We start from the raw sequence: 55,380 nt of genomic DNA, 5'->3' as shown, positions 1-55,380 counted from the left end.
GCACCGCAGCGTGAAGGATCTTTGTAGCTGCTCGGGCCGAAACCTCCGCCTGACGGCGGTTGAAAGTTCATCGTTTAACAAGACCCGGAAGCTGCGAACTGGAAACCAGAGACTGTTAGCGTGAACGGCCGGGAGGCCCACCATGTCCGGCACAATCGGAGACGGGTCGCAAGCGGTATACGGAGTCGTGCTGGCGGGCGGCGAGGGGGTTCGCCTGCAGGGCTACGTTCGCGCGCTTAGCGGAACCTCGCTGCCGAAGCAGTATGTCGCTTTCACGGGCCGGCGCTCGATGCTCGAACATACGTTTTCACGCGCCGAAAGGCTCGTTCCGGCGCGGCGCCTCTTCACTGTCATCGGACGAAGCCATCTCCGCTATCCGGAAGTCCCGCGCCAGCTCGCCTCCCGGCCGCCGGAGACCGTCATCGTCCAGCCCGAAAACAGGGAGACCGGAGCCGGGGTTCTCCTGCCGCTCGTTTACCTTTCCGAGAGACACGGCGCGACGGTGGCGGCGATTTTTCCTTCCGACCATTTCGTTCTCGAGGAGGATCGGTTCATGGCCTGCGTCGAGCAGGCGGTGGAGGCGGTGCGGGACCACCCTCGACGGCTGGTGCTCCTCGCGGTCGTCCCGGACGAGCCGGAAACCGACTACGGTTATATCGTTCCCGGGGAGCGCTCGATGGGCCTGCGCTCGGCGGAGATCCGCAAGGTCAGCGGCTTCATCGAAAAACCCGATCGGCGGACCGCCGCAGAGCTGATGCGCTCCGGGGCTTTGTGGAATACGATGACTATGGTATGTGACATCAAGGCGCTGCTGAGCATGGTGAAAAGAGTGCAGCCGGCGCTCCATCGCGCGTTTCTGCGGATTGCGCGCGCCATCGGCACGCCGCACGAGGCCGCGGTCGTCGAGGACGTTTACCGCTCGCTGCAACCGGTCAACTTCTCCAGAGGCATCATGGAGCCGATCGCGGTCCGGTATCCGGATTTCGTCTCGGTGCTGCCGGTTCGGGGCGTGTGCTGGAGCGACTGGGGCTCCGCGGAGCGGATTGCACGCGCCCTGGACGTGCTGCGGCGGCGCGAGACCGACTTGGCGCGGGCGGCGGCGAGCCGCCGCGCCGGCCCCGATGCACGCCTGCTCGCCGGCTGCAAATAAGCGCAAGGAGGAAACGCCATGATCGCGAAGCTTTCCAGGCCGAACGCCTTTACGGGAATCGGCTTGACCGCGCTGCTGCTCGCCGCCAACCCCGCAACAGCCGTTGCGCAGGCGGTGCGCTCCCACGAGGATGCCCGGCGCATCGTGACGATCGAGAACTTGAGCGTTCGCGACGGGACGGTTTCCGGCGAGATTCGCAATCGCTCGCCGCACACGGTGCGGGGGGTCGAGCTGCTCATCCGCCACACGTGGCTTTGGGCCAACGAGTTCAAACCCGGCAAGGACGACCCGGGCACGGCCGTCTACTACACGGTGCCCGACGAGATCAAGCCGGGAGGGACCGCGCGCTTCAACGTCGCGCCGGACCCGCCGCTGCCCAGGCGGTCCAACGGCACCTACTCGACCACGGTGTCGATCGCGGGCTTTACCGAGGTCATTCCCCAGAGCCGCTGACGCGGCCTCACCCCGGCTCCTGCTCTTCGCCGATGAGGTAGTAGTCGTCGATGTGGGCGAGAATCTCCTCGCGGTCGGGAATCGCACCCGCCGGCGCCATCCGTTCGAGCTTGCGCAGCCCGTGAGCGAGCTGCTCGTCGCCGAGAACGCCGGCGATCCACCGCGAGAAATCGCCCGCGAGGAGATGGTGCCGCAAAGAAGCGGGCGACGCTTTCTGGATCGCCTTGTAGAATTCCAGCATGTTGTGAGCGACGAGAGGCTCGTCGTTGTAGAGAAAACGGAAGGCCTTCTCGTCCGGTAGTCGCGTATCGGCGTACTTCCGCCCGTGGTGGGCGTGGACGGTCACCCGGTCGGCCGGCTGGAACACCTGCCAGCGAGGGCCGTCCGCATCCTGCAGCAGCAACCCCACGCGCCCGGGGGTGACGGCGGCGAGCGCGGCCCGCGCGTCGATTTCCCGAGGGGCGCACGCTTGAAGAACCTTGGTGAGGAAGTAGCGCTCGTCCTCGATCTTCGATCCCGTAACGGCGTGCGCTCCGACCCCGGCGTAGACCTCGTCGGACAGCTGACTCGGCCGGTAGGTCGCGAGGATGAAGTTCCCCGTCCGGCTCGAAAGCTGCCGCGAGCAGCCGCCGTCCGCGAAGAAGTAATGCGCCTCGTCGATCAACACCCAGTGTGGAACGCCTGTCGTTTCGCGGGCGGCCGCGAGCGCGCCGAGCAGCTCCTCGACGTATTTCTGCTGCTCGCGCAGCGGCAGCGCCGAGAGGTTGACGACGACGCTCAAACGCTGGTGCGCCAGGACCTTCGGGATCGCCGCCGCCGCAGGGAGCGGCAGCTCGCGCCCCAGGGTCAGCACCTTCCCGAGCTGCCCGAGCGCGAGATAATCGCCTTCCGGATCGATGACGCAGAGCCGGTAATCCCGCTCGATCAGACGCTCCGCCAGCAGCCCGGCCAGCCACGACTTTCCCGACCGGGGATCGCCGCTGATCACCATGTTCACGCCCGAAGCGGGAAAGAGGACCGGATCGCCGTCCGGCGTGTTGCCGATGGCGATGCGGTGGCGCCGGGGCGTGGGCGCCGTGCATCCGTTGCTCAACAGGCGGCGGATATAAAACGCCACTCCGGCTCCTCCCGGTTGCGAGAGGTGGTCGTCCGCCATCGCCGTGACCGAGGCAACCGCGCCGCGCGCCGCCACCCCCAGCTCCGCCGCCAGCAGCAACGGGATGTCGTTTTCCGCATCACCGAACGCGATCAGGTTGTGCTCCGAACGCGCCAGCTCTTCGAGCGCGCGCCGCACGCCGACCGCCTTATTGACGCCGCTCGGGAGCAGCATGAGCGCGCCGCGATTGAAGATGAGCTGCCCGTCCAGGCCGAAGCGGCGGATGAGATCGAGAAGCTGGGTTGTGTGGTGCTCCCACGTGCCGACGATGACCGTCCCGGTGTGGAACGGCACCCCCCTGGCTCTGAGCTGGCCCAGAAAGCGGTCCGGCGGCGGCTCTCCCAGCTGAATCGTGCGCTGCTGGCGGCAGAGCCACACGATCGCGCCGTTTTCGGCGACGACCGCGTCGAAGGGTAACGTCTGCTCGCACGCGCTCTCGATCTCCTCGAGGACCCGCCCGGTGACGAGGATTCTCGCGACCCCCTGCATCCGCGCGGCTTCGAGGGCGGCGAGCAGCTCCGGAGCGAGCCGTCCGTCGGTGGCTCCGGTGCCGTCGAAGTCGCATGCTATGACGCGGCAGTACACTCGAATCCCGTGGCGGAGAGAAACTAGGCGGCCTTGCGCTTGCGGGGCTCTGTCAGGCGAACGATTTTCGGATGGACCAGGCTCTCGAAATCCTTGTATCTCATCCTCACCGTCTGGACGTGGTTTCCCGCGTTGAAGTAGATGAACTCGTCCTCTTGGAGGGCCGGGTCGACGTAGACCGGGATGCCGAAAAGATTGCCGAACGGGGGCATCGCGCCGATCTCGCAGTTGGGGAAGCGCGACGCGAATTCGTCTTCCGTGGCCAGCTGCACCTCGCGCGCGCCCAGGCTTTCACGCGCCGTGCTCAGGCTGACTTTTTGGCTCCCCATGATCACCGCCATCACCAGCTCGCCGTCGGCTTTCAGCATCACGACCTTGGCCATCTGATCTCCGGAAAAGTGCTGCTTTGCCGCAATCTCCTGAGCCGTGTACGCAAGCGGGTGGTTGTAGACCTCGTACGAGACCTTCGCTTCGTCCAGGAAATCCTTCAGTTTCTTTAGGATCGGCATACCAAATCTCCTTCCTTCGGTTTTTCTGAACGATACCCGGGATGAGCGGCAATAATCATGCCTGCTTCGAACGGCCGGGCATGGCCGATTTTTCGCTTACCGGGCCCGCGGCAGACAGGTCGAAGAGAGCTCGTTGTGCGCAGCTCTGCGAAGCTTTGCGTCTCCCCTTCTCAGCGATGAGAATGGAGTGCTGCCCGGTAGTGCCGGGAGCACACCGGCTGCGCGATTTCAAACACTTGCTCCAAGTTCCCGGGAGCTGTCGCTGGCACGTCTCTTGCCGGTTTTTCGGGCAGATACAACCGGGGGGAAGAAGATGAAAATTCCTTTGCAGATCACCTTCCGCAACATGCCTCCTTCGGAGGCGATCGAGAGCCACATAAGGGAGAAAGCTGCAAAGCTCGAATCTTTTTACGACAGGATCATGGGATGCCGCGTCGTTGTCGAGGCGCCGCACCGCCGTCACCACAAGGGCAAAGCCTACCTGGTGCGCATCGACCTCACCGTTCCCGGGGGAGAGCTGGTCGTCAACAGAGAGCCCACCCACCTCGAGGCCGAAAAGCCCGAGCCTCTCGAGCCGCCGGAAAAGGAGCTCGCCGAATGCCGCGAGCCGACCCGGGAGGCGGCGCACGAAGATCCGTACGTGGCGATTCGCGACGCGTTCAATGCCGCCGCGCGCAAGCTCCAGGACTTCGCCCGGCGGCAGCGGGGAAAGGTCAAGCGCCACGAGCCGCCGCCCCGCGCGGTGGTCGTGAAGCTCTTCCCCGAAGAAGATTACGGTTTTCTGGAGTCCGCCGACGGGCGCGAGATCTACTTTCACAGAAACTCGGTCCTGCCTCCGGGGTTCGACCGGCTGAAGGTCGGCACGCCCGTCTACTTTCACGAGGAGCCGGGAGAGAAAGGGCCGCAGGCGAGCACGGTCCGCATCGCCGCCCGATGAGGCGGCTCGAAGCCTGGGAAACCCGCGATGCGGTGGCGGTTTATCGGTGAGCTCGAAACTATGCAGGCGGAGTATAACGCTGGCGCGCGCCGGGCCAGCCGTGTCGCCGCGAATCAGGTCGCAGGCTCAACAGCGGGAAGTGAAAACCGGGAACCGGAAATCCGGGACTCCTATTGTCCCGGGCCCTCAGCCCACTTTCGACGGCGCTTTCTTTTCTCCAGGGGCTTTTCTTTGAGCTCCCGCAGACCGCGCCGGATGTACCCGGGATCGAGACCGAGCAGCTCGCAGACGTTCTGGAAAGAGAAGATCCAGGTGTCGGAAGTGTCCATGATCCACCGTTCCGCTTCGGCGAAGCGCTCTTTCCCGGCGCGGTCGCGCGCCGAGCTGCACTTGAGATAAGCGTCGATGGCGTCCTTGAGAATCGCATGAAGCAGGGCCTTTTCCGGCTCCAGGTACTGGGCCCGGCGTAGCGTGTCGAAATATTCTTCGGCAAGGCCGGTGTCTTCCGGCAAAGCCGGATAGATCTCGCTCATCGATCGCTCCTTCTGAGTGAGTGGACTGCAAGCGCTATGCCACGAAACATTTCCAAGGCTCTGTCTTCTCATCTCTGCGGCCCGCCCGGCCGGGTCTTTGCACCGGCGGGAACGAGCCAGAATTCAGCGGCAAAAGCCCCGGAAAATCGCGAGTGTCGAGCGGCTGTCCTGGCATAATGGTTGCGAATGTTTCCGCAACAAACGCTTGCGTTCGTTCGTGAATCGGGGAAAGCCATGACCCAGAACGATAACGGCGAATACCCGCCGGAGGCGACCGTCGGAGATCAGAGTCTTCGTGGCCTGCCCGGGGTGGTGGAACAAGAGCCGCTTCCTTCCTCGCCTCCTCGCGCCGACCTTCGGCCGCTCATCGCCCGGCTCGCTTACGAGATCTATTTGAGCCGCGGTAAACAGCACGGTCACGACCTGGACGACTGGCTCGAAGCGGAAAGAATCGTCCTCGCGCGTTTCGCGCGTTCGCGGTCCGGAGATTCGGGCGATGGCAAAGAAGCGTAACGAGCCCGTCTCGTTTCCGATGCACGTCTCGCAGGAGGTGGAGCGCTTGTTCGACGAGATGATCCACCGCCCCTGGGGATTCTGCCGCGAGATACGAGGTTGGCAGCCGTCGGTCGACCTCTTCGAAACGGCAGCCGCGTTCGTTCTCGAAGCCGATCTCCCCGGCGTCAAAGCCGGCGACGTCAAGGTGGAGGTGGAGGACGGCGACCTGGTCCTTCAGGGATGGAGGTCGCTGGAGACGAGTCGCCAGAGCGGGCGGTTCCACGCGATGGAGCGTTCTTCCGGCTATTTCATGCGGCGGATCCGGCTCCCGGAGTCGGTCGACCGCGACGGTATCGAGGCCGAGTTCAAGGACGGAGTGCTGCGCATTACCTTACCCAAGGCCCGGCGTAAAAAGGATCAGGCATGAGCAAAGCAACGAGTACCCCTTCAGAACCGAGCTGGATGTCGAGCGGACGCCCGGAGCCGCGGGAGCTTACGGCCGAGGAGCTCAGATTCGTGGCCGACATGAAGCTCGACTTCGCTTCGACGAGCGAGATGGGGCCGGCCGCCGCGTTCGTGGGGCAGGACCGGGCGCTCGCCGCTCTGGAGCTGGGTCTCGGCGTTTCGGCGACCGGTTACAACATCTTCGTCTCCGGCCTTGCCGGTGCGGACAAGCTGGAGCCTCTCAAGCGCTGGGTGGCCGAGCGTGCGGGCAAGGCGCCCACCCCAGGAGACTGGGTTTATGTCCACAACTTCAAGCAACCCGACGAGCCGCGGGCGATCTACCTCAAGCCCGGCCAGGGGAACCGCCTCAAGCTGTTGATGCGGGACCTGGTAAAGACGCTCCGGGAAGAGGTGCCCAAGGCCTTTCGCCAGGAGGCCTTCGACAAGGAAAAGTCGCTGCTCACCGAGAAGTACACCAACCGCGCCCAGGAGCTGAACGAGCAGTTCGCCGAGCTGGCGCGCTCGAAGGGATTCGTCATCCAGCCCGGCCCGCGCGGGCACCTCTACTTCGTCCCCCTGGTCCGCGGGAAGCCCCTGCAGAAACCGCAGGACTACGCCGAGCTCTCGGACGAGGAGCGGCGCGAGGTCGAACGCCAGCAACAGGAGCTGGCGGCGGAAATGGAGCGGCTGGCGCGCAAGCAGCAGGAGCTGATGCGCGAAATGGAAGACGACATCCGCGAAGTCGAGCGCCGTTTCTGCGAGCGCCTGTTGCGCCCGATCCTGTCGCGCATTCGCGACGAGATCCAGAACGAGGAAGTGGACCTCTACCTCCGCGAGGTCGAGGAGCACGCCCTCAACAACCTCGACGAATTCAAGGAATCGCCGGTTTCGATCATCCCGCTGCCATTCCTCCCCCTGCCGCGCGAGCGCGACCCGTTTCTGGAATACGAGGTCAACGTCGTCGTGGACAACGGCGCGACGCGGGGGGCTCCGGTCATCGTCGAGAGCGCGCCCACGTATCTCAACCTGTTCGGCACGATCGAGCGCGTGGTCGACCGCTTCGGCCGCGTGGTGACCAACTTCACCCGCATCAAGTCCGGCTCGTTCCTGCGCGCGCACGGAGGCTATCTGATCTTCAGCCTCGAGGACGCGCTGATGGAGCCCGCGGTCTGGAAAGTGCTCAAGCGCACGCTGCGGAGCGGCCGCATCGAGATGGAAACCTACGAGCCGTTCGCCCTGTTTTCCGCCTCGGGGCTGAAGCCCGAGCCGGTCGAGGTCAACACCAAGGTCATCGTCCTCGGCAGCTCCTTTCTCTACCACCTCCTGTACAACTGGGACGAGGAGTTCCACGAGATCTTCAAGGTGAGGGCCGATTTCGACCCGATCATGGAGCGCGATCCCGACCACCAGCTCGCCTACGCGCAATGGGCCGCCGACCTCTGCCGGGAAGAAGGGCTGCCCCACCTGGACCGCGGCGCGGTCGAGCGGCTGATCGAGTTCGGCTCCCGCGCGGCCGGCGACCGCGGCAAGGTGCTGGCGTCGCGCGCCCACGTGACCGACCTGGTCCGCGAGGCCGCCTTCTGGGCCCGCAAGGAGGACCGGCAGCTGGTGTCGACGCGGGACGTGGAACAGGCGATCCAGAGCCGGATCTTCCGCTCCAACCGCCTGGAGGAACGCATCCGCGAGCTGATCGCCAACGGCACCATTCTGGTCGACATCGACGGAAAGAAAATCGGCCAGATCAACGGGCTGTCCGTGGTGGAGATCGGCGAGTACGCTTTCGGCCGGCCGAGTCGCGTCACCGCCAGCGTCGGCATGGGCCAGGCCGGCATCATCAATATCGAGCGCGAGTCGCGCCTGAGCGGCAGCATCCACGACAAGGGCGTGCTGATCCTCGCCGGTTACCTGCGCAACCGCTTCGGCCAGGAGCAACCGCTGACGCTTTCGGCGAGCCTTTGCTTCGAGCAGTCCTACTCCGGCGTCGAGGGGGACAGCGCCTCCTCGACCGAGCTCTACGCGCTCCTGTCGCGCCTCTCCGGCGTGCCCTTGCGCCAGGACATCGCCGTCACGGGTTCGGTCAACCAGTGGGGGGAAGTACAGGCGATCGGGGGGGCCAACGAGAAGATCGAAGGCTTTTACGACGTCTGCCGGGTCGTGGGCCTGACCGGCAGGCAGGGAGTGATCATCCCCGAGGCCAACGTGCGCCATCTCGTTCTGCGCGCGGACGTGGTAGCCGCGGTCGCGGAGGGGCGTTTTCACATCTACCCGGTGCGCACCGTGGACGAGGGGCTGGCCGTCCTCACGGGGATGGGACCCGAAGGCGCCGACGAGGTCAATCGGCGCACGAGCGCCCGGCTGAGGGAGATGGCGGTCGGCTTGAAGCGGTTCGTCGCCGGGCACGACGGCGAAGCCGAAACCGAAAGCAAGCAGGCTTGATCGGGTCTGGAGTCCAACCGCCACAGTCTCGTGTTTTCAAACTCGGACCCGGGACCTTGGACTCTGGACCTGTCACCGGTTGAAACTCGACGCAATCGGCGAGACTGAATCTCATGCGTCCCCTGCGCCCCCGCTATGTTCCGGTCCCTTCCCAGGATGCCCCGGAAGGCGGCCGACTGATCCTGCGGGACGGCACCACGGCTTCACTGCGCATCGCCCGTCCCGAGGACAAGCCCGGTCTCGCCGAATTCTTCGCCGGCCTCTCCAACCGCTCGAGAGTTTATCGCTTCTTTTCGGCCTCCGAGCCGGCGGAGAAAGTCATCGAGACCTTTTGCGACAACTCGGCTCCCGACAAGCGCCTTACGCTGGTGGTCACGCGAGCGGCCGGCGACCGGCAAAGGATCGTCGCAGCGGGCACCTATGCCGCTCGCGACGAGGCGACCGCAGAGGTCGCGATGGCGGTCGACGACCGCCTGCAGGGAAAGGGGATCGGCTCGCTCCTGCTCGAGCGGCTCGCGCTTCTCGCGGCGGCGAACGGGTTTCGCCGCCTCTGGGCCGTCACGATGCACGAGAACAAGGCGATGCTGGACGTTTTCCGCGACTCGGGATTCGAGTGCCGCACCCGCATGGACCAGGGCTACGTCGAGATCGATCTCTCGCTCGTCCCGACCGAGACCAGCGTCATGCGCGCGGAGCTGCGCGACCGGGTCTCGACCACGGCGTCGCTCCGGCCGTTCTTCCAGCCGCGCTCGGTGGTGCTCGTCGGCGCCTCGCGCAAGCCCGGGTCGATCGGGGACCGGATCCTCAAGGCGATCGAGGCCGCGGGCTTCCGGGGCTCGGTCTACCTGGTGAACCCCACCGCCGACTTCATCGGGTCGCGCAAGGTCTACCCGTCGGTTCGAGAGCTGCCCGAAGCCCCCGACCTCGCGATCATCACGGTGCCGGCCCAAGCCGTGCTCGGCGTGATCGACGACTGCGCCGCCCGCGGCGTCAGGGCGGCGCTGGTGATCAGCGCCGGCTTCGCCGAGATCGGCCGCGAGGGCGCCCGCCTCCAGGAGCAGCTCGTCGAAAAGGTCCGCGGCTACGGCATGCGCCTGGTCGGCCCGAACTGCCTCGGGCTGATGAACACCGATCCCGCCGTGCGTCTCAACGCGTCGTTCTCGCCCATCTTCCCGCCCGCCGGCCGCGTGGCTTTCTCCTCGCAGAGCGGCGCGCTCGGCCTCGCCATCATCACGCTGGCGCGCGAGCGCGGCCTCGGGCTCTCCAAGTTCATCAGCGTGGGCAACAAGGCGGACGTTTCCGGCAACGACCTGCTCCAGTACTGGGACGAGGATCCCCAGACCGCGGTGATCCTGCTTTACCTCGAATCGTTCGGCAACCCGCGCCGGTTCGCCCGCATCGCCCGGCGGGTGGGGCGCCACAAGCCGATCGTCGCGTTGAAGGCCGGCAGAACCGGCGCCGGGCTCCGCGCCGCCAGCTCACACACGGCCGCCCTGGCCGCCAGCGAGGTCGCCGTCGACGCTCTCTGCCATCAGGCGGGCGTGATCCGCGTCGACACCATCGACGAGATGTTCGACGTCGCCGCGGCGCTCGACGCTCAGCCGCTGCCGCCCGGCCGCCGCGTCGGGATCCTCACCAACGCCGGAGGGCTTGGAATCCTTTGCGCCGACAGCTGCGAAGCGAACGGGCTCGCCGTCGAGCCCCTGCAGCCGGCGACACGCGAGCGGCTCGCCAGCTTCCTTCCGCCCACCGCCGCCGTGGCCAATCCGGTCGACATGATCGCGTCGGCCGGGGCCGAGGAGTTTCGCAAGGCGACCGAGATCCTGTTGGGCGCCGAGGAGATCGACGCTTTGATCGTGCTCACGATCGACGCCGGCCTCGCCTCGCTGGAGTCGATCACCGCGGCCATCTGTGCCGGCGTGCGCGAGAGTCGCGCCGGCAAGGGCGCCGGCAAAACCGTCCTCGCCTGCGTGATGGGCGAGGAGATCCGCCGCCGGCCGCTCTCCATGGACGGCGAGCGGCTGCCGAACTATCCGTTCCCTGAGAACGCCGCCCGGGCACTCGGGCGGCTCGCCAAATACTCCGAATGGCGCCGCCAGCCCGAAGGCGTGATTCCCGATTTCGAGGACATCGATCCGCGGGAGGCGCAGCGCGTTTGCCGGAGCGCGGCGGGGCGCGGCGGGCCCTGCTGGCTCTCGGCCGAAGAGACCCGAGCGGTGCTCGCGGCCCTGAGGCTGCCTCTCTCCCCCGGGGCGATCGCCCGGGACGCCGAGGAGGCCGAGCGCGTCGCCGCCGAGATCGGGTTCCCGGTCGCGCTCAAGCTCGCCTCCCGCACGATCGTCCACAAGACCGAGGTCGGCGGCGTCTATTTGAATCTCCGGGACGCGCCCGCCGTCCGCGCCGCCTTCGACGACCTGCGGGATCGCCTAGCGGCGAGCAAAAAGCTCGACGCAATGGACGGCGTTCTCATCCAGCCGATGATTACCGGAGGCGTCGAGGTCATGATCGGGGTCTCCCAGGACCCGCTGTTCGGCCCGCTCCTCGCATTCGGCCTCGGCGGCATCCACGTCGAGATTCTGAAGGACGTCTGCTTCCGCCTCACGCCGATCACGGATCGCGACGCCAGCGAAATGGTGCGCGCCATCCGCGGCTTTCGGCTGCTCCAGGGCTATCGCGGCCATCCGCCTGCGGACATCGCCGCCCTCGAGGAGCTCCTGCTGCGCGTTTCGCGGCTGGTCGAAGAGGTTCCGGAGATCGCGGAGCTCGACCTGAACCCCGTGATCGCCCTCCCGCCCGGGCGGGGGTGTCTGGTCGTGGACGCGAGAATCCGCGTCTCGGCCTAGCCAGCCCGAAACCGTATACACCGGAGCGCCCCTGTGTTAAAAAAAGCGGATGGCCTCGTACTGGGAGTTGCTTTCTCTGGTGCCGCTGGGATTTTTCGCGGGGGGCTACGGCGCCCTGATCGGGGCCGGAGGCGGATTCGTGCTGGCTCCGGCCCTCCTTCTCCTCTACCCGGACGACCCGCCGGAAACGATCACCAGCATCTCCCTCGCGGTGGTCTTTTTCAACGCCCTCTCGGGCACGCTGGTATACGCGAGATCGAAGCGCATCGCCTACAGCTCGGGCCTGATCTTCGCGCTGGCGACGATGCCGGGCGCGGTCGCCGGGGCGCTGGCGACCACGGCGGTCGGCCGGAGCTGGTTCGACCTTCTTTTCGGCTCGCTGCTGGTTCTGGTCGCGGTCCTCTCCGCCGCCAGCACGGGGAAAAGAGCGGCCGCGCGGATCGCGCAAGCCCAGCCCCGGGCGGGCGCGATCGCCGACATGAGGCCCGCAACGCTGGCCCTGGGGGCGGCCTTGAGCACGGTGTTTGGTTTCCTGTCCAGCTTCCTGGGAATCGGCGGCGGCTTTCTCTACGTGCCCGCGCTCGTCTACCTGCTGGGCTTTCCCGTCCACGTCGCGACCGCCACGTCGTTGTTCGTTCTCACGATCACGGCGCTCACCGGCAGCGCCACCCATGTCCTGGCGGGGCTCTTCCAGCAGGGGATCCGCCGCGTCCTCGCGCTCTCGGTCGGCGCCGTCCTGGGAGCGCAGTTCGGCGCCCGCCTGTCGCAGCGCATCCACGCCGACTGGATCATCCGCAGCCTCTCGGCGGCCCTCGCCCTGGTCGGCGCGCGGCTGATCGTGGCGGCGCTCTAGCGAGACCCCTCAGCGCTTGACGACGAGCACCGGGCAGCGCGCGTAGCGGAGCGTGCGCTCGGCGACGCTCCCGAGCATCAGCCGCTGCAAGCCGGTCCGGCCGTGGCTTCCCATGATGATCAGCTCGGCCCGCAGCTTTCTCGCCTGCTCGGCGATGACCCGGGCGAAGTCGGTGCCGCGCACGAGCACGAATCGGCAGTCGTCGGGCGCCAGGCGCTTGCGCGCCGCGAGCCGCCTGAAGCTCTCGCGGGCGTCGCGCTCGAGCAGGCCGTAGAAGTCGAAGGTCCCGCCCATCGGCGGGTAGACGAGCTCCCCCTGGACGACGTGAAGCACGACCACCTTGGCGCCCCGCTCGCGCGCCATCGAGAGCGCGTAGTCGAGCGCCTTTTCCGAATTCGGGGAGAAATCGATCGGTACGAGATAGGTGGGGGCCCTTCTCATCGTCTCCGTCCGCTCGCTTCCCTTCGCCTCAGCGCAGCCCGGCCAGCTCCTGCAGCATGCGCCAGTTCCGCAGCCGCTCCGCCTGGGCTTCGAGCAGCTCCGGCGAGGGATTTCCTTCGCTGTCCCAGTGCTTGGCGAACCGCCCTTCCGTGCGTGCGAAGTCGAGGAAAGTGAGCGGCTTCTCGCTCCGGGGCGGCGTCCACCAGTCCTCCTTTTGCGCCGGGTTTCCGACCAGGCTCAACCGCTCCCGGATTTTCTCGCCCTTGCGCGGGTCGTAGATGAAAAGCGGAAAGGCGCGCGACTCCACGGCGAGCTTCGCCTGGCGCGCGGAATTGCAGTCCGGCACCCCGTGCTCGGGCTGGCAGGTGGTGTAGACGTTGATCACCGCAGGCCCCGGATACTCGTTCGCCTCCATCACCGCTCTGTAGAAGTGGTTGATGTGGGCGGCGGTGGTCTGCGCCACGTAAACGTCGGGATGCACGAGGCAGATCTCGGCGAGCTCCTTGCGCCGCTCTCGCTTGCCGCGCTGCGCGGCGCCGAAGGCCGCCATTTTGGCGTCCTGGGCCGGAAACGACGCGGTCGAGGCCTGGCCGCCGGTGTTCGAGTAGACCTGGGTGTCGAGCACCAGAACGTTGATATCCATGCCGCTGGTCAGCATGCGGCTGAGACTCTGGAAGCCGATGTCGTACATCGCGCCGTCGCCGCCGATCACCCAGAGCTTCTTGTACTCCCACCCGAGCTGGTTCCAGCGCGCCCGAATGCCCATGGCGTCCGCCGGCGCGTTCTCGAACAGCGAGTTGGTCCACGGCACGAGATAGGGGTTGTAGGGATAGGTGGAGCCGTACACGGTGTTGCATCCCGTGGCGGCCACGATGCCGATGTTCTCCGGCTTGTGGACGAATCCGGTCGCCGCGAGCATCATGCGGATCGCCGTCGCCTCGCCGCATCCCATGCACGAGCCGGCGCCGCCGACGTACAGCAGCGACGACTCCTCGTCGAGCATGAAATCGGCGAGCGCCCGTTCGTTGATGTATTTTCTCGGCGTCGGTCCGATCGTGCGGAAGAAGTTGAACGCCGCCCGGTAGCGCGGCAGGGAGCCCGAGTCCTTGGGGACCATCTCGAGGGCGCGGTAATCGAGCGCCTCGCACACCTGCACGCACTCGGCGCAGCCCTTGCACTTCGTCGGGTCGATGAAGATCCCGAAAAGCGCCCCCTCGTCGCCCTTTTTCTCCGGCACGTCGTAGTACTTGCGCGTGCGCGCCCAGTGCGAGGCGGTCCATTCCCGCTCCGCCGGGTCCTCGATCCGCTGCAGCGCCTGCTCCACGGCGGAAGCGGGAACCGCCTTCGCGAGAATCGCCGTGTCGGGACACTCGGTGACGCACGTCATGCAACCGACGCACCTCTCCCGGATGAATCGCGGAATCTCCGGCGCGATATAGCTGAAATCGCGCAGCGCCCCGGTCCCCGGCGGGATCAAGCTGCGCGCCACGCCGAGATCGGCGGGAAGCTCGGCCGAGCCCCGTCCTTCCTGGTACGCGCCGATCACCCGCCGGTTGAAATCGTCCACGTAGCGGTCGAGATCGAGCTCGATCACCCGCGAGTCGGCGTACGTCGCCTCATGGGTTTCCATCGCCGTTCCCGCCGGCTTGATGCCGGGGACGGCAACCTCTTCCTGCGCCTCCGCTTCGAGCGGATTGAAAACCGCTTCCGGCTCCGTTGTCATGCAATCCTCCGCCGGGGAAATCCTGCCTCACTCCTCGGCCACGCGCCTGGCCAGATCCGTGACGGACAGAACGCCGATCGCGCGGACGTGACCGGACGACTCCTCGACCACGACCAGCCGGTGGATGCGCCGATCGGCGAGGACCCGCGCCGCTTCTTCGATGGTGGCGTCGGGTCCGATGGTGATCGCCGGCTTCGTCATCAGATGCTCCGCCGTCATCCCGCGCCAGTGTTTCAGATAGGGCTGGACGAAGCGGGCATTCACCAGGTCCGTGCGGGAGATCACCCCGGCGACGTCGCCCTGTGCGTCGGTCACGATCAGGGCGCTGATATCCTTGGCGTCCATCACGGCGGCCACCCGCTCGATCGGCGTCTCGAGACCGCACGTTTCCACGCCTGCATGCATCCAGTCCCGCACTCTCGCGCCGCTCATCGTCCCCCCTAGGCCGCCGCCGAGATCAGCTCGGCGCCGATCTCCAGGACCTCGTCCCTGCCCCGCTTGACCGCGAGCAGGTTCTCCTGCACGACCTTCTCTCCGCGCTTGCCGAAAAATTTCCTGAGCGACCGCTCGACCGCGGCGTAAACCTCCTCGTCGCCCAAGCCCCGCGCCGCCACGAAGGGCGCGACCCGCAGGAACACGCCGAGGAGCACGATTCCCTGCATTCGCTGCGCGAGCTGCGGCTGGCTCGAGATCTCCTGCGCCACGCGGGCCGCGTCGAGCGCCAGCACGCGGATCCGGTTGCGGCGGATGAATTCCCGCGCCGCGGGTGGAATCGACCTCCAGATTTGCGCGGGGTCGCGGCTCGGATGCTGGAGAAACACCGCGCCTCCCGGCACCAGCCCGCTCAGGGGATCGCCCACGTTGAAGGCGTTGACGTTGTTCAGCGGAACGAAGTCGACGTGCCTGAGCTCGGCGTGGGCGCTCACCGGCTCCTCCGCCACCGTGAGAAAGTAAGTCGTGGGCAGCCCCTTTTTCTCCGAGCCGTACATCGGGTAGGCCTGGACGTACAGGCCGAAGAGATCGCCGACGATCGTCGCGATCACCTTGTTGGTCGTCACCGAGCCGTAGCCGCCGACGGAGTGGCCCCGCATCGAGAAGGCGCCTTTGGGCCTGACGTCGGGCTCGCGCCCGGCCGGAAGCGCCAGCTCGTGGCGCACGCCGAGAACGAAGAAACGCCGCTCCACGCCGGAGCGCAGATGATCCACGACCGCGACGAAATCGCCGGGGCGCACGTCACGGCTCCCCAGGCCGGCCGATCCGCCGTACACCGCCGGCATGCGCTCGATCCGGGGATAACCGGGCGCGCCCGAGAGGGCGTCCGCGAACGCCGCCTTGATCTCGGCCGCGAGCGGGTTCGATTGCGCGAGCGGGTTGTCCATGCGCTCTATCACCGCAAGCGCCTTGACGCCCCTGAGGGCCTCGACCACGGCGGGCCCGGGAAACGGACGGAAGCTCGTGATGTGCAGCGTCCCCACCTTGACGCCCTCGTGGCGGCGCAGATACTTCGCGGTCGCCGTCGCGGTCTCGCACAGGCTGCCCATGGCGACGATCGCCACCTCGGCGTCCTCCAGCCCCCAGCCGTCGACCATGCCGTAGCGCCGTCCCGTGAGCGCGTGGAACTCGCCGGCGACGCGGCGCATGATCGGCGCGACCCGATCGTAGAAGTAGCGCTGCGCGATCTTGCCCTTCATGTAGCTGTCCTGGTTCTGCACCACTCCGCTCATGATCGGCCGCGCCGGATCCATCAGATTGCGCAGCCGGTGCTCGTTGTTGGGGTCGCCGACGAAGCGCTTCATCAGCTCGGGCTCCGGCAAGCGCACCGTCTCGATCGTGTGCGTGGTCAGGAAACCGTCCTGGACGTTGAAGAAGGGGGTTTCGGATTCCTCGGCGACGCGCCGCGAGATCAGCGCGAGATCGGCGGCTTCCTGGACGTTGCGCGCGAACACCATCCCCCAGCCGCAATCGGCGACGCCCATGACGTCGTCATGGCCGGCGTGGATGTTCAGTCCCTGCGAGGTGAGCGCGCGCGCGCCGATGTGGAAGACCACGGGCAGCCGCTTGCCCGCGATCACGTAGAGAACCTCCTTCATCAGGATCAGTCCCTGCCCCGAAGTGAAGTTCGAGACCCGCCCGCCCGCGAGCGCGAACCCCTCGCAGGTGCTCGCCGAGCTGTGCTCGGACTCCAGCTCGAGAAAGACCAGGCGCTCGCCCCAGAGGTTTTTCTGGCCGTTGGCGACCGCCATCTGGTAGCCGCCTCCCATGTTCGTCGACGGCGTGATCGGATAGGCGCAGGCGCCCTGAGTGATATGCGTCTCCACCCATACCACGGCCTCGGAGCCGTCGGCCGTGGCACGGATTCCGGGGAACGGGAAGCCCGCGCCGCCTAGGTCAGTTCGCCCTTCCATACGTTCTTGAGCGCACGCAACAGATCGACGTGAGTGACGACGGGAATCATCTGGCCCCGCTCGTCGATCACCGCCATCATCCCGCCGCCCGCAGGCGGCAAGAGGCCCCCGGGATCGGCCGCCTCGGGCTTTCTCGCCGGAGTCGCATCCACGACCGGAGCCGGAGGCTCCTCGCCCGGTTCGGTTTCGCCGGACATCTTCGTAAGCTCGGGGTCCAGGTTCCTCATGTGCGACCTCTGTTGCCCACGATGGTTGCACTCGCAAGCCGGCTGCCAGGATATAAAGACGGTTTTTCGAGGGGCTTCGCCGGATCGTTCGCGCCTCTCGGAAAAACTGCGCCATGCAGTTGCAAAAATGACAAGAAGCGCCGCCGTCATTCAACGGACGGCGCTTCCCTCGAGCAGGGACTGCGGACAACGGGCGCGGCCCGTGAACCTTTCAAGACCGCGTCGCCGCCCGAGCCACCCTCAGCGGCTGGCTCTCTTGGCCGGATCGACGCGGTCCATCCAGAGGACCGCGGCGCCTCCGACAACGACGATGACGGCGATCACAATCCACGGTTCGACGCCCAGCAAGGCGGGAATCGTCAGCTTCCCGTAGTCGCCGACTTTCAACAGGTTGCTTTCGATGTACGGATAGACCTCGGCATAAAGCCCGGCGCCGATCAGGATCCCGAGCACGCCGCGCAACAAGCCGTCCAGACGGCCTTCACCGAAGGCCGCAGCGCAGGTGCCGGGTCAAAAGCCGAGCAGCAGCATGCCGGCGCCGAAGATCAGACCGCCGAGAACGTTCGCGGCGAGAAGCGTCGGTTTGATGTGCAGGTTCACCATCCCCAGCGCGTGCAGCGCGTAAACGCCGACCATGCCGGAGAGGATCGCCGCGAACATCACCTTCTGGACGGTAAGGTCGCTCCAGCGGAAGAACGAGACGATCTTCTGATAACGGGTCACCTGACCTTTTTGCAGGATGAACCCGAACAGGATTCCCGTAACGAGCCCGAGAGCCAGCCTTGCCGGCCCGGTGATTTCCAGAGGACCCATGTCAAACCCTCCTGAAGATCCATCGCGCCATCAGCGTCCCCGAAGCCATCATCGCTATGAGGAAAAGCCAGCTGCTGACCGCCAACTGAAGCCCTCCACTGAGGGCGTGGCCGCTGGTTCAGCCGTCGGCGAGGCGCGCGCCGAAGCCGACCAGAACGCCGCCGAGAATGCCGATGCCCCAGCGCTGCGCGTTGCTCTCGCCGAACCGGCTCACCCACATCTCGGGAAGCGCCGCAGAGAACTCGACGGCTCGGCGGCTCAACCGCGCGGCCAGATAAGCCCCGATGGGAATTCCGAGGACCAGCATGAACTGCCAGTCCACGATCGGCTTGACCTTCTGCCAGTACGCGTTTGCGGCCACGTGGTCGGGCGCCACAAGCCCCACGATCATGCCCGCGGCGCGCGAAAAGGTTGTCGACACCGAGAGATAGTAGTCGGCGGTGTAGAACGCCGCCATGTTGAGCAGCCCCAGCAGAAGTCCAGCCTGCCACCACGGCCACTCCTCTCTTCTCAACCAGCTCATCATCCCGGTTTCCTCCTTCCCCGTGTCGGGCCGGGAATGGTTCGTTCAAAAGCTCGGGCGAAAAAGAACTCCAAGCTGCTTCGGGCCATTCATCTGCTTTGCTTCGTTTCGAGCGGATCAGGAAGATGGCCCTGCGGACCGGTAACCTCGAACGGCCGGTCTAACGGCGCCGCCAGCCGCTCCAGACCGGAAAGCCTGAGTCGTCCCGCAGCCTCAGTACGTCGTCGCCCTTTTTCACTTCGGCCGCGATGATAGCCGGCTTGCCGCCGAAGGTAATCCTGGAGCCCTTCACCTCGACCTGGTCCTTGGGTTCGATTCTTACGTCCTGATTTTCGAGATACCAGCTCGGTCCCAAGTGAACCGAGATCGTCTCCTTGTCCGTTTTCACTCTGAGATGGACGCCCGCCGACATCCCTTTCCCCGGCGTGATGCGCTCTACCGCCACTACCTCACCGCTGACAGTCTCGACGTTTTTCTGGTCGTACAGGCGGTTGTACGAGCTTCCCGGACCCCACCCCCCGCTGCCGCGCCAGGCCATGCCGGGACGGCGCTGCGCGTAGGAATCGGCCGCGGTGAACAAAAACGCCATGGCTGCAATGGAGACGAGAACCTTCATCTCTTTCACCTCCGCTTTCTCCTGCTGATCGGGTGCGAAGAGCAACGGCCATGCCAGTGTTCGAAAACTCAAAACGTTCCGGGAAACGGGAAAGAGAAAACCGAATTTTCTACATGCTGCGCATGCTTGATTTTCTTAACAACTGGAAATTCTAGAAGGCGTGGTTTGCAGGAGCGCAAAGAAAAATCGCTTCTTGCAGCCGCGCCGACAACATGCTTGCGGTGCGACTCGACAGCGCGGTCGCACCGCTATGTTTCGTAAATCGCAGTAAAAAAACTCCTCGGGACATTCTCGGCGATTCCCGCAGGGAAAGGCCCGCTGCCGGCCTCCCTCCCTCACCTGTTTCCTGGCCCCGGAATTGCGTCTCGGCGCCAACCGATCTCCAAATGACGTCCGTCCGAAATGGCACCTCGCTGCGCGCACTGCGCGAGAACAGCCGAAAAACAAGGACAACCCATGAACGAGCCAAGCGAACACGTTGAGAAGCACGAGCGCCGGGACTTTCTCAAGCTGTTAGTCGGCGGCGCCACGGCTGCGGTGGCGCTGGCGACCAGGCCGGAGACCGTCGACGCCGCCGATTCGCCGAAACCCCTCGAGGAGCTTCCCGATGGCGAAAGCATGATCCTGCGCATGCAGGGAGAGTTGCGCCGGGCCCTCGCCAAGCCGGTCGAGAAGCGTCGATGGGTCATGGTCATCGATCTGCGCAAATGCGTCGGCTGCTCGGCCTGCACCATAGGCTGTGTGGCGGAAAACAAGCTGCCGCCGGGCGTGGTCTATCGCCCGGTAATGGAAGAGGAGGTCGGCGAATATCCGAACGTCGGCCGCCGTTTCTTACCCAGGCTTTGCAACCAGTGCGACAACCCTCCCTGTGTGCCTGTTTGCCCCGTGAAGGCGACCTACAAGAGACCCGACGGAATCGTCGAAATCAACTACGAACAGTGCATCGGCTGCCGCTATTGCCTGCCGGCTTGCCCTTACGGCGCACGCACGGCGGACTTCGGCGAGTTCTACACGAGCGGCACACCGCGGGCGGAACCCTACGAGAAGCTGCCCAGCCACGAATATGGGAGAGAGTGGCCACGGGAACAGGACAAGTCCCCTGTCGGCAACGCGAGGAAGTGCCACTTTTGTATTCATCGCCTCGACGCCGGAATGCTTCCGGCGTGCGTGACGACCTGCATCGGCTATGCCACATACTTCGGCGACGCCAACGACCCGGAAAGTCTCGTCTCCGAGCTGATCGCCAGGCCCAACGCGATGCGCTTGAAGGAAGAGCTCGGCACCAAGCCGCGCGTTTACTACCTGGTCTGAGGAGGCCAGCCATGCTGAAAGCATCCAAAATTCTCATCCCGGTCCTGGCGGTCATGGTCTTGCTGGGGGCGGTCGGCGCCTGGGATCGGCTGGCCCATGGCAAAGCGAATCTCAACTTCGGGAGCTACATCCCGTGGGGGCTGTGGGTCGGCCTGTACATTTACATGGTCGGTATCTCCGGCGGCGCTTTCTTGCTCGTTTTCCTCCATCATGGATTGGGGATCTCCTGTCTACGGCGCGCGAGCCTTTACGCATTGCCCGTTTCTCTGTTCACCCTGGGTGCGGGCCTGCTCCTGGTTCTTGCGGACCTGGGCCATATGGAACGTTTCTGGAAGCTTTATCTTCAGCCGAACCCCGGTTCGATTCTTGCCGCGATGGTCTGGGTCTACACCGCTTTCATCCTGGTGCTCCTGGTCATGCTGCTCGCGCTGGCTAAAGGCCGATCCCGCTGGCTGAAGCCCCTGTCCGTTCTGGGATTCTTCCTGGTCATCACGTTCGGTGGCGGGGAAGGCGCGCTTTTCGGCGTCCTGGGGGCCAGGCCTTACTGGAGTTCGGGGCTCCTGCCGATTCGCTTTCTTTTTTCCGCGCTGCTGGCCGGAGTCGCGGTCGTGGCGTTCACCCTCACCTTGTTCCGCAAGTGGCCGGAGGATCGCGATCATTGGGACGCCGTCGGGTTTTTGCGCTATCTCATTCTCGGCCTCCTCGCAGTCAACGTGCTCATCGAGTTTTCCGAGTACTCGATCACTCAATATGCCGGCACACCCGCGGTCATCGAGGCTCACCACCTCGTTGCCTTCGGCCCTTACTGGTGGGTTTTCTGGATCGTTCAGCTTTTCATCGGGTTCCTCCTACCGGCGATCCTGCTGATTCCGTCGTGGGGCCTCAGGCCTTTCAACTTCGCTTTGGCAGGCTTCCTGATCGGCATCGGCTACGCCGGGACGAAGCAAAACATCGTGCTTCCGGGGCTGGCGGTACCGGAATTCCGCGCCCTCCCCGAGGCGTTCGTTCACAACCGGCTGTCGGTGGCTTATTTTCCGAGCGTCATGGAGTGGCTGATGGCGATCGGAGCGATCGCGGCGGCGGCGTTGCTGTTCGTGCTCGCCGTCGAGTATCTGCCGTTTCTCCGCGGGCCGGCGCCTACTGGAGCACGCTTTGCGGGAGCGAAAGAAGGGAGAGCAGCGTGATGGGCCGATCGAACGAATCGAGCCCGGCCGAGGCTGGAAGGCCCGGCCGGAGCCGCAGAGATTTTTTGAAGACCGCCGCTTTGGTGGGCGGCAGCGCAGCGCTGGCCGGCGGAGTGCCGGGGTTGTTCAAGGACGCCCCTGAAGGCAAAGCCGCCGATCTCGCGCCGCGGGGCGACTACGCGCTCGCCAGGCCGGACCGGATACTCTACTCGGTCTGCCAGCAGTGCAACACCCAGTGCGGCATCAAGGTGAAAATCCAAAACGGCGTGGCCGCCAAGATCGACGGCAACCCGCTCAGTCCCTGGAACCTGACACCGCACCTCTCGTACAAAAGCTCGCCGTTTCAGACCGCCGCTGTCGACGGGGTCCTCTGCCCCAAAGGACAGGCGGGGATTCAGAGCGCCTACGACCCGTACCGCATTCGAAAGGTGCTCAAGCGGGCGGGCCGACGCGGCGAGGGGAAGTGGGTGAGCATCTCCTTCGAGCAGGCCATCCGGGAAATCGTCGACGGCGGGCTGCTGTTCAAGAACGTTCCCGGTGAGGAAAACCGCAACGTGGAAGGCCTGCGCGCCATCCGGGCCTTGACCGACGCGCAGCTCGCGAAGGAGATGTCCGCCGACGTGGCGAAGATCTGGAAAAAGGAGATGACCGTCGCCGAGTTCCAGGCAAAGCACAAGAATCGCCTTGATCTCCTGATCGATCCCGACCATCCGGATCTCGGGCCGAAGAACAACCAGTTCGTCTTCATGTGGGGCCGGCTCAAAGGCGGACGGGGCGATCTGGTGAGCCGCTTCGCGAAGGATTCCTTCGGCACGGTCAACGCGCACGGCCATACGACCGTCTGCCAGGGCTCCCTCTATTTCACCGGCAAGGCGATGAGCGAACAGTACCTGCTGGATGAAAAGGAGCTGAAGTACAAGTGGACCGGCGGCAAGAAATTCTACTGGCAGGCGGATACGGAAAACAGCGAGTTCATCATCTTCGTCGGCGCGTCCCCGTTCGAGGGCAACTACGGCCCGACCAATCGCGCGGGAAGAATCACGAATGGTCTGGAGCACGGCAGGCTGAAAATCGCCGTGGTCGATCCTCGGTTCAGCAAGGCCGCCGCCAAGGCGTGGAAGTGGATACCGATCAAGCCCGGCACGGAAGGCGCGATGGCGCTGGCGATGATCCGCTGGGTCATCGAAAACAGGCGCTATGACGAGAAATATTTGAAGAACGCCAACAAGGCCGCCGCGAAAGCCGACGGAGAGCCGAACTGGTGCAACGCCTCGTGGCTCGTCAAGATCGAGAAAGACGGAAGCCCGGGCGCTTTCCTGCGCGGATCGGAAATCGGGCTACCGAAGATCAAGAAGATCTGGACGGACAAGGAAAGCGGCACGGAAAAGAGCTGCGAGCTCGATCCGTTCGTGGTCCTTTCGGGCGGCAAGGCGGTGGCATTCGACGCTTACGACGAGAAAAATCCGGTCGAGGGCGACCTGCTCGTCGATACCGAGATCCGCGGCACCAAGGTAAAAAGCGGACTGCAGGTTCTCTGGGAGCAGGCGTCGGGCAAGAGCGTCGAGGAATGGGCGGAGATTTCCGGCATCAAGGCGTCCGATATCGAGGCCCTGGCCAGGGAGTTCACCAGCCACGGGAAAAAAGCCGCGGCCGATGTCCACCGTGGCGCGTCCCAGCACACGAACGGTTTTTACAACGTCTTTGCCTGGTTCACGCTGAACCTGCTGATCGGCAACTATGACTGGCGCGGGGGAATGTGCCAGGCATCGACCTTCGACGCCGGCGGCGGCAGGACCTTTTCGGGCAAGCTGCCTGACGGCAGCGAAGGGAAGTGGGCGCAGCCTTATCCCATCGGCAAACTCACGAGCGGCAAGACGATCCCGTTCGGCATCGATCTGATTCGAGCGAACGCCAGGTACGAAGATACGACGATCTTCGAGGGCTATCCGGCCCGGCGCCCGTGGTTTCCGCTCTCCAGCGACATCTACCAGGAGGTGGTCCCTTCGGCCGGAGATGCCTATCCTTATCCGATCAAGGCGCTGTTCCTTTACATGGGCACGCCGGTTTACTCCTTGCCGGCCGGGCACACCAACATCGAGATTTTGAGCGACGTGAAAAAAGTTCCGCTGTTCATTGCCAGCGACATCGTCGTCGGGGAGACCTCCATGTACGCCGACTACGTCTTCCCCGATTTGAGCTACCTCGAGCGCTGGGAGATGGCCGGCTCTCACCCCAGTATGCCTTGGAAGGTTCAACCCGTGCGCCAGCCGGTGATCGCGCCGCTGACGGAGACCGTCAAAGTGTTCGGTGAAGAGATGCCGCTCAGCCTGGAAGCGACGCTGCTCGCGATCGCCGAAAGGATGAATCTGCCGGGGTTCGGACCTGGCGGATTCGGCGAAGGGAAGGATTTCAAGCGCCCGGAGGATCTCTATGTCCGCATGGTGGCCAACCTCGCCGCCGGGGACAAACCAGGCCAGGAGGTCCCGGACGCTGATGAAAAGGAGATGAAGCTCTTCCTCGACGCTCGCCGCCACCTGCCCCGAAACGTTTTCGATCCGGCGAGGTGGGAGAAAATCGCCGGCGCGTGGTGGCGCAAGGTGGTTTACGTCCTCAACCGCGGCGGTCGTTTCGACGATTTTCCAAGCGGCTACGAGGGCGCGCTCCTCAAGAACCGGTACGGCACGCTCATCAACCTGTACCAGGAGAAAACGGCAAGGACGAAGAATTCGATGACCGGAAAGAACTATTCGGGCATCGCGACTTATATCCCGGCGCCGTCCGACGCGTTGGGGAGGCCTATACGGGACGAAAAAGACGGCTACGACCTGCACCTGATCACCTACCGGGAGATAGCACAAACCAAATCGCGTACCGTCGCTGACTACTGGCTGCTGGCTCTTCTCCCCGAGAACTCCATCCTCGTGAACGCCCGAGACGCGCAGCGTCTGGGATTCAAGGACGGTTCGCGCGCGATAATCGTTTCCGCGACCAACCCGGAAGGAGTCTGGGATCTGAAGAACGGCAAGAGGATCCCGATGATCGGCAGGGTCAAGGTGCTTCAGGGTATCCGCCCGGGCGTCATCGCTTTCGGCCTCGGGTTCGGCCACTGGGCTTACGGGGCACAGGATATCGTCATAGACGGGAAAATAATCCCTGGCGACCCGCGCCGTAACAAGGGAATCCACGCCAACGCCGCTTTCCGCGTCGATCCGCACATCAAGAACACCTGCCTTTCCGACCTGACCGGCGGGAGCGCGGTTTTCTACGACACGAAGGTGAAACTGCTGAAGGCGTAGCCGACGGGCGCCGGAGCGCTGCGGACGACTCCGGTTCGCGCCGGGTCAAGGGGATCGCGCGTCGGGCCTGCCGCGCCTACGCTGCGCCGGGCGTGCCTTCCTCGATGCTGGCCTCGACCGAGACCCGGCTCTTGACCGAGCGCGAAACCAGGCAATACTTCTCCGCCCGGTCCATGAGCTCGCGCGCCTTGCCGGGGTCCGCGCCCGCCCGCAGCAACACGCGTGGCTTCACGGTCACCGCGGTGAACTGAAAGCCTCCGTCGACGAACTCGAGCTTTCCTTCGGCCTCGCTCTCGTACCCCGCCAGCGGCAAGCCGGCCCTTTCAGCGAAACTGAGAAACGTCATCATCACGCACGCGTTGACGGAGCTGACGAAAAGATCCTCGGGCGACCAGATCCCCGGGTGTCCCTTGAACTCCGGCGGGGTTGCGACCTCGATCGACGGCTTGCCGGCCGTCGTGCAGACCCCGCGCTTTTCCCCCGTCCAGCGGACAGCGCTCCGATACGTGTACCCCCGAACCTTCGCTTCCATCGCTTCTCCTTCCGGCACCGTCCCGCTCAGCGGCGCCCGGCTTCGGGCCGCTCCGTGCGATCCAGCGTGACATCTTTCCAGGCGGCCGGGTCGCCGATCGGCTCCAGGTGCGTGAAAACCGTCGCTCCTGGAATCGCCGCCCGGATATCGTACTCGAGATCCTCGAGCAGATCATGGCCGCGCTGCACGCTCCAGTCGCGCGGCACGAGCACGTGCAGCGAGATGAACGACCGCCTCCCCGCCCGCCGGGTGCGCAACGCGTGATACTGGATCCCCTGGCTCTCGTAGCGGCTCAGCACGTCCTTGATGACACCTTGCTCGGCCGTGGGCAAGGCTCTGTCCAGCAGACCGAAAACCGAGCGCTGCAGCAGCTGTCCCCCGATCCACAAGATGTGGCCGGCGACCGCCAGAGCGATGAGCGGATCGAGCCGCGTCCATCCGGTGAGCGCGACGACGCCGATCCCTGCGATGATGCCCACGGAGGTCCAGACGTCGGTCATCAGGTGATGGGCGTCGGCTTCGAGCGTGATCGACCGGTGCTGCTCGCCTGCCTTGAGCAGGCGGCGGGCAACGACGAAATTCAGAGCCGCCGCCAGCGCCGATATCGCCAGCCCGATCCCGACCTGTTGCAGCGGTCTTGGAGCGATCAGGCGCGGCAAGGCGGTCCACACGATGCCGGATGCGGCGAGGACGATCAACAATCCCTCCACGCCGCTGGCAAAATATTCGGCCTTGCTATAGCCGAATGCGTGCATCTCGTCGGGAGGCCATGCCGCGATCGACAGAGCGGCGAGCGCCAGGGTCGCCGCCGCCAGATTGACGAAGGACTCGAGCGCGTCGGACAAGAGCCCGACCGAGCCCGTTAGCCAGTACGCCAGGCCTTTGAGCGCGATCGTGGCCAGCGCCGCCCCGATCGACAGCCATGCGAATCGCCCGAGGTTCGTCCGGCTCATGGAATCGAGCTGCGGCGCTCCCGGTTGTTCGCCGCCTCGGGGCTTCCCCCGCCGTCCGGACGGCGTCGCGACCCGACGCCGCAAGATCCCGCCATTCAGGTCGGCACGCCGAGGCGGGGCAGCACCCAGCGCATCGACGCCACGTAGACGACCACGACGAGAACGAACCAGAACCAGTCGAACACGGCTTCGGGCTCCTGCGCAGGGACGGCGGCTTGCGGCGGAACGCAGCTACCCCGGCGGGCAGGGAACCGCAGGCGTCCGTCGGTGAAACACCTCCGGCTCGACAACCACCCTGCTCTTGATCGAGTTCGTGATGAAGCAGCGCTGCTTGGTCTTCTCGAGGAGGCGCGGAACGCGCCCCATGTCCTCGGCCGTGCCGACGACGATTCTCGGCCGGATCGCGATCTCCGTTATCTCGAAGCGCCCTGCCGATATTTTCTCGAGCTTCGCTCGCGCCGATGCGGAATAATCCAAGACCGCGAGCCGTGCGCTTTTCGCCACGGCGAGGAAGGTCAACATGAAGCACGTCGCCGCCGCGGCCGCGAACAGGTGCTCGGGCGACCACCTTCCTTCGGTCCCCCGGAACTCCGGGGGCGCGCCCACCGGGATCTCCGGTCGTCCCGAAGCGCGGATCTCGCTCGCCGCCTCCCCGTTCCAGATCACCTCGATCTCGTAATGGAATTGTTGCGCTTCGGCCATCGCGCCCCCGGATCCCGACCTACACGGACTCCTCGCGCCCGACGAACTCGCGCAGGATGTCGGTATAGGTGATGATGCCGACGACCTTGTCCTGCTCGTCGACGACGGGCAGGCCGCCGACCTGCCAGCGCAGCATGAGGTCGGCGGCCTCCTTGAGCGTCGTTTCCGGCCTCACTTTGATCGGATCGAAGACCGCGGCCTGCTGCACCGTGATCGACCACAGCTGGACCATCGCGTCTTCCTTCGAGACGAAGGCGAGGGAAGGACGGATCAGCCGGATGTCGCGGTCGCTCAACATTCCGATGAGCTTGCCCGTATCGTCGACGACCGGCAGGTGGCGGAACCGGCCTTTCTCCATCTTCCACGCGGCGTCTTTCAACGAGTCATCCGGCCGCACCGTGGCCGGATTGCGGGTCATCCGCTCCCGCACGCGCGTCATTTTCCGCTCTTTGCGGGCCCGCAGCGACGGTCCCGGGGCGAACGGAGCGTGCTTGACATACTCGGACACCAGGCTCTCGTACTCCACGAGCTGAACGCGGCCGTCGGCCAGGATGTTCTCGACCTCTTCGGATGCGGCGACCTTTCCTTCGATCCAGAACGTCACCACCTGCTTTGCAACCGCCTCGCGCGCCAGCGCCACGAGGTCGACTCCGGGTCCCGGGTAAACCTGAACGATGTCGATCTGTCCCGGAATATCGCTGAGCCGCGCGAAGCAGCGCAGCCCGAGAAAGCTTTCGCGTCCCGGGAACACCGGGATAACTTCCAACCCCAGCCCGAGGAGCTTTTCGATCGCCGTGAAGCTCTCGCTCTCGGGATCGCTGCTCGCTCCCACGACCGCGATTCGGCGGCAGTTCTCGAGGATCGCTTTCCTCTGCCTGCGCACCAGGTAGACCTTTCGCGCCATGTCACCCGCCCAGTACTTCCGGATCAGGTCGTCTCGGTGCTCCGCGAGTGACACGTTCTCGCTTCTGGATTGCATGGCTTGCTCCCTTCATCCGAGACTTGGAGCAAGACCCATACCACCCCTGGTCAGCGCCGGTGATGCTGCTCCAGCGGCGTCTTTCCCGCCCATGCGAAAAACGCGACTCGGGCATCGCAGGCTTGCAAAGCTTGCCCCATTCCGAGAGGGAAGCCGGCAGGCTCCGGCGTAAAGCTCCTCGGGTGGCACGAAGCGTGCGTAGCTCACGGGCGCCGAGTGCAAAGAACAGAAGGGACCGTCATGGAGATCGTCTTCAAACCCATCGGAGTCGTTCACGCCGAGGGTGGCGAAAACGCCGTCCGGGAGCAGACGGACGTTGCTGGCGACCTGGAAATCTTTCCCGAGTTCGAGGCCGGCCTCGAAGGAATCGACGGCTACTCGCATCTTTTCGTGATCGCTTACTTCCACCGCCTGCGCCCGGAGCAGATCGGGCCCCTGCAGGTAAAGCCGAGGGGTCTGCTGAGGCGGGGCTTCAAGCTCGAGGAGCTGCCGCTGCTCGGCGTTTTCGCGCTCGACTCCCCCACCCGTCCCAACCCGATCGGGCTCACGCTCCTTCGTTTCCTCCGGCGCGAGGGTCGCCGCCTGTTCGTTCGGGGCCTGGACCTGTTCGACGGCACGCCGATTCTCGACATCAAGGGATATCGCCCTCAGTACCGCGTCGACAGTTACGAGCTGCCCGAGTGGTACCGCAGGCTCGCGGACCGGAAAGGTTACGTCTGACGGGGACGTCCCGCGGAAAGAACGACGCCCGAAGATCGAACGTTTCCGGTTTCTGCTTCCTGGTTTTTTCCGCCGAGCTTTCGAACCGCCGCTTTGCGTCACGGCTCGCCGGCCTCTACGCACCGCCGGAACCGGGATTTTCAGAAGCCAGAAGCCGTGTGGTCTCTCGCGCGATGATCCGCTCTTCGTCCGTGTGCACGACGTAGACCGACAGTGCGCTCTCCACGGCGGAGATGCGGCTGTCGGTCGCCCGGAGCTCGGCGTTCGCCGCCTCGTCGAGCTTCAACCCGCACCACTCCATTCCGGCGCAGATTCTGGCGCGCACCAGTGGAGCGTTCTCGCCGATGCCGCCGCTGAAAACCACGGCCCGTGCTCCGCCGACTACGGCGAGATACGCGCCGAGGTACTTTCGCGCGCGGTGGCAGAAGGCATCCACCGCAAGGCGCGCACGGGGGTCGTCGTCGTAGCGCGCGGCGAGGTCGCGCATGTCGGAGGAAAAACCGGAGAGGCCGCGGAGGCCGGACTCGTGGTTCAAGATTCTCTCGATTTCGTCGACGCCGGTTTTTTCCTTGCGCGCGAGGTAACCCACCAGGGCCGGATCGAGGTCGCCGCTGCGCGTTCCCATGATCAGCCCTTCCAGCGGCGTGAAGCCCATGGAGGTCTCGACCGATTTGCCGCCGCGGATCGCGCAGGCCGAGCAACCGTTGCCCAGATGCAGGGTCACGATGTCGACCCGGTCCGCCGGAGTGCCCGTCAGCTCGGCGTAGCGCTGCGCGGAGTACTGGTGCGCGAGCCCGTGAAAGCCGTAACGCCTGACGCGATGCCTTGCGGCGAGATCCCGCGGCAGCGCGTACGCCGCGGCGAAGCCCGGGATCGTGTGGTGAAACGAGGTATCGAAAGCCGCGACCATCGGCAGCGAGCCGCCCAGATACGAGCGGGCGAACCGGATCGCGGCGACGCTCGCCGGATTGTGCAGCGGGGCGAGCTCGCAGAGCTCGTCGAGCGCGGCGACGACGCCGTCGTCGATCCGCACCGCCGACGTGAAGCGCTCGCCGCCGTGGACCACGCGATGGCCCACTGCGTCGAAGCCGTTCCAGCGGCGGCTGACCCAGTCGAAGACCATGCGCGTCGCCGCCTCGTATCCGGCGGTGCCCGCCGGTCCCTCTTCGGCCGGCACCCCGACCGCCTCGAAACGGTAGCGCGCCTCGGCGCCGATACGGTCGACGATCCCGCGAGCCAGCTTTCGCTGGAGGCCGTCCGGATCGCCGCCTTCGAGCTCGATCAGCTGGAACTTGATCGTCGAACTGCCGCAGTTGAGGACCAGAACCTTCATCGCGCCATCGACCGACCCCGACTGTCTCGCTCTCCTTCGGCGTCTCGCAAGCTTGGCGAGAACGCACACTCTGTGCCAGGGGTCCCGGCTGCCGGTTCACGGTCTTCGGCGGCCCGTCCCGCTCCGATACGGGCTCGAGCGCCGGAGGCACGCATCTTGCTCGAAACCCTCCCCGGGCTGAAGAACCCACAAGGAGCAAACGGTATGTCGGCCGATCGCAGCGAATTTCCGGAGCCTGGAGGGCCGCGGCGCGTCATCATCCTGGGCGCCGCCGGCCGGGACTTCCATGTTTTCAACACCTGTTTCCGCGAAAACCCGCGCTACCGCGTCGTCGCCTTCACAGCCGCCCAGATTCCCGGGATCGAGAACCGCGTCTACCCCCCTTCGCTGAGCGGCCCTCTCTACCCGGACGGAATCCCCATCCACCCCGAAGCACGGCTCGAACAGCTCATCGCTGCTCTCGCCGCCGACGAGGTAGTCCTCGCCTACAGCGATCTCTCCCACGTCGCCGTCATGCACCTTGCCTCCCGGGCGCTCGCCTGCGGAGCCGATTTCCGCTTCATCGGACCCGCGCGAAGCTTCCTGAAGTCGTCGCGCCCGGTGATATCGGTCTGCGCCGTGCGCACCGGCTGCGGCAAGAACGCGGTGGTGCGACGGATCGCCGCGATTCTCAAAAGCCGCGGGCTGCGTCCCGTGGTGGTGCGTCACCCGATGCCCTACGGCGATCTGGAGCGGCAAGCCGTTCAGCGCTTCGCGTCGCTTGCCGACTGCGACCGCCAGCAATGCACGATCGAGGAGCGCGAGGAATACGAGCAGCACATCGCCGAGGGGACCGTGGTTTTTGCCGGCGTCGATTATGCCCGCATCCTCGCCGCGGCGCAGGCGGAAGCAGACTTTCTGCTCTGGGACGGCGGCAACAACGACTGGTCGTTTTTCCGCCCCGACCTGGAGATCGTGCTCGTCGACCCCCACCGGCCGGGCCACGAGCTGCTCTACCATCCGGGGGAAACCAATCTGCGACGGGCGCATGTCGTCGTCATCAACAAGATCGACTCCGCTCCGCCAGGAGGCGTGCAGCAGGTTATGGCCAACATCGCCCAGGTCAATCCGACGGCGCTCGTCGTGCAGGCGCGCTCGGCGATCACGGTCGATCGTCCCGAGCTGCTCCGCGGCCGCAGGGTGCTCGTGATCGAGGACGGTCCGACGCTCACCCACGGCGAGATGGCTTACGGCTCCGGCACCATCGCCGCGCACCGCTACGGGGCCGCCGAGATCGTCGACCCGCGCCCGGCTGCGCGCGGCAGCCTTGCGGAAACCTACCTCCGTTATCCGTGGGTGGAGCGGGCGCTGCCCGCGATGGGATATTTCCCGGCCCAGCTGAGCGACCTGGCGGCGACGATCGCCGCCGTGGACTGCGACGTCATCCTTGTGGCGACGCCCATCGACCTCTCGCGTCTCATCGCGCTGCCGCGCCCGCATTGCCGGGCGGTTTACCGGCTCGAAGAGATCGGCCGTCCCGATCTCGAAGAGGTCGTCGCGGGCTTTATCGAAGGGCGCGTCCCGGCGAAAAAGCCGGCTACGGCCGAACCGTGACCACGGGGCACGGAGCTTCCCGGACCACGCCTTCCGCCACGCTCCCCAGCACCAGCCGCGACACGCCGGCGCGCGCATGCGTGCTCATCACGATGAGGTCGGCCCCTTGCTCCCCGACGAAGGTAACGATGCCGGACCAGGCTCTGGGAAAGGCGATCACCCTTTCCACCAGCGCGATCCCCTTGCGTTGACTGCGGGGAATCCTTTCGCGCAGGGCCGCGAGCTCTTGGTTTGCGGCGCTCCTGAGCCTTCCCATGATCCCGCCCTCGACGGAGTCGTAGGACCTGTGCGCCTCGATGACATGCAGCAGCGTCACGGTGGCGTGGAATTTCCGCGCCACCGTCAGGGCCCACGCGAGCGCGGTAACGTCGTTCTCGCAAAAGCTCGTGGGAACGACGATCTTCCCCAGAGAGGGTTTCCCGGCGGCTGCCTTCACCGTGAGAACCGGGACGCGGGCCTCGCGCACCACCCGCATGGTCGTGCTCCCCAGCAGCATGCGCCCCCACAGGTTCAAGCCGCGCTTGCCCATGGCGATGAGATCCACGTTCCGTTGGGCCGCCTTCAGAATCTCCGCGTACGGAAAACCCTTGGCAACGCACGCCTCCGCAACCACGCCCTTCTCGGCGAGGGCGGCGGTGATCCGTTTGAGCCGCCGGCTCTCCGCCCGTTCCATCTCCGCATCGACCACCGACAGCTCGCGTCGGAGATCCTGGGGCACCTTCAGCGTCCTGAAGTCCGGCGTCTCGATGACGCTCAGCGCCGTCACCCTTGCGCCGAACCGCGCCGCGAGAAGCTCGGCCCACTCCAGCGCGGCGCGCGATTCCTTCGAGCCGTCGCTCGCCCAAAGAATGTTCCTGATGTCCATTTATCCGCCTTTCCTCTCGGCTGCGAAACCTTCCAAAACCCCTCCTCGAGCGAGAATGGCTCTTTCGACCCGCCAAGGACACGATCAGGTTTCGGGGGTTATTACGATGAAATCGGCCGCGAAGCAATACGCTCTGCGGCGACGGACCGGGTGCGGCGAAGGGGGCGTCCGGGCGATACCTTTTGCCCGGACGCCCGGGGAGGGGGTTGGCTCTAGGCAGCCTTCGCCATCCTGGCCCGTTCCGCGGGCGGGATCGCCAGCACGGGGCAGGAAGCTCGAGCCATCACCTTTTCCGTCACGCTGCCCATGAGGAAGTGGTCCAGACCCGTCCTGCCGTGCGTCGACATCACGATCATGTCGATCCCCTCGCGCTCCGCCAGCTGAACGATGTTGGTATGCGGCGCGCCGATCTCGACGACTTGCCGCACCTCCACCAGGTTCATGAGCTGGGGGAACGAATCGCGCAGAAATTTATCGAGCATCCGCTTGCGCTCTTCGAGCAGATCGCGGACCGGCGCGTAATCCTGGTACGGCGCGAACCAGTCTTCCCCCACCGCGATGACGTGCAGCACCGTGAGCTCCGCTCCCAGAGCATGAGCCGATTCGAACGCGTAACGGAGGCCGACCTGCGAGAACTCGGACAGATCGGTCGGCGCGAGGATTTTCTTGATTTTTCTCATAAAGCCTCCCGTCTGCCCCGAGAAATGGGCAAAAGTCATGCCCAACCTTCGGCTGCAAAATCACGGGAGTTTCCTTTCGGGTTTTCGCACAACTGGGAAACGCCCGATTTTCTTTCCCGACAGTGAGAACAACTCGGGTTTGAGTTCCCGCTTCCCCGTTTCCGGTTTCACGTTCTCGTTCGTGTCCCTCTCCCTCCCGGCCCTCGGTCCAACCGCTCTGACGGCTTGAACGGAGCGAAGCAACCTTGGTTACAGACCGAAGACCGGCACGAGCGCGCCCCGGGCGCCTCCCCGCGCCAAACGACTTGAACCGAGCGAAGCGCTTGAACCGCTTGAACGGGAGCGAAGCGACAAGAAGCGAGGTTGAAAGGTCAGGTCGTTTGACAATACTCTCTCCGTACCGCTGTCGGCGCGAAGCCGCAGCGTCGAACCCTGGAGGTCGAAATGGAACTGTACGGGCTTGATGCTTACTCGCCCAAGGAAATCGCCGAGCGCGTCGAGAACGTCGGAGTAGCCAAGGCCCGCCTGCCGCTTTTTTCGCAAATCACGCTCGGCGTCCTGGCGGGCGGATTCATCGGCCTCGGCGCGCTCTATTTCACGCTGCTCACGAGCGACGAGCGCCTGGGCTTCACCGCGGGCCGGCTCCTCGGCGGCGCGAGCTTTTCCCTGGGATTGATTCTCGTCGTTGTCGCGGGGGCGGAGCTTTTCACCGGCAACAACCTGCTGGTCATGGCCTGGGCCGCCGGTCGCATCGGCGCCGGGGAGCTGTTGCGGAACTGGGCGGTGGTTTTCATCGCGAACTTCGTCGGCGCGCTCGGCCTCGTGCTCCTCACCGTGTTGTCGAACCACGGGACGATGAACGACGGAGCCGTCGGAGCCAACGCCGTGAAGATCGCCGCGGCCAAGACGGCGCTGCCCTTCTGGGAGGCTTTTTTCAAAGGGATCCTCTGCAATGTGCTGGTGTGTCTGGCGGTCTGGCTCGCGCTGGCGGGGCGCGGCGTCGCCGACAAGATTCTCGCCATCCTGTTCCCGATCTCGGCGTTCGTCGCCGCGGGCTTCGAACACAGCGTGGCCAACATGTACTTCATACCGCTGGGGATCCTCCTGTGCGACCGCTACCCGGCACCGGCCGGACAGCAGCTCTCGTGGTCCGGCCTGCTTGACAACCTAGCCCCCGTCACGCTCGGAAACGTTTTTGGCGGCGGCGTCATGGTCGCCCTCGTCTATTACCTCATTTACCGCCGTCCGGTTCGCGGCTCGGAGCATTGAGGAAACTCGTGCGGGCGTCTGTTTTCGCAGCGGTGGGGAATCGAGGCCGTAATTTCGCACGAGTGCAAAAGGCGGGATCACACGGGAACATCGAGGACGCCGGAAACTAAAAAGCAAATCTTTTCCCGCCGTTGGCACAATCGCTGCACAAGCGAGTGACAGCACCAATCAGGAGGCCGGTTCATGCCAGGTGCGCGCGAATACGCCAGGATGAAAGTCGCCGACGTCATGACCCCCGAACCGCTCACGGTGGCGCCGACGGATACGGTGGGCCAGGCCGAGGAGCTGATGAACACCAACAGGATCCGCCAGCTTCCCGTGACGCAGGGCAACGAGCTGGTCGGCATCGTCACCGACCGCGACGTCCGGTCGTTCCTGAGCAACACGCTCCTGGCCAGCCCGGAGGCCAGGGAGCAGGCGTTGAACACGGAAGTCCGGGAGATCATGACCACAGAGCCGCTGACGCTTTCCCCCGACGACGAGCTGCTCGACGCCCTGGAGCTGTTCGTCGAGGAAAAGATCGGCGGCGTGCCCGTGGTGGACGACGTCGAGGGGCTCGTGGGGATCGTCACCTATTGGGACCTGCTGCGTTGTTTTCTCGACCTTATCCAGGAAGAAGAATGACGGAGAATCCGATGAAGAACGGAAGAGCAAGAGTCGTCCGGGAAATCATGATGGGCTCGCCCGTGACGCTCCGGCCCGAGGACACGCTCGATCTCGCCAGCGATCTGATCTCGCTCGGGCGGATACGCCACATCCCGATAGTCGAAGAAGGCCGGCTGGTCGGGCTGTTGAGCAGCCGCGATCTCCTGGGAGCGGCGGCTTCGGCGATCTTCGGCCTGAAACCCCGGAGCAGGAGCGCCCTGCTGAAAACCGTGCGGATCAAGGACGTGATGAAGAAAAACGTCATAACCGTGCGCCCCGACACCCCGATCAAGGACGCGGCCCGGCTGATGGCGGAAAAAAAGATCGGTTGCGTTCCCGTGATGGACGAGGGAACGCTCATCGGGCTCGTCACCACCACCGATATCCTCCGGTACGTCGAAGAGCTGTAGCTCGCGCCCGCGCGCGGCGAAGGAGGGAGAATGGCCGGTTTCCTGGGAGAAAAAGAAGTCCTCAACCGCGAGCGGGTGAAGCAGATCATCCAGAACAGGGAGTACTCTTACATCGAGGAGAAGGTTTCGCTGCTCGACATCCGCGACGACGCATTGATCCTGAAAATCTCCTTCCTGATCGAATACCGCAAGCGCATGATCTCGATCGAGGAAAAAGAGCCGATCGTGATCCCTTTCAAGGATTTCCGGGTCGAGGATTGGGGCGACGGCATCCGCAAAGTCGCCGATATCGAGTGACCCGCGTCCCCACCGCCGCGTCTTATCGCGGTCTGGTCGAATCGTCGAAGCTCTTGTCCAAAGCCTTGATCGAGTCCATCAGCAACTGCACTGCGTAAGTCGAGTTGTGAATCCCGCGGCTGCGATCTTCTTGCACGAATTTGTAATTGTAGAGCGCCGCGACCACCTCGAGCGGGTATTGGGTTTTGGAGTTCACGAACCTCCCCCTGGCGTCGTAGGGCGCGTCCTTCATCGTCTGCAGCAGACCCGCGCCGCGGTCGTTGATCAGCCGCTCGTAGAGTCCCTGGATCTCGTCCTGGATCGGCTCCGTCCTGCCGTCGCCGTCGTAATCCGCCGGCGCGCGCCGGTCGAACGACAGCGTTCCCGGCACCTGCTTCATCTCTCCGTGGCAGCCCGAGCTGAGACAGCCGGCCGCGTTGAGCTTCGGCGCGCCGTGCACTTCGCCTTCGACCTTGAAACTGTGGCCGCCGATCGCCGGAGACAGGGAATAACGCCCCGCGGGCTGGGCCATGTGGCACGTGACACACTGGGCGCCGGGCAGCCCCGCATGGGCGGAGCTCGAATACTTCCGGCCGGGGAACTCGTAGCCGTTCGTGCCCTGGAGCATGTCCGCCTGAGGCCCGTGGTGCGGCCCCCAGCTGGCCGAAGGGATGGCGCGCGCCCGGACCTCTTCCTTCGGGGTGCGCCGCGCTCGATGACAGTTGGCGCAGAGGTTCCCGCTGCCGCGATCGAAGACCGCGCCGTTTGCCAGGACGACCGGCGACGCCGTGCGCAGCGAGAAATCTCCTTTCTCGTGCGGCGCGTGGCACGTGACGCAACCGATCTCGGATGGATTGGCGACGAACTTCTTGACCTCGACCTTGCCCGTCTTGACTTTTTGAATGAACCCCTCGTTCGTATGGCAAGCCTGACAATCGTCGGCGTTGGCATAGGACGCGTTGCCGATGGTGCGATGGCCCGAGGTCAGGTACTGCGTGCGCGCGCCGCGCACGGGGTATTGGGCCTCCGAGCCGTGGCATGCGACGCACGCTTTCGGCAGCACGGTCGTTTGTGTCGGCGCCGCCGACGGCCAGAAAACCGCTGCACAGAAAGCCAGCGCACCGCCCAGAGAGCGGAACCGGATAATCATCTCGATCGCCATCTTGATAGTCATCTCGGCCTCCGAAGCCCGTGGAGTCGCGCGATCACCCGCCGCGCAGAACGGTCCTCTGCGATCCCATGCAACGTTCGGTCCAACGTGTCCGTTCGCATTTTCCGGAACGCGCGGCTCCCGTCCATGGCACTCTTGACGATTCAGCAGGAGACGAAAGACAGCGCCCAGCCTCGTTTGCCTGGAAATTCCCTCGAAAAGACGCGCTTTTCGGGCGAGAGCGCGCGGCTGGCCCATGGCACCGAAATTGCGGGTGCTCTTGCAAAAATCGGCGTCGATCTGCGTTCCGCTCTCCTGGCTGCGAAGTGGCAGATCACCCGTGCGAAAACCAAAGGAGGATCTCCATGACGCGAGCTGGCTATGCGATCTATTTCGATCGGCTCCGTCAACGCCGCAAAGAGATCGAGATGACGGTCGAGCATCTCAAGGTCGAGCGCCGCCGGCTCGACGAAAGCGCGCCGTGGATGGACCGGGTCGCCTACCGCAGTCGGGTCCGGCTGTTGGAGCGCGTCGCGGGCTGGTATTACGAGGAGCTCGCCGAAGTGGAGGCGGCCATGGGGAGAGTTGAGGCCGGGCTTTACGGCCGATGCACCAGCTGCCACAGCCCGCTCGACGCCGAACGTCTCGAGGACACGCCGGCCGTCGAGCTCTGCGCTCTCTGCGAGCGCCGGCGCAGTAGGGCCGAGGCCGGCTGAGTTTCTAGCGCGGCTCGCGCGCCGCCTTCTTCAAGCAGTCGCGGATGAAGCGTTCGCAACGCTCCGCCAGCGAGTCGGGCGGCTCCCGGGTATCGAGATCGAGCCGGTTTTCCCCTTCCCCGGCGTACGGCTCGGCCTCTTCTTTTTGCCGCAGGAATATTTCCCACCGTCCGTCGGACCAGTCGCCGCCCTTCGCCGCGCGTTCCGCCAGCCGCGCTTGAACGCTCTCGTCCGGCGCGAAGCATCGAATGAAGCAGACTGGCGTCCGGTGCCGGGCCGCGACCCGGTTGATCTCTTCCCGGTGCGATCGTTTGATGTAGGTCGCGTCCAGGATCGCGCCGCTTCCCTCCTCGATGCGTCTTTCGGCCTCGGCCGCCATTTCGGCGTATGTCCTTTCCGTCATCTCCGGGCTGTAGAGACCTTCGCCATACGGCACGGTGTGCGCTCCGGGGACGCCTGCCGCCGTCTTGCGAACCCGGTCCGAGCTGATCACTTCCATCCCCAACCTTTGCGCCAGCTCCCGGGCGAGCGTGGATTTGCCCGAGCCCGTGAGGCCGCAAACCACCACCAGAAACGGTTTCACCGCGTCCCACGCGTAGCGTGCGGCGAAACGAAAGTAGGGGGCGGCGACGTCGCCCGCGCCGCGCAGCGCTCCGACCTTGCCCCGCACCAGCGCCCGGTACGCCTTGTAAAACGGCAGCAGACGGGGCATGTCGCGGTCTTCGACCAGCTCAAGGTAGCGGGAGAGAAAAGGTTCGACCAGCGCGCCGGCACCCCGGACCTCCAGATCCATCACGAGGAAAGCGATTTCGGAGGCGAGATCACAGCGGCGCAGATCGCGGCTGAACTCGATGCAGTCGAAGACCTGAATGCCTTCGGGAGCGAAGCAGACGTGATCGCAGTGCAGGTCTCCATGCACGTCCCGGATCCAGCCGCCGGCGTGCCGGCGCTCCAGCAAGGAGCGTTGGCGGTCGACAAAAACCTCCCCGAGCTCCTTGAGGCCGGCCCACGTATCCCTGCCGAGAACAGAGCCGGTGAACGGCTCGAGGTCCGCGAGGTTGGCGAGCCACGCGCCACGCACCGCCGCAGGATAGTCCGCGGTCCTCCCGGGCGGCGCCGGCGGGGCCTGCTTGTGGAACGCCGCCAGCAGCTCGGCCAGCTCGCGCATCATTCCGGGGGTCGCCTCCCCCGACTGGATCAACGCCGGCAGCATGCGGTTTTCCGGCAGCCGGCGCATGACCAGAACGTATTCCCGGACGGGACCGGAGCCTCCCAGCCGCCACCCCGTTCGGGTCGCCGTGATCGGTACGATAGTCAGGTAGACCGACGGCGCGAGTCTGCGGTTGAGCCGCAACTCTTCGTAAAGGAAGCGGCGCCGTTTTCCCAGGGTGGAGTAGTCGAGAAAAGGAAAGCGAACGGCTTTTTTTATCTTGTAAACCAGATCGCCGGCAAAGAAGAGGTGCGAGATGTGGGTTTCCTTGTGTGTGACCTCGGCCGGTCGCTTCGGATAGAAGCCCGGCTCCATCATGGCCGCAACGATCGACTTCTGGTCGGAGTCGCTCTGTGCCGCCTTCTTGAGCCCGGGGTTTCCCACGCCGGTTGCCTCCGAAAGGCCGATTCGCAACAGCGATGCCAGCGCCCCGGATCAGGGGAAAACGCCTGACGTCGGGCGAGAGAGCCCCGAATCCCCGGGCTTCAACCCCGGATTCGTGGAATCGGTGGACCCAGGGCCCCGGCCCCGGTATGCCGGACCATGGACCCAAGGACGCGGACCTTGAGTCAGGTGATGCCGAGCTCCTCGATCTTGCGGTAGAGCGATGAAAGGCTGATATCGAGCAATTTCGCGGCTTCGCGGCGGTCCTGCCCCACCTGTTCCAGCACCCGCACGATGTGCTGGCGCTCGAACTGCCGGAGCGCGTCCTTCAGATTGTACGTAAAGATCGGGTGCGCCGCAGAGCTGGCCAGGATAGCGGCCGGCAGATCCTTGACCGTGATGCGGTCGCCTTCGGCGAGAATCATGGTATGCTCGATCACGTTGTCGAGCTCCCGCACGTTGCCTTTCCAGGGAAGCGACATGAGCACGCGCAGGACCTCTTCATCGGTCCCCTGAAAGTTCTTCTTCAGTTCGGGATTGTGCTTCTTGATCAGATGATCGACGAGGAGCGGGATGTCTTCCGGCCGCTCGCTGAGCGACGGGATGTGGATCTCCATGACGTTAAGCCGGTAGTAGAGATCCTCGCGGAAGCGGCCCGCCTCCACTTCCTTTTTCAGGTTTTTGTTGGTGGCCGCCAGGACGCGCACGTCGATGCGCCGCGGAGTGGTGCTGCCGATCGGCAGGATCTCCTTGGCTTCGAGGGCCCTCAAAAGCTTGACCTGCAGATGCTGGGGGATCTCGCCGATCTCGTCGAGAAAGATCGTGCCGCCGCGGGCCCGCTCGAAAAGTCCTTCCTGGTTGGCGAAAGCGCCGGTAAAGGAGCCCTTGACGTGGCCGAAGAGGAGGCTTTCGAGCAACGTTTCCGGCAGGGCTCCGCAGTTTACGGGGAGAAAGAGCTTGTCCTTGCGATCGCTGTGGGCGTGGATCGCCATGGCGATCAGCTCCTTGCCCGTTCCGCTGTCGCCGGTGATGAGCACGGTCGCCTGGGTGTGCGCCACCTTCTTGACCATCTCGAGGACGTCGCGGATGGCTTTGCTTTTTCCGATGATGTTCTCGAAATGGTATTCCATCTTGCCTTACGTCGGCGCCGGCCCGGGCATGCCTCCGCAGAGCGCGAGCGCCCGGCGGCTCCCGCTTCGGGCTCGGCTAAAGCCTTTCGCTCTCCTTGAGCAGGTCCGGGTCGGAGCAGTACTCCCGCAGGGCGGCCTTGAGCTTTTGCCGCTGAACGCTCGCGGGAACGCCCAGGTTTTCCATGGTCTTGGCGATTTGCGGCCCTCCGAGCTGAAGCAACTTGCCGTAAATCGCGTCGATCTCGGAATTTTCGATCTCCAGGGCCAGGCGAAAGCTCTCTTCGACCCCCAAAGTCGCTGTCCCGCGTTCGAGATAGGAGAGCAGACGGGCCTTCAGCTCCTCCGCCTTGCCCCGGGAGAGGTCCGGATCGAGCCGGTCTTCCTCGTAGTTGGCGATCACGTCCTTGCAGGCGAGCAAGATGAGCGCGTGCTGCTCCTCCTCCTTCGCCATGTTCCACCAGAAGTCGCGCAACGGGTGGTTCAAAAAGACGTGGGAGAAGCGAAAATAGATCTTCGAGACCAGCCGCTCGATCTCGGCAAAACGTTCGAAAAGCTCAAGCGGGTCTTCCGCCGTCACGCCTCACCCATCCGCTCGCGCAGGAACTCGAGCAGCTCGATATGCTTTTCGGAGTCCCGGATCATCGATTCCAAGAGGATCTTGAATATTCCATAATAGTATCCGCTGCTTTCCTTTACAAGAGCCTTGCATTCGCGGACCCCCTCCTTCTCCAGGGCGATCAGATCCTCCGTCACCGAGCGCAGCTGATGGTTCAGTTCCCCGAGATCGGCCACCCCATCGAGCGCTCCTTCCGGCTTGCTCCAGAGCATGCTGCCGCGGAGCGTGTTGATCATGGCGTGGATCACGGCGCGATGCTTTTCCTCGTCCGAAATGATGAGCTGGAGAATGAACTTGATCACCGGGTTGGGAGCCATGGCCAGGATCTTTTTGTAATGGCTGATCGAAGCCTCTTCCCTGGACTCATGGGTCTCGAACTCGTTCAGCAACCTCTCGATCGGGGAAAGCTCTCCGCGCTGGCCGGTCGCGGTTTCCAATCCGAACAATACGGCTATGTCGTCCATACTTTTTTCTCCTCGTCCGGTCCTTGATCGGCGGCAAATCGGACCTATAATGAAGCTGCGATTTTCTTCCGCCTCGCAACGTTCTTTCGAGCAAGGGACATGCCACGACTCGAGAGATCCATTATCAAGGAAGGAAACGGCTGAGGTCCGGAATTTTTCTCCGGTGTGAAAATAATACAGGCGGAATTCGCAGGACTGCAAAGCATTCGCCGATTCCGGCTCCGGGCGCGGAGGCAAGGCCGGGAAGGCTTTCATAGTTTCTCGCGGCAGCGGGCGACCGCAGGAAGGCAGGGTTCATGGAGACCATGAGCCGTTCCCCCGAGAACCCCAATGTCGGTGTGCTGGTGGGCGGAGGGCCGGCGCCGGGCATCAACGGCGTCATCAGCGCGCTGACGCTCGAGGCGCGCAATCGCGGGCACGCCGTGCTCGGCATCTATGACGGCTTCCAGTGGCTGATGGCGGGAGACACCGGCCACGTCCGCGAGCTCGACCACGAGCAGGTGTCCCGGGTTCATTTCCAGGGGGGATCGATCCTCAACACCTCGCGCGCCAATCCTACCAAACGAAACGAGGACCTTCGCCAGGTCGTCGCCAGCCTGGACGCTCTCCGAATCGGTTATCTGGCCACCATCGGCGGCGACGACACGATGTTCGCCGCGAGCCGGGTCGCGGCGCAGGCCGGAGGGCGCATCCGGGTCTGCCACGTTCCCAAGACCATCGACAACGATCTCCCGCTGCCGGGGGAGATCCCGACCTTCGGCTTCGAGACCGCGCGCCAGCTCGGCTCCTCCATCGTTCAGAACCTGATGGAGGATTCGCGCAGCACCGGCCGCTGGTACTTCGTGGTGGTTATGGGACGTTCCGCCGGCCACCTCGCGCTCGGCATCGGGAAGTCCACCGGCGCCACGCTGACCGTCATTCCGGAGGAGTTCACGGGCCCGATTCACCTGGAGACCGTTTGCGACATCCTCGAAGGCGCGATCCTCAAGCGCAAGGCGCTGTGGAACCGGGCCGATGGCGTGGCGATCATCGCCGAGGGGCTGCTCGAGCGCCTGCCGCCCGAGGAGCTGAACGGTATCGAGGCGGTACGGATCGCGCACGACGACTACGGCCACCTCCGCCTCGCGGAGGTCGACCTGGCCTATATCCTGAAGACGTTGATCGAGCGCCGCTTCGCCGCCCGGCGGACGCCGATCACGGTGGTTCACAAGAACATCGGCTATGAGCTGCGCTCCGCTCCGCCGATCGCGTTCGACTGCGAGTACGTGCGTGCGCTCGGCTACGGCGCGGTGGAGTTTCTGCTCAATCCCACCGGTCCGGCGGCCCGGCTTACCGGGGCGCTGGTCTGCCTGATCGGCGGCCAGCTCGAGTACCTCGACTTCGCGAGCCTGCTCGATCCGGCAACCGGGAAATCGCGCATCCGCGCCGTCGACATCGACAAGCCGTCGTACAAGATCGCCCGCGAGTACATGATCCGGCTGGAGCGGGAGGACTTCGAAAAACCCGAGCGTCTGAGCCTTCTCGCCCGCGCGGCAGCCTCGGGCGGCAACCCGTGCACGCCCGAACAGTTCAGGGAACGATTTGGCTATCTGACGACGCTTCGCGGCGGCGCCTAGCGCGGCGCCTCGCGAGCGGCGACCGCTTCCCACTCAGGAGGAACCATGCCGACCAAAGTAGCGATCAACGGATTCGGCCGGATCGGGCGCCTCAGTCTCAGGGCGATGCTGCAGCGTCACAAGAACGAGCTTACGGTGGTGGCGATCAACGACATGGCAGACCTCAAGACCAACGCGCACCTGTTCCGCTACGATTCCACCTACGGCATCTACCCCGGGCCCGTCGAGGTGGGCGAGGGAATGCTGAAGGTCGACGGCTGGAACATCGCCGTGCTCAACCAGAAGGATCCGTCGAGGCTGCCGTGGAGCCGGCTCGGCGTCGAGATCGTCGTCGAGTCGACGGGGGTCTTCACCGACGGAGCGCAGGTCCGCGCGCATCTGGAAGCCGGTGCCAAAAAAGTGATCATCACGGCGCCCGCGACCAACGAGGACCTCACGCTCGTCCTGGGCGTCAACGATTCCGATTACAACCCGCGCAAGCACCACGTGGTCTCCAATGCCTCGTGCACCACGAACTGCCTAGCCCCGGTGGCAAAGGTTTTGCACGAAACTTTCGGCATCGAGCGCGGCCTGATGACGACGACGCACGCCTACACCAACGACCAGCGCATCCTCGACCTGATGCACAAGGATTTGCGGCGCGCCCGCGCGGCGGCGATGAACATCGTCCCGACCAGCACCGGGGCCGCCAGAGCGATCGGCCTGGTGATGCCCGAGCTCAAAGGCAAGCTGCACGGCCTTTCGCTGCGCGTCCCGACCTCCACGGTCTCCGTGGTCGACCTCGTGGTCGATCTCAAGAAATCGGCATCCGTGGAAGACGTCAACGGCGCTCTCGAACGGGCCTCGAAAAACCGCTTGCGGGGGATACTCGAGTACTGCAACGAGCCCTTGGTTTCGAGCGATTTCCGTGGTAATCCAGCTTCCTCGATAGTGGACGCCCTGTCGACCGTGGTTCTGGACGGGAAGATGGCGAAAATCCTGTCATGGTACGACAACGAATGGGGCTACAGCTGTCGCGTCGGCGACGTGGCGGCGATGATGGCGGAAAAGGGGCTGGGTTGAGACGCCGCCGCGGGAGCGGGAAGCGGCGTTCCGGCGTCGGCCGGCGTTCCGCGACCGTGACCGTCTGAAAGCAGGCGGCTGCCGCGAAGGAGGTGCACGGCATGGTTGCGAAGGACATCATGACCAGGGATGTCATCACCGTGAGTCCCACCACGACGGTGAAGCAGCTCGCGATGATCTTGATCAAGAACCAGATCAGCGGCGCGCCGGTCACCGACAAGACCGGCAAAATCGTGGGCGTGGTTTCCGAATCGGATATCGTCTCGAAGAAGGGCAAGAGCGTTCGCGAGATCATGAGCCGAAAGGTCATCAGCGTCCCGGCGGACGCTCCCGTGGAGGAGATCGCGCGCCTGATGACGACTCACAAGATCAAACGCCTGCCCGTCATGAGCAACGGCCAGGTTCTCGGCATCGTGAGCCGCGCCGACATCGTCAACGCGATCGCGCTCGGCAAGCACGTCGCCCTCCACACGCCCGTCTACGACCTGTAGCACGCCGCAGCGGTCTGGCCAGGCCCGCTTCGCGCACCGCGATCGAAACGTTTCCCCCCTGCCGCAGGCGCTCCGTTACGGCGCCTCCTCATTCCAGATTTTAGGAACACAGGTCGCATCCATTCCGAGCGATAGGAATGGCGCATCGGCCGGGGCGAAGCAAGTGCCTGATTTTACACGCCGATTGCCACGACCCTTCGCTGGCATTCCTCTTGCGAAAATCGACGCGCAACAAGCCAATCCATTCGGTGCGGCATCCCAAGGTCCAGTGAAATCGAGGAACGGCATCCCCCCGGACTCGCGCGGTCGGCGCACAGGCGCAGCCGCGCGCCGGGGCGCGTTGCACGGGACTGCCGTCTGAAATTTTCCGGACGCCCGGGAGAAAAGCCGGCACGAAGATTACCCCAGGAGGCATGATGGCGCAGAAGATCGCAACTTTCGACGACTGGAAGGATCTCTTCTTCAAGTGGCAGAAGGATATCGGTTTCGATTCTTCCCTGATCAAGGACTATAACTTCGACGCCTTTTACGACGGCGGAACGCACGACGAGATCGAATTCGGCGAGTTCAAGGGGCGCAAGAAGTTCTCCAAGGTGCTCGACATTCCGACGCAGGACATGCGCGACGCGCTGCTTCACCTGATCTACTATCAGGGCGACACCGAATTCGCCTCTTCCGAGCAGCAGCGCAAGCTCGTCGACACCGCTCCGAGCGACTACGACCGCCAGTGTCTGCTGCGCGTGATGCGGGAGGAGATGCGCCACGGCTGGCAGATGTGCCACATCCTGGTGAGCCATTTCGGCGACTCCGGCAAGCTCGAGGCGCGCAAGCTGCTGGAGCGCAGGGCCTACGAAGGCACGCGGCTTCTCGGCGCCTTCAACAAGCCCGTGGACAACTGGATCGATTTCTTCACCTACACCTGCTTCATCGATCGCGACGGCAAGTACCAGCTCACGATGCTGCGCCGCTCGAGCTTCGCTCCCCTGTCGCGCAGCATGGGGCCGATGCTCAAGGAGGAGGCCTTCCATCTGTTCACCGGCCAGACCGGGCTCGCGCGCGTCGTCAAGGCGGGGAAGGTTCCGATTCCCATTCTGCAGAAGTACCTCAACAAGTGGCTGTCCACCGGCTACGACCTTCTCGGCAAGGACCGTTCCGGCTCGGCGGCGCGCTTCTACCGCTGGGGCTTCAAAGGACGCTTCAACGAGGCCGAGGCGTCCGCTCCGCCGAAAGACCTGGACCGGCTGAACGAGGAGTCGCGCGAGCTTTACTACCGCGAGAATTGCCAGATCATCGAGCAACTCAACCAGTGGGTTCCCGCGGACCAGCCCAGGCTGCGCCCGCCCGACCTGAAGTTCAACCGGGAGATCGGAGAGTACGCCGGCAAGCCTTACAGCGTCGACGGCGTGCTCCTTTCTCCGGAAGAGCATCAGCGCCACCTGAAGGAGGTCCTGCCCGGCCCCGAGGACGCGAAAATCCTCGCGGCGATCTTCAAAGACGGTTCCTGGGTGGCCGCCGGCAACGCCTGATCCCGGCAACGCTCAATCGAGATACAAGGAGTGGCTTTATGTCGAGCTGGCTGCCTCGGAACGTGTCGACCTTCGGCGGCGACGTCGACGGCATCTTCTGGCTGATCTTCTACATGACCGCCGCCTGGTTCGTTCTGACCGAAGGTCTGATCGTCTATTTCGCTTTCCGCTTCCGACGCCGTGTCGGCCGACGCGCCGCCTACGTCACCGGGAGCGGCTGGAAGCAGCTCTCCTGGGTCCTGGTGCCGGTCGCCGTCGTGATCGTCCTCGATGTCTTTCTCGACCTGCGCGGCGCGGAGGTCTGGGCGCGAATCAAGGGGCAACCCCCGCCGCCCGCCCTCGTCGTCCGGGGAACCGGCAAGCAGTTCAACTGGGAGTTCACCTTTCCCGGCCGCGACGGTTCGTTCGACACCCCCGACGACCTGCACGTGGAGAATAACCTCCACGTGCCGGCCGGGAAGGTGATCCACGTCGTCCTCACGTCCAAAGACGTCATCCACAGTTTTTTCCTTCCCCACCTGCGCCTGAAGCAGGACGTGGTGCCGGGTCGGCAGATCACCGTCTGGTTCGAGGCGACGCAACCCGGGGAATACGAGATTCCGTGCGCGGAGCTGTGCGGGTTCGGCCACTCGGGCATGAAGGGCATGCTCTACGTGCACACGCAGCAGGATTTCGACAAATGGCTGGCCGAGCGGCTCGCGGAAACCGACGCGCTCGCGGCCCGAAAGCAGCGGTAGGAGGCGGTCGAACGTGAGCCGCGATTTCCACAGCGTACATTCCGAGCCGAGCGGCTTCTTGCGCCGCTACGTCTTTTCCACGGACCACAAAGTCATCGCCAAGCAGTACCTGGCGCTTTCCATGTTCTGGGGGCTGTTCGGCGGCGCCACCGCGTATCTGATCCGGTGGCAGCTGGCGCGCCCCGAAGCCGAGGTTCCCGGCTGGGGATACGTCTCGCCGGACGTCTACAACGCCCTGGTCACGATGCACGGAACGATCATGGTGTTCTTCGTCGCCATGCCCTTCCTGCTCGCCGTCTTCGGCAATTTCCTGATCCCGCTGATGATCGGGGCGCGAGACATGGCCTTTCCCCGCCTGAACATGCTCTCCGTCTGGGTCTTCTTTCTCGCCTCCGTCACGCTGCTCGCCTCCATTTTCGTTCCCGGCGGACCGGCTTCGGCGGGATGGACCGGATACCCGCCGCTGTCGGCCAAGCCGGAGTACACGGGCGTCGATTGGGGGCTCAACCTCTGGATCCTCGCGCTGGCGCTGGAATTCGCGTCGTTCCTTCTCGGCGGCATCAACTTTCTCACCACGGTGATGAACCTGCGGGCGCCCGGCATGACGTTCTTCCGCCTGCCGATGCTGGTCTGGATGCAGCTCATCGCCGCGGTCGTCTTCATGATCTCCGTGGGCCCGCTGATCGCGGGAGCCGTGATGCTGCTGCTCGATCGCATTGCCGGCACGACGTTCTATCTGCCGGAGGGAGGAGGGGAGCCGCTGCTCTGGCAGCACCTGTTCTGGTTTTTCGGCCATCCGGAGGTCTACGTCATCCTGCTGCCCGCCTTCGGCATCATCCTCGACGTGATGAGCGTCTTCAGCCGCAAGCCGGTCTTCGGTTACCGCCCCATCATCTACGCGAGCCTGGTCGCAGGTTTTTTGAGCTTCGTAGTCTGGGCGCACCACCAGTACATCAGCGGCCTCGATCCTCGGCTGGCGATGCCGTTCAGCGTCACCACCATCCTCATCTCGGTCCCCTTCTCTTTCGTGGTCTTCTCGATGATCGCGACCCTGTGGGGCGGCTCGATCCAGTTCACCACGCCGATGCTGTTCGCGGTGGGCTCCCTGGGGGTCTTCATCTTCGGGGGCCTCACGGGCATCTTCAACGGCTCGGCGCCGTTCGATATCTACATCCATGACACATATTTCGTCGTGGCCCATTTTCACTCGACGCTGATCAGCGCGGTTTTCTTCGGCGGTCTCGCGGGGCTCTACTTCTGGTTCCCGAAGATGTTCGGCCGGATGATGAACGAAACGCTGGGCAAGATCCACTTCTGGCTCACCTTCGCCTGCTTCATCCTGGTTTTCGGGCCCATGCACCTGCTCGGGCTGGGAGGGATGATGCGCCGCATCGCCAACCCGTTGCAGTACGACTTCCTCAAGCCCCTGGAGCCTCTGAACCTCTTCATCACGATCGCCGCGACCGTGCTCATCCTGTCCCAGGTCATCTTCGTCGTGAACTTCGTCGTGAGCCTCGTGCGCGGCAAGGCGGCGGCGAGCAACCCGTGGAAAGCCAACACGCTCGAGTGGGCAACCGCCTCTCCGCCGCCTCACGAAAACTTCGAGAAGATCCCGAGCGTCTACCGCGGACCCTACGAGTACAGCGTCCCGGGGGCGAGCGACGACTGGCTGCCGCAGGACCGCCCGCTGGCCGACGCTGGGGCCGCTGCTCGCTAGGAGGTCGCACGTGGTCAAAACCGATGTCATGACGCCTTTCGTCGAAGCCGCCACTCCCCCGGGGAAGACCGGGCTCTGGTGGTTCCTGGCTTCCGAGATTCCCGTCTTCGGCGGGCTGATCGCCTCCTACGTGGTCCTCCGCCTGGGCAGCTCCGGGTGGGCCGAGGCGGCGAGTCACCTGAACTTCAGCTACGCGCTCATCAACACTTTCTTGCTCCTCACGAGCAGCATGACGATCGTCATGGCGCACGCCGCCGCGCGTGACCGAAGCTTCGGGCGCGCGTCGCTCTTCCTCGGAGCGACCGTCCTCCTCGGGGCGGGCTTTCTCGGCATCAAGGCTCTGGAGTACAGCGGCGAGATCGCCCACGGCTTCACGCCTGCCGCGGGCATCTTCTGGTCGTTCTATTACGCCATGACCGGGCTCCACGCGCTGCACGTGCTGGTGGGCATCGTCGCCAACCTGACGCTGTGGATCGACGCCGTGCGCGGGAGGCTCGCTCGCCACCCGCATCGAGTCGAGGTCGCCGGGCTTTACTGGCATTTCGTGGACATCGTCTGGATCTTCCTGTTCCCGTTGATCTACCTGTCCTAGGAGAGGAAAAATGAGCGACGTACAAACCCGGCACTACCTCACGATTTGGATCTGGCTGCTCGCGCTCGCCACGGTCTCGGTCGCGGCCGCCTGGGTGCTGCCCAAGGTCGCCGCCCTGTCCCTGATCTTCATGCTTGCATTCGTCAAGGCGCTCTTGGTCGCCCGCGACTACATGCACCTCAAGTACGAGAAGGCGATCACTTACGCGATCGTGCTCGTGCCGCTGGCGTTCGTGATTTTGCTGCTCTTCGCTCTGTTCCCCGACTTCGCCTACCGGCCCCGGCCCTGACCGGGCCCCGGAGACATTCCCCGTTTCCGATTCGCGGTTTTCGTTCTGCCGCTCCACGGTGCCGCCCGGCGGCGCAGGTCCGGCGTGCTGCGTCCGATGTCCGACGTTTGCGCCGCGCTCCGCGTCGCAACGGCTCGAAGGAAGCGTAGCGGTCGAACGGCTTGGACGTCCGCTTACCGGTAGAGCATCACCGCTTCGCGTTCCTCGCGCCACGCCTTTTCTTCGGGGGCGGCGAGCGCCTCAAGGTCCTCGGGCCGGGCGGCGGGGTCGTCCACCCACCGGCGCAGCAGGTCGGTTCCGTTGATGAGATCGATGGCGAGCCGGTCGCGTTCGTACTCGTACGCAAAATCGCGCCAGAGATCGTAGTCGGGGCGCAGCTCCCGCAGCGCCTTCAGCGCCAGCGCCATCAGGCGCCACGGATGAAACGCTCCGGGGTCGTAGGCGTCGGCCTCGACGTGAATCTGAATCCCCGAGCACAACCGCCCGGCGTGCTTGTGGAACGTGGGCTCGAACCAGCACGCGCGCAGCTTGCAGCCGCGCATCCAGCCCGGAGCCAGCGATGCCATCCTGGCGAGCAACGCGCGCGGATCCAGGTCCGGCGCGCCGAAGAGCTCGAGCGGTCGCGTCGTGCCGCGGCCCTCGGAGAGCGTCGTCCCTTCCAGCATGACGGTTCCGGGGTAGCAGCGCGCCATCCAGAGATTGGGGGCGTTCGGGCTCGGGTTCACCCACGCGCGCTCGCCGAGCGGCCAGCCGTAGCCGGGCGCCCGTTGTGGCTCCCACCCCTCCATGGCGACGACCTCGCATTCGACGTCGAGACGGAGCGTGGCCACGAACCATCGCACGAGCTCGCCCAGCGTCAGCCCGTGGCGCATCGGCAGCGCCCCCGCACCCACGAAGCTCTCCCACCCCGATCGAAGCCGCAATCCCTCGACTGCCCGCCCGATCGGATTGGGCCGGTCGAGAACCCAGACCGCCTTGCCGCGCTCGGCCGCGGCTTCCAGCACGTAGCGCAGCGTCGTGACGAAGGTATAGACGCGACAGCCGAGGTCCTGGAGATCGACGAGAAGCACGTCGAAGCAGTCGGTCATCTCCGGCGTCGGGCGCCGCGACTTGCCGTACAGGCTGAACACCGGGATCCCGTGCACGGGGTCGATGAAATCCTCCGATTCGATCATGTTGTCCTGCTTGTCCCCGCGAAGGCCGTGCTGCGGGCCGAACGCGGCGCAGACGCGGATGCCCGGAAGCGCCGCAAGAGCGTCGAGAGAGTGGGCGAGATCGCGGGTGACCGAAGCGGGATGGGCCAGCATCGCCACGCGACGGCCGGCCAGCCGCCTCTGCAGCGCCGGATCGTCCAGCAGCCGATCGATACCGAATCTCATGCGTCTCCTAAGCGAGCGCCAGAACAAAGCCGCCGGGATGGTGAAAGTCGGGCCGCTTCGAGGGGTGCGCGAGCGCCCAGTAGGAAAGCGAGCCTTCCTTGTCCTCGATCACCGCGCAGAGGCCGAGTCGAAGCGGCCGGCCGGCCACGACCGGCAAAGCCGGAAGATCGACGGCCGCGCTCAGGACGAGTCTGTCGCGGCGCGCGAGCACGGCGATGACAGGGGCGGCGATTTCGAGACGGGAACGGCCGGCACGATAGGCGTCAAACGTATACGCCGCCCATTCCCCGGACGGCGAGAAATTGAGCTCGGTGTATCCGTCGAGCCCCTCGACCGCGACGAACGCCTCAAAGCAGGTGTGCTCCCACAGGCCGTCGATTCTTCGCGCCGCGGGGGCGCGGGGTGGGATCGCGAGCCGCTCGATGTCGCCGCGGACCTCGTAAGTCACGGAAACTCCGCCCGGCGTTCGCTCGGCGCGGCACTCGATCTCCTCCACGGCCGCGCCGGCGCCCGCCCCATGAGGCGCGAGAAGCGCGGTTCGCGCGCCGCACCGCGTGAGATTCGGCGCGATGCGCCCGGACGTTGCGGTAACGACGGGCTTGTCTCGGCGGGCTTCGCGCGACATGGGCTGGCGCGCCGGTCACGGCGCGTCAGTGAGGATACTTCACCCGCCGCCGATCCACAAGCCGCGTCCGCCCCCGGCTCGTCCGCCCGTTGACAGCCGGCGGGAAATCGATAGGCTGGCTCCGCCGGATGAAGACGCCGATCGGCATCGCGTTCGTCCTGCTCGTTGTTGTTTCGGCGGCGGTCTGCTTCGCCGATTACACGGGCAAGGGACACGTGCACACGCTGTCGCGGACCGAGCGGGCGTTCCTCAACCACAACTGCCGCGCCACCGCAACGTGCGATCTCAAGCGCTTCTCGCTGACGGTCTCCGAATACGAGGTCTGGTTCGCCGACGACCCCGCGCACCCCACGTACGGGAAAGGCGCAATCGCCGAGTACGAGACCGACTCGGTGGCCGCGCTGGAGAAATACGCGATCGTCCAGTTCACGAAAGGCTGCGTCTTCCACAGCGCGAAGGGTCCGGACGGTCGCATCCGCCGCCGCGTCGACGACACCGTCGTCAGCTTCGGCGAAGAGATCCCTTTTTGCGTCCCCCGCTGGGTGATCGACTCGCAGGATACCGATCCCGCATACAACAGCGACCCCCGCTACGGCAGATTCCATCTTCTGCGGTGGAACCGGCCCGGCTCCTACGAACAACGGACGCAAAAATACTACGGGGCGGAAAAGCCGAAAATCCCGGTCGTCTACGTCGCCGACTACCCCGCCGGAGCGTTCGTCGGCGGGACCGGCGTGCGCAACGTCGCTCTCGAGTTCAAGACCTGCATCTACAAGGCGGGCGAAGTCCCTTCGACGGCCCGGCGCGACGACGTCCGCTTCGCGGTCCCCGTCGCCTGCTTCGACTGGGAGAACGTGTACGTCTACGATTTCGCTTCGGGAACGTTCCGCACCGATCTCGCCGGCGTGCCGCCGTGGGAAACTTTGTATCCGCGGCCGGTCGAACAGATCCACCTCCTCGCGCTCCTCGCTACCCTGTTCATCGCGCTCGCCGTCGTTTCGTCCCGCCTCTTGATCCGCCTGCCTGCCGCGGGCGGCGGTTGCGAGGCAGGTGTCCCGGCCAGTCTCGCCGGGAGGAGAAGGCGCCGGGTTCGATTTTCGGTCGCAGCGCAACCCGGAAGGGCGCCGGGAATATTTTCGAGGTAATTTGTATCTACGATGACGGCAGGAGCAAAATGCTGAGGCATTGAAGCGCCATTGGCGCGAGGGAACATGGAAGATTCGCACAAGAGGTTTAGAACCTGCGCGCTGCCCAATCCGGATCTGCTCTGCCGGGCGGCCCCCCGTTTGATCGGGCGTGGAGCCGATGCGGAGGACCTGGTCCAGGAGAGCCGTCCGCGTGCGTTCGGTCTCCGATGGCGGAATCGAGGACGTTATCGAGTTTGGTCTCCTGTACGTGAGAGGGAAAACGTCTTGACAAGAAAAGGAGGAGGTAACATGAAAAGCGCTCGGGCATTAAATTTCTCGGGGATGCATGCCGCTCTCGTTTTACTGGTCCTTCTTGTTCCCCGCCAGGTCCTCGGCCAGACCTCCGGACCCACTACCCACACGATCTTCATGGCAGCTATCGAGATCAAAGGTGGAACGTCGGCCGACAAGCTCGAACCACCTTCCATCAATCCGAAGGATCTATCGAAAGGTTACGACTTCAAGGCGCCCGGGCAGGCCGACAAGAACGATCCCAAAAGGTGGGAGGTCTCGAGCTACATGTTCGCTCCGAGCAGCCTGGCGGTGCAACAGGGCGACACCGTCAGACTGACCGCGTTCGTCGTCAACGGAGACGAGCATCATGTGCGGGTCAACGACCCCGATGGGCGCGAAGTGATCCCCGAGACAAAATGGAATCGGGGACGGGAATACCGTCTTTCCTTCGTCGCAGAAAAAATTGGCATCTACCACTTGACCTGTTCGGACCACGCACCGACTATGGCGGCGACCATCGTGGTCCTGCCGAGAAAGTGACCGCGAGTCGTTTCAGTCGAAACCGACTCGAAAGACGCTATACGGCGACGCCCGTCCCGCCGGTGGGCTTCCGCCGCTTTCAGTTCCCTCTTCATCGGGATCATCGTTTCAACTCAGCGTCCAGAACAACCTGGCCAAGATCTTCAAGAAGTTTCAGTTCCCTCTTCATCGGGATCATCGTTTCAACACCCACTGCGAGCGACTTAACTTTCGGAGGAAACAAGTTTCAGTTCCCTCTTCATCGGGATCATCGTTTCAACGCGGTTTTCAGCAGGTCTTCAAGCTGCTTCTCCATATGTTTCAGTTCCCTCTTCATCGGGATCATCGTTTCAACGATGGTCGCATTGCGACCCTGGCAGCGGAATACATCTTTCAGTTCCCTCTTCATCGGGATCATCGTTTCAACCTGGCGCGCCGGCCGGATGCCGGCAGGAGAAGGAAAGGACTTTCAGTTCCCTCTTCATCGGGATCATCGTTTCAACGCTGGTGATCGACACCATGGACCAGGCCAACAGGGGGTTTCAGTTCCCTCTTCATCGGGATCATCGTTTCAACCTTCGCCTCAGATCCCGATGCGGGCCAGGTTCTGCAGTGTTTCAGTTCCCTCTTCATCGGGATCATCGTTTCAACCGACCCGGCCGCCATCGTTGCACGGAGTATATACGCGTTTCAGTTCCCTCTTCATCGGGATCATCGTTTCAACTCGTCAACCAGTGCGCCAGGATCATGTGTTCGTGTTTCTGTTTCAGTTCCCTCTTCATCGGGATCATCGTTTCAACTCATCCACGCCCGAGATGCGCTGTCGCGCCTGAGAAGCGTTTCAGTTCCCTCTTCATCGGGATCATCGTTTCAACCAAGCACCAAAGTCTCAACCTTCCCGGCGTTTCGTTTTCGGTTTCAGTTCCCTCTTCATCGGGATCATCGTTTCAACGCTGAAGATTCGCTACAACGCCCGTTTCATCAAGGTCGAGTTTCAGTTCCCTCTTCATCGGGATCATCGTTTCAACATAGCGCCTCTTCCGACGTGAGAGACGCACATACGGCGTTTCAGTTCCCTCTTCATCGGGATCATCGTTTCAACCACTATGGTCATTTCGCTGCCGATTGACGTGTACAGTTTCAGTTCCCTCTTCATCGGGATCATCGTTTCAACGCGGATCACCGCTTCCAAGCACCGAGGCCATGTAGCGTTTCAGTTCCCTCTTCATCGGGATCATCGTTTCAACCTTTCCGGGCCACCGTTTGCTCCCCTCGCAGAAATGTTTCAGTTCCCTCTTCATCGGGATCATCGTTTCAACCGCATCAGCTTCGAGCGCGTAGAAGAGGTTGACACGTTTCAGTTCCCTCTTCATCGGGATCATCGTTTCAACTCGAGGTGCCGGTGCCGCCCGAGATCACGATCGACGTTTCAGTTCCCTCTTCATCGGGATCATCGTTTCAACTTGGCGTGCTCGAAGCGTTCTCGGTGCCGTACGTCCGTTTCAGTTCCCTCTTCATCGGGATCATCGTTTCAACGCATACGGGACACTTTGCGGTGATGTACGGCTGATTAGGTTTCAGTTCCCTCTTCATCGGTTGTGGCCCGACTTCTGTAGAAATTCGTTCCTTCGGTATCCATGCCTGAAAAATTTGTTCCACAATTGGCTTATAACGAACGATCTTCGCTTCACCAAGGCTCCAGCATCCCCCCCTTAGGCCGCCACCGACATGGAGACTTGATTCAGCTCCCTCCAGCCATCGATGCGCCGCATATGGATCTGACCGCTGACCAAAAGCCCAAACAGCAAACGCTCGGCTGCTTGCGCGTCGGGAAGCGATCCTTGGG

54 protein-coding genes, 1 pseudogene and 1 CRISPR repeat array are annotated in these 55,380 nt (G+C 64.4%); of the genes and pseudogenes, 29 read left to right on the top strand and 26 right to left on the bottom strand.

The annotated features are described in order from the left end of the window. The first annotated feature begins 142 nt into the window (after window positions 1-142). Window positions 143-1,150, top strand: coding sequence for a sugar phosphate nucleotidyltransferase (locus tag VNN77_13670; protein HXG52439.1), 1,008 nt, complete (start codon window positions 143-145; stop codon window positions 1,148-1,150). Window positions 1,151-1,168: 18 nt separating this feature from the next. Further along, entirely contained in the window at window positions 1,169-1,603 is a 435-nt protein-coding gene (locus VNN77_13665) for a hypothetical protein (GenBank protein HXG52438.1), read from the top strand. 7 nt (window positions 1,604-1,610) lie between these two features. Here the strand turns inward: VNN77_13665 and VNN77_13660 are convergent, their stop codons facing one another. Then, window positions 1,611-3,344 carry an HAD hydrolase family protein gene (locus VNN77_13660; protein HXG52437.1) on the bottom strand — a complete coding sequence of 578 codons (1,734 nt, stop codon included), beginning with the start codon at window positions 3,342-3,344 and terminating at the stop codon, window positions 1,611-1,613. A gap of 23 nt (window positions 3,345-3,367) precedes the next feature. Continuing rightward, window positions 3,368-3,853, bottom strand: a complete 486-nt coding sequence (locus VNN77_13655) for a YbaK/EbsC family protein (GenBank protein ID HXG52436.1) — start codon at window positions 3,851-3,853, stop codon at window positions 3,368-3,370. A gap of 313 nt (window positions 3,854-4,166) precedes the next feature. Here VNN77_13655 and VNN77_13650 point away from each other — a divergent pair, with 313 nt between their 5' ends. Continuing rightward, entirely contained in the window at window positions 4,167-4,790 is a 624-nt protein-coding gene (locus tag VNN77_13650) for an HPF/RaiA family ribosome-associated protein (GenBank protein ID HXG52435.1), read from the top strand. A gap of 170 nt (window positions 4,791-4,960) precedes the next feature. Here the strand turns inward: VNN77_13650 and VNN77_13645 are convergent, their stop codons facing one another. Continuing rightward, the gene (locus tag VNN77_13645; GenBank protein ID HXG52434.1) at window positions 4,961-5,323 is read right to left on the bottom strand and encodes a hypothetical protein; all 363 of its coding nucleotides are present in this window, start codon (window positions 5,321-5,323) and stop codon (window positions 4,961-4,963) included. Between the two features lie 234 nt (window positions 5,324-5,557). Here VNN77_13645 and VNN77_13640 point away from each other — a divergent pair, with 234 nt between their 5' ends. The 5 genes from VNN77_13640 to VNN77_13620 all read left to right on the top strand — a co-directional run bounded on the left by VNN77_13640 (window position 5,558) and on the right by VNN77_13620 (window position 12,394). Beyond that, window positions 5,558-5,836 (top strand): DUF2934 domain-containing protein, encoded by a 279-nt coding sequence (locus tag VNN77_13640; protein ID HXG52433.1) that lies wholly within the window; start codon window positions 5,558-5,560, stop codon window positions 5,834-5,836. Then, window positions 5,820-6,245, top strand: coding sequence for an Hsp20/alpha crystallin family protein (locus VNN77_13635; protein ID HXG52432.1), 426 nt, complete (start codon window positions 5,820-5,822; stop codon window positions 6,243-6,245). The genes VNN77_13640 and VNN77_13635 overlap by 17 nt, the downstream gene beginning before the upstream one ends. Next, a complete protein-coding gene (locus tag VNN77_13630; GenBank protein HXG52431.1) occupies window positions 6,242-8,698 on the top strand; it encodes an ATP-binding protein in 2,457 nt (818 codons plus the stop codon). The genes VNN77_13635 and VNN77_13630 overlap by 4 nt, the downstream gene beginning before the upstream one ends. 113 nt (window positions 8,699-8,811) lie before the next feature. Then, entirely contained in the window at window positions 8,812-11,541 is a 2,730-nt protein-coding gene (locus VNN77_13625) for a GNAT family N-acetyltransferase (GenBank protein ID HXG52430.1), read from the top strand. A 49-nt stretch (window positions 11,542-11,590) separates the two neighbouring features. After that, a complete protein-coding gene (locus VNN77_13620; GenBank protein ID HXG52429.1) occupies window positions 11,591-12,394 on the top strand; it encodes a sulfite exporter TauE/SafE family protein in 804 nt (267 codons plus the stop codon). A gap of 9 nt (window positions 12,395-12,403) precedes the next feature. On the opposite strand, the gene VNN77_13615 is transcribed toward VNN77_13620, so the two are convergent. The 9 genes and pseudogenes from VNN77_13615 to VNN77_13575 all read right to left on the bottom strand — a co-directional run bounded on the left by VNN77_13615 (window position 12,404) and on the right by VNN77_13575 (window position 19,142). Then, on the bottom strand, window positions 12,404-12,835 hold the full coding sequence (locus VNN77_13615; GenBank protein ID HXG52428.1) for a universal stress protein: 432 nt from the start codon (window positions 12,833-12,835) through the stop codon (window positions 12,404-12,406). Window positions 12,836-12,863: 28 nt separating this feature from the next. Further along, a complete protein-coding gene (locus tag VNN77_13610) occupies window positions 12,864-14,558 on the bottom strand; it encodes a thiamine pyrophosphate-dependent enzyme (GenBank protein HXG52427.1) in 1,695 nt (564 codons plus the stop codon). A 27-nt stretch (window positions 14,559-14,585) separates the two neighbouring features. After that, window positions 14,586-14,990, bottom strand: a complete 405-nt coding sequence (locus VNN77_13605) for a CBS domain-containing protein (GenBank protein HXG52426.1) — start codon at window positions 14,988-14,990, stop codon at window positions 14,586-14,588. A gap of 8 nt (window positions 14,991-14,998) precedes the next feature. Further along, the gene (locus tag VNN77_13600) at window positions 14,999-16,963 is read right to left on the bottom strand and encodes a 2-oxoacid:acceptor oxidoreductase family protein (GenBank protein HXG52425.1); all 1,965 of its coding nucleotides are present in this window, start codon (window positions 16,961-16,963) and stop codon (window positions 14,999-15,001) included. After that, window positions 16,942-17,190: a hypothetical protein gene (locus VNN77_13595; GenBank protein HXG52424.1), complete on the bottom strand. Its 249-nt coding sequence runs from the start codon at window positions 17,188-17,190 to the stop codon at window positions 16,942-16,944. Before VNN77_13595 ends, VNN77_13600 begins: the two co-directional genes overlap by 22 nt. A 240-nt stretch (window positions 17,191-17,430) precedes the next feature. Further along, complete coding sequence (locus VNN77_13590; protein ID HXG52423.1) at window positions 17,431-17,652, bottom strand: hypothetical protein; 222 nt, start codon at window positions 17,650-17,652, stop codon at window positions 17,431-17,433. Between the two features lie 48 nt (window positions 17,653-17,700). Continuing rightward, on the bottom strand, window positions 17,701-18,003 hold the full coding sequence (locus VNN77_13585) for a YeeE/YedE thiosulfate transporter family protein (protein ID HXG52422.1): 303 nt from the start codon (window positions 18,001-18,003) through the stop codon (window positions 17,701-17,703). 118 nt (window positions 18,004-18,121) lie between these two features. After that, window positions 18,122-18,538 (bottom strand): annotated as a pseudogene (locus tag VNN77_13580) (YeeE/YedE thiosulfate transporter family protein). 148 nt (window positions 18,539-18,686) lie between these two features. Beyond that, window positions 18,687-19,142 carry a DNA-binding protein gene (locus tag VNN77_13575; protein HXG52421.1) on the bottom strand — a complete coding sequence of 152 codons (456 nt, stop codon included), beginning with the start codon at window positions 19,140-19,142 and terminating at the stop codon, window positions 18,687-18,689. A 456-nt stretch (window positions 19,143-19,598) separates the two neighbouring features. Between VNN77_13575 and VNN77_13570 the strand changes: the two genes are divergently transcribed. The 3 genes from VNN77_13570 to VNN77_13560 are packed head-to-tail and all read left to right on the top strand — an operon-like array spanning window position 19,599 to window position 24,933. Then, window positions 19,599-20,453 carry a 4Fe-4S dicluster domain-containing protein gene (locus VNN77_13570; protein HXG52420.1) on the top strand — a complete coding sequence of 285 codons (855 nt, stop codon included), beginning with the start codon at window positions 19,599-19,601 and terminating at the stop codon, window positions 20,451-20,453. A gap of 11 nt (window positions 20,454-20,464) precedes the next feature. Then, window positions 20,465-21,637 (top strand): NrfD/PsrC family molybdoenzyme membrane anchor subunit, encoded by a 1,173-nt coding sequence (nrfD, locus tag VNN77_13565; GenBank protein ID HXG52419.1) that lies wholly within the window; start codon window positions 20,465-20,467, stop codon window positions 21,635-21,637. Beyond that, window positions 21,637-24,933 (top strand): molybdopterin-dependent oxidoreductase, encoded by a 3,297-nt coding sequence (locus VNN77_13560; protein HXG52418.1) that lies wholly within the window; start codon window positions 21,637-21,639, stop codon window positions 24,931-24,933. Before nrfD ends, VNN77_13560 begins: the two co-directional genes overlap by 1 nt. Before the next feature lie 76 nt (window positions 24,934-25,009). On the opposite strand, the gene VNN77_13555 is transcribed toward VNN77_13560, so the two are convergent. The 4 genes from VNN77_13555 to VNN77_13540 all read right to left on the bottom strand — a co-directional run bounded on the left by VNN77_13555 (window position 25,010) and on the right by VNN77_13540 (window position 28,099). Beyond that, the gene (locus VNN77_13555) at window positions 25,010-25,465 is read right to left on the bottom strand and encodes an OsmC family protein (protein HXG52417.1); all 456 of its coding nucleotides are present in this window, start codon (window positions 25,463-25,465) and stop codon (window positions 25,010-25,012) included. A 26-nt stretch (window positions 25,466-25,491) separates the two neighbouring features. After that, window positions 25,492-26,418, bottom strand: coding sequence for a cation diffusion facilitator family transporter (locus VNN77_13550; protein HXG52416.1), 927 nt, complete (start codon window positions 26,416-26,418; stop codon window positions 25,492-25,494). Window positions 26,419-26,649: 231 nt separating this feature from the next. Further along, window positions 26,650-27,120 (bottom strand): OsmC family protein, encoded by a 471-nt coding sequence (locus tag VNN77_13545; GenBank protein HXG52415.1) that lies wholly within the window; start codon window positions 27,118-27,120, stop codon window positions 26,650-26,652. A 19-nt stretch (window positions 27,121-27,139) separates the two neighbouring features. Next, a complete protein-coding gene (locus tag VNN77_13540; GenBank protein HXG52414.1) occupies window positions 27,140-28,099 on the bottom strand; it encodes a CBS domain-containing protein in 960 nt (319 codons plus the stop codon). A 240-nt stretch (window positions 28,100-28,339) separates the two neighbouring features. Between VNN77_13540 and tsaA the strand changes: the two genes are divergently transcribed. After that, window positions 28,340-28,819: a tRNA (N6-threonylcarbamoyladenosine(37)-N6)-methyltransferase TrmO gene (gene tsaA / locus VNN77_13535; protein HXG52413.1), complete on the top strand. Its 480-nt coding sequence runs from the start codon at window positions 28,340-28,342 to the stop codon at window positions 28,817-28,819. A 115-nt stretch (window positions 28,820-28,934) separates the two neighbouring features. Here the strand turns inward: tsaA and VNN77_13530 are convergent, their stop codons facing one another. Beyond that, on the bottom strand, window positions 28,935-30,152 hold the full coding sequence (locus VNN77_13530; protein HXG52412.1) for an acetate kinase: 1,218 nt from the start codon (window positions 30,150-30,152) through the stop codon (window positions 28,935-28,937). Window positions 30,153-30,356: 204 nt separating this feature from the next. On the opposite strand from VNN77_13530, the gene VNN77_13525 reads away from it, so the two are divergent. Next, the gene (locus tag VNN77_13525) at window positions 30,357-31,745 is read left to right on the top strand and encodes a cyclic 2,3-diphosphoglycerate synthase (GenBank protein ID HXG52411.1); all 1,389 of its coding nucleotides are present in this window, start codon (window positions 30,357-30,359) and stop codon (window positions 31,743-31,745) included. Here the strand turns inward: VNN77_13525 and VNN77_13520 are convergent. Beyond that, window positions 31,729-32,610 (bottom strand): universal stress protein, encoded by an 882-nt coding sequence (locus VNN77_13520; GenBank protein HXG52410.1) that lies wholly within the window; start codon window positions 32,608-32,610, stop codon window positions 31,729-31,731. The genes VNN77_13525 and VNN77_13520 overlap by 17 nt on opposite strands. A 212-nt stretch (window positions 32,611-32,822) precedes the next feature. Further along, window positions 32,823-33,290, bottom strand: coding sequence for a universal stress protein (locus VNN77_13515; protein HXG52409.1), 468 nt, complete (start codon window positions 33,288-33,290; stop codon window positions 32,823-32,825). Window positions 33,291-33,734: 444 nt separating this feature from the next. On the opposite strand from VNN77_13515, the gene VNN77_13510 reads away from it, so the two are divergent. From VNN77_13510 to VNN77_13495, 4 genes are all read left to right on the top strand, one after another. Continuing rightward, window positions 33,735-34,559, top strand: coding sequence for a formate/nitrite transporter family protein (locus VNN77_13510; GenBank protein ID HXG52408.1), 825 nt, complete (start codon window positions 33,735-33,737; stop codon window positions 34,557-34,559). A gap of 183 nt (window positions 34,560-34,742) precedes the next feature. Beyond that, entirely contained in the window at window positions 34,743-35,183 is a 441-nt protein-coding gene (locus VNN77_13505; protein HXG52407.1) for a CBS domain-containing protein, read from the top strand. 11 nt (window positions 35,184-35,194) lie between these two features. Further along, window positions 35,195-35,614, top strand: coding sequence for a CBS domain-containing protein (locus tag VNN77_13500; GenBank protein ID HXG52406.1), 420 nt, complete (start codon window positions 35,195-35,197; stop codon window positions 35,612-35,614). Window positions 35,615-35,644: 30 nt separating this feature from the next. After that, window positions 35,645-35,911, top strand: a complete 267-nt coding sequence (locus VNN77_13495; protein ID HXG52405.1) for a hypothetical protein — start codon at window positions 35,645-35,647, stop codon at window positions 35,909-35,911. A 22-nt stretch (window positions 35,912-35,933) separates the two neighbouring features. Here the strand turns inward: VNN77_13495 and VNN77_13490 are convergent, their stop codons facing one another. Next, window positions 35,934-37,064: a hypothetical protein gene (locus VNN77_13490; protein ID HXG52404.1), complete on the bottom strand. Its 1,131-nt coding sequence runs from the start codon at window positions 37,062-37,064 to the stop codon at window positions 35,934-35,936. A gap of 123 nt (window positions 37,065-37,187) precedes the next feature. Here VNN77_13490 and VNN77_13485 point away from each other — a divergent pair, with 123 nt between their 5' ends. Together VNN77_13485 and VNN77_13480 are read left to right on the top strand one after the other, a co-directional pair. Continuing rightward, entirely contained in the window at window positions 37,188-37,409 is a 222-nt protein-coding gene (locus tag VNN77_13485; GenBank protein HXG52403.1) for a hypothetical protein, read from the top strand. Next, on the top strand, window positions 37,406-37,756 hold the full coding sequence (locus VNN77_13480; GenBank protein HXG52402.1) for a hypothetical protein: 351 nt from the start codon (window positions 37,406-37,408) through the stop codon (window positions 37,754-37,756). Before VNN77_13485 ends, VNN77_13480 begins: the two co-directional genes overlap by 4 nt. A gap of 4 nt (window positions 37,757-37,760) precedes the next feature. On the opposite strand, the gene VNN77_13475 is transcribed toward VNN77_13480, so the two are convergent. The 4 genes from VNN77_13475 to VNN77_13460 form a co-directional block, all read right to left on the bottom strand. Continuing rightward, entirely contained in the window at window positions 37,761-39,350 is a 1,590-nt protein-coding gene (locus VNN77_13475) for an AAA family ATPase (protein ID HXG52401.1), read from the bottom strand. Window positions 39,351-39,535: 185 nt separating this feature from the next. Continuing rightward, window positions 39,536-40,480 carry a sigma 54-interacting transcriptional regulator gene (locus VNN77_13470; protein ID HXG52400.1) on the bottom strand — a complete coding sequence of 315 codons (945 nt, stop codon included), beginning with the start codon at window positions 40,478-40,480 and terminating at the stop codon, window positions 39,536-39,538. 76 nt (window positions 40,481-40,556) lie between these two features. Next, window positions 40,557-41,057 (bottom strand): hypothetical protein, encoded by a 501-nt coding sequence (locus VNN77_13465; GenBank protein ID HXG52399.1) that lies wholly within the window; start codon window positions 41,055-41,057, stop codon window positions 40,557-40,559. Further along, entirely contained in the window at window positions 41,054-41,560 is a 507-nt protein-coding gene (locus VNN77_13460) for a ferritin-like domain-containing protein (GenBank protein HXG52398.1), read from the bottom strand. Before VNN77_13460 ends, VNN77_13465 begins: the two co-directional genes overlap by 4 nt. Window positions 41,561-41,856: 296 nt before the next feature. Here VNN77_13460 and pfp point away from each other — a divergent pair, with 296 nt between their 5' ends. From pfp to VNN77_13420, 8 genes are all read left to right on the top strand, one after another. Next, the gene (gene pfp, locus VNN77_13455; protein HXG52397.1) at window positions 41,857-43,176 is read left to right on the top strand and encodes a diphosphate--fructose-6-phosphate 1-phosphotransferase; all 1,320 of its coding nucleotides are present in this window, start codon (window positions 41,857-41,859) and stop codon (window positions 43,174-43,176) included. Between the two features lie 45 nt (window positions 43,177-43,221). Further along, window positions 43,222-44,238 (top strand): type I glyceraldehyde-3-phosphate dehydrogenase, encoded by a 1,017-nt coding sequence (gap, locus tag VNN77_13450; GenBank protein HXG52396.1) that lies wholly within the window; start codon window positions 43,222-43,224, stop codon window positions 44,236-44,238. A 101-nt stretch (window positions 44,239-44,339) separates the two neighbouring features. Further along, on the top strand, window positions 44,340-44,729 hold the full coding sequence (locus VNN77_13445; GenBank protein ID HXG52395.1) for a CBS domain-containing protein: 390 nt from the start codon (window positions 44,340-44,342) through the stop codon (window positions 44,727-44,729). Between the two features lie 416 nt (window positions 44,730-45,145). Next, complete coding sequence (locus tag VNN77_13440) at window positions 45,146-46,255, top strand: Phenylacetic acid catabolic protein (protein HXG52394.1); 1,110 nt, start codon at window positions 45,146-45,148, stop codon at window positions 46,253-46,255. Window positions 46,256-46,293: 38 nt separating this feature from the next. Further along, the gene (gene coxB, locus VNN77_13435) at window positions 46,294-46,992 is read left to right on the top strand and encodes a cytochrome c oxidase subunit II (protein ID HXG52393.1); all 699 of its coding nucleotides are present in this window, start codon (window positions 46,294-46,296) and stop codon (window positions 46,990-46,992) included. Window positions 46,993-47,005: 13 nt separating this feature from the next. Further along, the gene (locus tag VNN77_13430) at window positions 47,006-48,709 is read left to right on the top strand and encodes a cbb3-type cytochrome c oxidase subunit I (protein ID HXG52392.1); all 1,704 of its coding nucleotides are present in this window, start codon (window positions 47,006-47,008) and stop codon (window positions 48,707-48,709) included. A gap of 10 nt (window positions 48,710-48,719) precedes the next feature. After that, window positions 48,720-49,301 carry a cytochrome c oxidase subunit 3 gene (locus VNN77_13425; GenBank protein ID HXG52391.1) on the top strand — a complete coding sequence of 194 codons (582 nt, stop codon included), beginning with the start codon at window positions 48,720-48,722 and terminating at the stop codon, window positions 49,299-49,301. A gap of 10 nt (window positions 49,302-49,311) precedes the next feature. Next, window positions 49,312-49,590 (top strand): cytochrome C oxidase subunit IV family protein, encoded by a 279-nt coding sequence (locus tag VNN77_13420; GenBank protein HXG52390.1) that lies wholly within the window; start codon window positions 49,312-49,314, stop codon window positions 49,588-49,590. Window positions 49,591-49,763: 173 nt separating this feature from the next. On the opposite strand, the gene VNN77_13415 is transcribed toward VNN77_13420, so the two are convergent. Then, window positions 49,764-50,969 (bottom strand): DUF1343 domain-containing protein, encoded by a 1,206-nt coding sequence (locus VNN77_13415; protein ID HXG52389.1) that lies wholly within the window; start codon window positions 50,967-50,969, stop codon window positions 49,764-49,766. 7 nt (window positions 50,970-50,976) lie between these two features. Next, window positions 50,977-51,594 carry a DOMON-like domain-containing protein gene (locus VNN77_13410; protein HXG52388.1) on the bottom strand — a complete coding sequence of 206 codons (618 nt, stop codon included), beginning with the start codon at window positions 51,592-51,594 and terminating at the stop codon, window positions 50,977-50,979. Between the two features lie 128 nt (window positions 51,595-51,722). Here VNN77_13410 and VNN77_13405 point away from each other — a divergent pair, with 128 nt between their 5' ends. Together VNN77_13405 and VNN77_13400 are read left to right on the top strand one after the other, a co-directional pair. Further along, a complete protein-coding gene (locus VNN77_13405; protein HXG52387.1) occupies window positions 51,723-52,739 on the top strand; it encodes a hypothetical protein in 1,017 nt (338 codons plus the stop codon). Window positions 52,740-53,030: 291 nt separating this feature from the next. Then, on the top strand, window positions 53,031-53,555 hold the full coding sequence (locus VNN77_13400) for a hypothetical protein (protein HXG52386.1): 525 nt from the start codon (window positions 53,031-53,033) through the stop codon (window positions 53,553-53,555). Between the two features lie 76 nt (window positions 53,556-53,631). Next, window positions 53,632-55,145: a CRISPR direct-repeat array (repeat unit 36 nt; unit sequence TTTCAGTTCCCTCTTCATCGGGATCATCGTTTCAAC). Between the last annotated feature and the right edge of the window lie 235 nt (window positions 55,146-55,380).

Source organism: Candidatus Zixiibacteriota bacterium (genome assembly GCA_035574315.1).
GTDB lineage: Bacteria > Desulfobacterota > Binatia > UBA9968 > UBA9968 > DATLYW01.
This window is presented reverse-complemented; position numbering and strand designations above follow the sequence as displayed.

Excerpts from the sequence above, each read along its gene's own strand:
- VNN77_13670 (HXG52439.1), top strand. The coding sequence starts at position 143 with ATGTCCGGCACAATCGGAGACGGGTCGCAAGCGGTATACGGAGTCGTG.
- VNN77_13665 (HXG52438.1), top strand. The coding sequence starts at position 1,169 with ATGATCGCGAAGCTTTCCAGGCCGAACGCCTTTACGGGAATCGGCTTG.
- VNN77_13655 (HXG52436.1), bottom strand. The coding sequence starts at position 3,853 with ATGCCGATCCTAAAGAAACTGAAGGATTTCCTGGACGAAGCGAAGGTC.
- VNN77_13650 (HXG52435.1), top strand. The coding sequence starts at position 4,167 with ATGAAAATTCCTTTGCAGATCACCTTCCGCAACATGCCTCCTTCGGAG.
- VNN77_13645 (HXG52434.1), bottom strand. The coding sequence starts at position 5,323 with ATGAGCGAGATCTATCCGGCTTTGCCGGAAGACACCGGCCTTGCCGAA.
- VNN77_13640 (HXG52433.1), top strand. The coding sequence starts at position 5,558 with ATGACCCAGAACGATAACGGCGAATACCCGCCGGAGGCGACCGTCGGA.
- VNN77_13635 (HXG52432.1), top strand. The coding sequence starts at position 5,820 with ATGGCAAAGAAGCGTAACGAGCCCGTCTCGTTTCCGATGCACGTCTCG.
- VNN77_13630 (HXG52431.1), top strand. The coding sequence starts at position 6,242 with ATGAGCAAAGCAACGAGTACCCCTTCAGAACCGAGCTGGATGTCGAGC.
- VNN77_13625 (HXG52430.1), top strand. The coding sequence starts at position 8,812 with ATGCGTCCCCTGCGCCCCCGCTATGTTCCGGTCCCTTCCCAGGATGCC.
- VNN77_13620 (HXG52429.1), top strand. The coding sequence starts at position 11,591 with ATGGCCTCGTACTGGGAGTTGCTTTCTCTGGTGCCGCTGGGATTTTTC.
- VNN77_13615 (HXG52428.1), bottom strand. The coding sequence starts at position 12,835 with ATGAGAAGGGCCCCCACCTATCTCGTACCGATCGATTTCTCCCCGAAT.
- VNN77_13610 (HXG52427.1), bottom strand. The coding sequence starts at position 14,558 with ATGACAACGGAGCCGGAAGCGGTTTTCAATCCGCTCGAAGCGGAGGCG.
- VNN77_13605 (HXG52426.1), bottom strand. The coding sequence starts at position 14,990 with ATGAGCGGCGCGAGAGTGCGGGACTGGATGCATGCAGGCGTGGAAACG.
- VNN77_13600 (HXG52425.1), bottom strand. The coding sequence starts at position 16,963 with ATGGAAGGGCGAACTGACCTAGGCGGCGCGGGCTTCCCGTTCCCCGGA.
- VNN77_13595 (HXG52424.1), bottom strand. The coding sequence starts at position 17,190 with ATGAGGAACCTGGACCCCGAGCTTACGAAGATGTCCGGCGAAACCGAA.
- VNN77_13585 (HXG52422.1), bottom strand. The coding sequence starts at position 18,003 with ATGGGTCCTCTGGAAATCACCGGGCCGGCAAGGCTGGCTCTCGGGCTC.
- VNN77_13575 (HXG52421.1), bottom strand. The coding sequence starts at position 19,142 with ATGAAGGTTCTCGTCTCCATTGCAGCCATGGCGTTTTTGTTCACCGCG.
- VNN77_13570 (HXG52420.1), top strand. The coding sequence starts at position 19,599 with ATGAACGAGCCAAGCGAACACGTTGAGAAGCACGAGCGCCGGGACTTT.
- nrfD (HXG52419.1), top strand. The coding sequence starts at position 20,465 with ATGCTGAAAGCATCCAAAATTCTCATCCCGGTCCTGGCGGTCATGGTC.
- VNN77_13560 (HXG52418.1), top strand. The coding sequence starts at position 21,637 with ATGGGCCGATCGAACGAATCGAGCCCGGCCGAGGCTGGAAGGCCCGGC.
- VNN77_13555 (HXG52417.1), bottom strand. The coding sequence starts at position 25,465 with ATGGAAGCGAAGGTTCGGGGGTACACGTATCGGAGCGCTGTCCGCTGG.
- VNN77_13550 (HXG52416.1), bottom strand. The coding sequence starts at position 26,418 with ATGAGCCGGACGAACCTCGGGCGATTCGCATGGCTGTCGATCGGGGCG.
- VNN77_13545 (HXG52415.1), bottom strand. The coding sequence starts at position 27,120 with ATGGCCGAAGCGCAACAATTCCATTACGAGATCGAGGTGATCTGGAAC.
- VNN77_13540 (HXG52414.1), bottom strand. The coding sequence starts at position 28,099 with ATGCAATCCAGAAGCGAGAACGTGTCACTCGCGGAGCACCGAGACGAC.
- tsaA (HXG52413.1), top strand. The coding sequence starts at position 28,340 with ATGGAGATCGTCTTCAAACCCATCGGAGTCGTTCACGCCGAGGGTGGC.
- VNN77_13530 (HXG52412.1), bottom strand. The coding sequence starts at position 30,152 with ATGAAGGTTCTGGTCCTCAACTGCGGCAGTTCGACGATCAAGTTCCAG.
- VNN77_13525 (HXG52411.1), top strand. The coding sequence starts at position 30,357 with ATGTCGGCCGATCGCAGCGAATTTCCGGAGCCTGGAGGGCCGCGGCGC.
- VNN77_13520 (HXG52410.1), bottom strand. The coding sequence starts at position 32,610 with ATGGACATCAGGAACATTCTTTGGGCGAGCGACGGCTCGAAGGAATCG.
- VNN77_13515 (HXG52409.1), bottom strand. The coding sequence starts at position 33,290 with ATGAGAAAAATCAAGAAAATCCTCGCGCCGACCGATCTGTCCGAGTTC.
- VNN77_13510 (HXG52408.1), top strand. The coding sequence starts at position 33,735 with ATGGAACTGTACGGGCTTGATGCTTACTCGCCCAAGGAAATCGCCGAG.
- VNN77_13505 (HXG52407.1), top strand. The coding sequence starts at position 34,743 with ATGCCAGGTGCGCGCGAATACGCCAGGATGAAAGTCGCCGACGTCATG.
- VNN77_13500 (HXG52406.1), top strand. The coding sequence starts at position 35,195 with ATGAAGAACGGAAGAGCAAGAGTCGTCCGGGAAATCATGATGGGCTCG.
- VNN77_13495 (HXG52405.1), top strand. The coding sequence starts at position 35,645 with ATGGCCGGTTTCCTGGGAGAAAAAGAAGTCCTCAACCGCGAGCGGGTG.
- VNN77_13490 (HXG52404.1), bottom strand. The coding sequence starts at position 37,064 with ATGACTATCAAGATGGCGATCGAGATGATTATCCGGTTCCGCTCTCTG.
- VNN77_13485 (HXG52403.1), top strand. The coding sequence starts at position 37,188 with ATGGCACTCTTGACGATTCAGCAGGAGACGAAAGACAGCGCCCAGCCT.
- VNN77_13480 (HXG52402.1), top strand. The coding sequence starts at position 37,406 with ATGACGCGAGCTGGCTATGCGATCTATTTCGATCGGCTCCGTCAACGC.
- VNN77_13470 (HXG52400.1), bottom strand. The coding sequence starts at position 40,480 with ATGGAATACCATTTCGAGAACATCATCGGAAAAAGCAAAGCCATCCGC.
- VNN77_13460 (HXG52398.1), bottom strand. The coding sequence starts at position 41,560 with ATGGACGACATAGCCGTATTGTTCGGATTGGAAACCGCGACCGGCCAG.
- pfp (HXG52397.1), top strand. The coding sequence starts at position 41,857 with ATGGAGACCATGAGCCGTTCCCCCGAGAACCCCAATGTCGGTGTGCTG.
- gap (HXG52396.1), top strand. The coding sequence starts at position 43,222 with ATGCCGACCAAAGTAGCGATCAACGGATTCGGCCGGATCGGGCGCCTC.
- VNN77_13445 (HXG52395.1), top strand. The coding sequence starts at position 44,340 with ATGGTTGCGAAGGACATCATGACCAGGGATGTCATCACCGTGAGTCCC.
- VNN77_13440 (HXG52394.1), top strand. The coding sequence starts at position 45,146 with ATGGCGCAGAAGATCGCAACTTTCGACGACTGGAAGGATCTCTTCTTC.
- coxB (HXG52393.1), top strand. The coding sequence starts at position 46,294 with ATGTCGAGCTGGCTGCCTCGGAACGTGTCGACCTTCGGCGGCGACGTC.
- VNN77_13420 (HXG52390.1), top strand. The coding sequence starts at position 49,312 with ATGAGCGACGTACAAACCCGGCACTACCTCACGATTTGGATCTGGCTG.
- VNN77_13415 (HXG52389.1), bottom strand. The coding sequence starts at position 50,969 with ATGAGATTCGGTATCGATCGGCTGCTGGACGATCCGGCGCTGCAGAGG.
- VNN77_13410 (HXG52388.1), bottom strand. The coding sequence starts at position 51,594 with ATGTCGCGCGAAGCCCGCCGAGACAAGCCCGTCGTTACCGCAACGTCC.
- VNN77_13405 (HXG52387.1), top strand. The coding sequence starts at position 51,723 with ATGAAGACGCCGATCGGCATCGCGTTCGTCCTGCTCGTTGTTGTTTCG.
- VNN77_13400 (HXG52386.1), top strand. The coding sequence starts at position 53,031 with ATGAAAAGCGCTCGGGCATTAAATTTCTCGGGGATGCATGCCGCTCTC.